The sequence below is a fragment of the Faecalicatena contorta genome, from assembly GCF_003149105.1.
Taxonomy (GTDB): Bacteria; Bacillota; Clostridia; order Lachnospirales; family Lachnospiraceae; genus Muricomes; species Muricomes contortus_C.
Window position 1 is genome coordinate 115,344 of sequence record NZ_QGDS01000009.1, and the last position, 49,983, is coordinate 165,326.

General features: G+C 41.8%; 48 protein-coding genes, 1 tRNA gene and 1 pseudogene (1 of these 50 cut by a window edge). 46 read left to right on the plus strand and 4 right to left on the minus strand.

Annotated elements, in window-relative coordinates:
• The 8 genes in view from A8805_RS14820 to A8805_RS14855 are tightly spaced (at most 57 nt apart) and all read left to right on the plus strand, a layout consistent with a single transcriptional unit that may run on beyond the window.
• Positions 1 to 342 carry the final stretch of a thiamine pyrophosphate-dependent enzyme gene (locus tag A8805_RS14820; RefSeq protein ID WP_109712509.1) on the plus strand. The gene continues 396 nt to the left of window position 1, outside the view, so 342 of the gene's 738 nt are visible here — the last part of the coding sequence; the start codon falls outside the window, past its left edge; its stop codon occupies positions 340 to 342.
• A 5-nt stretch (positions 343 to 347) separates the two neighbouring features.
• The gene (locus tag A8805_RS14825; RefSeq protein ID WP_109712511.1) at positions 348 to 887 is read left to right on the plus strand and encodes a 2-oxoacid:acceptor oxidoreductase family protein; all 540 of its coding nucleotides are present in this window, start codon (positions 348 to 350) and stop codon (positions 885 to 887) included.
• 16 nt (positions 888 to 903) lie between these two features.
• Positions 904 to 2,997, plus strand: a complete 2,094-nt coding sequence (locus A8805_RS14830) for an acetate--CoA ligase family protein (RefSeq protein WP_109712513.1) — start codon at positions 904 to 906, stop codon at positions 2,995 to 2,997.
• Positions 2,998 to 3,054: 57 nt separating this feature from the next.
• Positions 3,055 to 4,311, plus strand: coding sequence for an MFS transporter (locus A8805_RS14835; protein WP_109712515.1), 1,257 nt, complete (start codon positions 3,055 to 3,057; stop codon positions 4,309 to 4,311).
• Positions 4,312 to 4,344: 33 nt separating this feature from the next.
• Positions 4,345 to 5,664: an amino acid permease gene (locus A8805_RS14840; RefSeq protein WP_109712517.1), complete on the plus strand. Its 1,320-nt coding sequence runs from the start codon at positions 4,345 to 4,347 to the stop codon at positions 5,662 to 5,664.
• Between the two features lie 26 nt (positions 5,665 to 5,690).
• Positions 5,691 to 6,869 (plus strand): M20/M25/M40 family metallo-hydrolase, encoded by a 1,179-nt coding sequence (locus tag A8805_RS14845; protein ID WP_109712519.1) that lies wholly within the window; start codon positions 5,691 to 5,693, stop codon positions 6,867 to 6,869.
• Positions 6,870 to 6,892: 23 nt separating this feature from the next.
• Positions 6,893 to 7,420, plus strand: a complete 528-nt coding sequence (locus A8805_RS14850; RefSeq protein ID WP_207657712.1) for a GNAT family N-acetyltransferase — start codon at positions 6,893 to 6,895, stop codon at positions 7,418 to 7,420.
• Positions 7,417 to 8,922, plus strand: a complete 1,506-nt coding sequence (locus tag A8805_RS14855; protein WP_109712523.1) for an aldehyde dehydrogenase family protein — start codon at positions 7,417 to 7,419, stop codon at positions 8,920 to 8,922. Before A8805_RS14850 ends, A8805_RS14855 begins: the two co-directional genes overlap by 4 nt.
• Positions 8,923 to 8,979: 57 nt before the next feature.
• On the opposite strand, the gene A8805_RS14860 is transcribed toward A8805_RS14855, so the two are convergent.
• Complete coding sequence (locus tag A8805_RS14860; protein ID WP_109712524.1) at positions 8,980 to 9,657, minus strand: Crp/Fnr family transcriptional regulator; 678 nt, start codon at positions 9,655 to 9,657, stop codon at positions 8,980 to 8,982.
• Between the two features lie 159 nt (positions 9,658 to 9,816).
• Between A8805_RS14860 and A8805_RS14865 the strand changes: the two genes are divergently transcribed.
• The 18 genes from A8805_RS14865 (at position 9,817) to A8805_RS14950 (ending at position 29,496) form a co-directional block, all read left to right on the plus strand.
• Positions 9,817 to 11,337 carry a PAS domain-containing protein gene (locus A8805_RS14865; protein ID WP_109712526.1) on the plus strand — a complete coding sequence of 507 codons (1,521 nt, stop codon included), beginning with the start codon at positions 9,817 to 9,819 and terminating at the stop codon, positions 11,335 to 11,337.
• 38 nt (positions 11,338 to 11,375) lie between these two features.
• Positions 11,376 to 11,591: a DUF1858 domain-containing protein gene (locus A8805_RS14870; RefSeq protein WP_109712528.1), complete on the plus strand. Its 216-nt coding sequence runs from the start codon at positions 11,376 to 11,378 to the stop codon at positions 11,589 to 11,591.
• On the plus strand, positions 11,588 to 12,199 hold the full coding sequence (locus A8805_RS14875) for a hypothetical protein (protein WP_109712531.1): 612 nt from the start codon (positions 11,588 to 11,590) through the stop codon (positions 12,197 to 12,199). Before A8805_RS14870 ends, A8805_RS14875 begins: the two co-directional genes overlap by 4 nt.
• A gap of 1 nt (position 12,200) precedes the next feature.
• A complete protein-coding gene (locus A8805_RS14880) occupies positions 12,201 to 12,758 on the plus strand; it encodes a hemerythrin domain-containing protein (RefSeq protein ID WP_109712533.1) in 558 nt (185 codons plus the stop codon).
• Between the two features lie 227 nt (positions 12,759 to 12,985).
• Positions 12,986 to 13,654, plus strand: coding sequence for an HAD family hydrolase (locus A8805_RS14885; protein ID WP_109712534.1), 669 nt, complete (start codon positions 12,986 to 12,988; stop codon positions 13,652 to 13,654).
• A 259-nt stretch (positions 13,655 to 13,913) separates the two neighbouring features.
• Positions 13,914 to 15,740, plus strand: a complete 1,827-nt coding sequence (gene glmS, locus A8805_RS14890; RefSeq protein WP_109712536.1) for a glutamine--fructose-6-phosphate transaminase (isomerizing) — start codon at positions 13,914 to 13,916, stop codon at positions 15,738 to 15,740.
• A gap of 209 nt (positions 15,741 to 15,949) precedes the next feature.
• Entirely contained in the window at positions 15,950 to 16,387 is a 438-nt protein-coding gene (locus tag A8805_RS14895) for a PTS sugar transporter subunit IIA (RefSeq protein WP_109712538.1), read from the plus strand.
• A gap of 24 nt (positions 16,388 to 16,411) precedes the next feature.
• Complete coding sequence (locus tag A8805_RS14900; RefSeq protein ID WP_109712540.1) at positions 16,412 to 16,681, plus strand: HPr family phosphocarrier protein; 270 nt, start codon at positions 16,412 to 16,414, stop codon at positions 16,679 to 16,681.
• Between the two features lie 80 nt (positions 16,682 to 16,761).
• Entirely contained in the window at positions 16,762 to 18,021 is a 1,260-nt protein-coding gene (locus A8805_RS14905; protein WP_109712542.1) for a zinc-binding dehydrogenase, read from the plus strand.
• A gap of 12 nt (positions 18,022 to 18,033) precedes the next feature.
• Positions 18,034 to 19,443, plus strand: coding sequence for a PTS mannitol transporter subunit IICB (locus A8805_RS14910; RefSeq protein ID WP_109712544.1), 1,410 nt, complete (start codon positions 18,034 to 18,036; stop codon positions 19,441 to 19,443).
• A 39-nt stretch (positions 19,444 to 19,482) separates the two neighbouring features.
• A complete protein-coding gene (locus A8805_RS14915) occupies positions 19,483 to 21,579 on the plus strand; it encodes a BglG family transcription antiterminator (RefSeq protein WP_109712546.1) in 2,097 nt (698 codons plus the stop codon).
• A 349-nt stretch (positions 21,580 to 21,928) separates the two neighbouring features.
• Positions 21,929 to 22,954, plus strand: coding sequence for a LacI family DNA-binding transcriptional regulator (locus A8805_RS14920; protein ID WP_181392861.1), 1,026 nt, complete (start codon positions 21,929 to 21,931; stop codon positions 22,952 to 22,954).
• A 49-nt stretch (positions 22,955 to 23,003) separates the two neighbouring features.
• Positions 23,004 to 24,236: an anhydro-N-acetylmuramic acid kinase gene (locus tag A8805_RS14925; RefSeq protein WP_181392862.1), complete on the plus strand. Its 1,233-nt coding sequence runs from the start codon at positions 23,004 to 23,006 to the stop codon at positions 24,234 to 24,236.
• A gap of 91 nt (positions 24,237 to 24,327) precedes the next feature.
• Positions 24,328 to 25,329: a sugar ABC transporter substrate-binding protein gene (locus A8805_RS14930; protein WP_109712553.1), complete on the plus strand. Its 1,002-nt coding sequence runs from the start codon at positions 24,328 to 24,330 to the stop codon at positions 25,327 to 25,329.
• Between the two features lie 74 nt (positions 25,330 to 25,403).
• Positions 25,404 to 26,927, plus strand: coding sequence for a sugar ABC transporter ATP-binding protein (locus tag A8805_RS14935; protein ID WP_109712555.1), 1,524 nt, complete (start codon positions 25,404 to 25,406; stop codon positions 26,925 to 26,927).
• Entirely contained in the window at positions 26,920 to 27,861 is a 942-nt protein-coding gene (locus A8805_RS14940) for an ABC transporter permease (protein WP_109712557.1), read from the plus strand. The genes A8805_RS14935 and A8805_RS14940 overlap by 8 nt, the downstream gene beginning before the upstream one ends.
• A 222-nt stretch (positions 27,862 to 28,083) precedes the next feature.
• Entirely contained in the window at positions 28,084 to 28,551 is a 468-nt protein-coding gene (locus A8805_RS14945) for a VOC family protein (protein WP_109712560.1), read from the plus strand.
• 24 nt (positions 28,552 to 28,575) lie between these two features.
• Positions 28,576 to 29,496 carry an aldo/keto reductase gene (locus A8805_RS14950; protein ID WP_109712564.1) on the plus strand — a complete coding sequence of 307 codons (921 nt, stop codon included), beginning with the start codon at positions 28,576 to 28,578 and terminating at the stop codon, positions 29,494 to 29,496.
• A gap of 96 nt (positions 29,497 to 29,592) precedes the next feature.
• Here A8805_RS14950 and carB read toward each other — a convergent pair whose 3' ends face one another.
• Complete coding sequence (carB, locus tag A8805_RS14955; RefSeq protein ID WP_109712566.1) at positions 29,593 to 32,823, minus strand: carbamoyl-phosphate synthase large subunit; 3,231 nt, start codon at positions 32,821 to 32,823, stop codon at positions 29,593 to 29,595.
• Between the two features lie 180 nt (positions 32,824 to 33,003).
• Here carB and A8805_RS14960 point away from each other — a divergent pair, with 180 nt between their 5' ends.
• A complete protein-coding gene (locus tag A8805_RS14960) occupies positions 33,004 to 33,768 on the plus strand; it encodes a MerR family transcriptional regulator (RefSeq protein WP_109712568.1) in 765 nt (254 codons plus the stop codon).
• Positions 33,769 to 33,778: 10 nt separating this feature from the next.
• Here A8805_RS14960 and A8805_RS14965 read toward each other — a convergent pair whose 3' ends face one another.
• Positions 33,779 to 34,474: an ATP-binding protein gene (locus tag A8805_RS14965; protein ID WP_109712570.1), complete on the minus strand. Its 696-nt coding sequence runs from the start codon at positions 34,472 to 34,474 to the stop codon at positions 33,779 to 33,781.
• Between the two features lie 100 nt (positions 34,475 to 34,574).
• Between A8805_RS14965 and A8805_RS14970 the strand changes: the two genes are divergently transcribed.
• A complete protein-coding gene (locus tag A8805_RS14970) occupies positions 34,575 to 35,267 on the plus strand; it encodes a Crp/Fnr family transcriptional regulator (RefSeq protein ID WP_109712572.1) in 693 nt (230 codons plus the stop codon).
• Positions 35,268 to 35,316: 49 nt separating this feature from the next.
• Positions 35,317 to 36,726 (plus strand): amidophosphoribosyltransferase, encoded by a 1,410-nt coding sequence (locus A8805_RS14975; protein ID WP_109712574.1) that lies wholly within the window; start codon positions 35,317 to 35,319, stop codon positions 36,724 to 36,726.
• Positions 36,727 to 36,811: 85 nt separating this feature from the next.
• On the opposite strand, the gene A8805_RS14980 is transcribed toward A8805_RS14975, so the two are convergent.
• On the minus strand, positions 36,812 to 37,054 hold the full coding sequence (locus A8805_RS14980; protein ID WP_109712576.1) for a hypothetical protein: 243 nt from the start codon (positions 37,052 to 37,054) through the stop codon (positions 36,812 to 36,814).
• Positions 37,055 to 37,203: 149 nt separating this feature from the next.
• Here A8805_RS14980 and A8805_RS14985 point away from each other — a divergent pair.
• From A8805_RS14985 to A8805_RS15065, 17 genes and pseudogenes are all read left to right on the plus strand, one after another.
• Positions 37,204 to 37,274, plus strand: a tRNA-Gly gene (locus tag A8805_RS14985).
• A gap of 179 nt (positions 37,275 to 37,453) precedes the next feature.
• Positions 37,454 to 38,197: a GntR family transcriptional regulator gene (locus A8805_RS14990; protein WP_181392863.1), complete on the plus strand. Its 744-nt coding sequence runs from the start codon at positions 37,454 to 37,456 to the stop codon at positions 38,195 to 38,197.
• A 238-nt stretch (positions 38,198 to 38,435) separates the two neighbouring features.
• Complete coding sequence (locus tag A8805_RS14995) at positions 38,436 to 39,353, plus strand: PfkB family carbohydrate kinase (RefSeq protein ID WP_109712580.1); 918 nt, start codon at positions 38,436 to 38,438, stop codon at positions 39,351 to 39,353.
• Between the two features lie 61 nt (positions 39,354 to 39,414).
• Complete coding sequence (locus A8805_RS15000; protein WP_109712582.1) at positions 39,415 to 40,737, plus strand: ABC transporter substrate-binding protein; 1,323 nt, start codon at positions 39,415 to 39,417, stop codon at positions 40,735 to 40,737.
• A gap of 26 nt (positions 40,738 to 40,763) precedes the next feature.
• On the plus strand, positions 40,764 to 41,642 hold the full coding sequence (locus A8805_RS15005; RefSeq protein ID WP_109712584.1) for a carbohydrate ABC transporter permease: 879 nt from the start codon (positions 40,764 to 40,766) through the stop codon (positions 41,640 to 41,642).
• 11 nt (positions 41,643 to 41,653) lie between these two features.
• Entirely contained in the window at positions 41,654 to 42,490 is an 837-nt protein-coding gene (locus tag A8805_RS15010; protein ID WP_109712586.1) for a carbohydrate ABC transporter permease, read from the plus strand.
• Between the two features lie 9 nt (positions 42,491 to 42,499).
• Complete coding sequence (locus A8805_RS15015; protein ID WP_109712588.1) at positions 42,500 to 43,348, plus strand: sugar phosphate isomerase/epimerase family protein; 849 nt, start codon at positions 42,500 to 42,502, stop codon at positions 43,346 to 43,348.
• A gap of 44 nt (positions 43,349 to 43,392) precedes the next feature.
• Positions 43,393 to 44,373, plus strand: coding sequence for an SIS domain-containing protein (locus A8805_RS15020; RefSeq protein WP_109712590.1), 981 nt, complete (start codon positions 43,393 to 43,395; stop codon positions 44,371 to 44,373).
• Between the two features lie 352 nt (positions 44,374 to 44,725).
• The gene (locus tag A8805_RS15025) at positions 44,726 to 45,355 is read left to right on the plus strand and encodes a YesL family protein (RefSeq protein WP_109712592.1); all 630 of its coding nucleotides are present in this window, start codon (positions 44,726 to 44,728) and stop codon (positions 45,353 to 45,355) included.
• 79 nt (positions 45,356 to 45,434) lie between these two features.
• On the plus strand, positions 45,435 to 46,016 hold the full coding sequence (locus A8805_RS15030; RefSeq protein WP_109712594.1) for a xanthine phosphoribosyltransferase: 582 nt from the start codon (positions 45,435 to 45,437) through the stop codon (positions 46,014 to 46,016).
• Positions 46,017 to 46,112: 96 nt separating this feature from the next.
• On the plus strand, positions 46,113 to 46,742 hold the full coding sequence (locus A8805_RS15035) for an HAD family hydrolase (RefSeq protein ID WP_109712614.1): 630 nt from the start codon (positions 46,113 to 46,115) through the stop codon (positions 46,740 to 46,742).
• Positions 46,743 to 46,754: 12 nt separating this feature from the next.
• The gene (locus tag A8805_RS15040; protein ID WP_109712596.1) at positions 46,755 to 47,456 is read left to right on the plus strand and encodes a PolC-type DNA polymerase III; all 702 of its coding nucleotides are present in this window, start codon (positions 46,755 to 46,757) and stop codon (positions 47,454 to 47,456) included.
• Between the two features lie 53 nt (positions 47,457 to 47,509).
• Positions 47,510 to 47,734: pseudogene (locus A8805_RS23020) on the plus strand (glutamate synthase-related protein); the annotation flags it as partial.
• A 73-nt stretch (positions 47,735 to 47,807) separates the two neighbouring features.
• Positions 47,808 to 48,326 (plus strand): superoxide dismutase family protein, encoded by a 519-nt coding sequence (locus tag A8805_RS15050; RefSeq protein WP_109712598.1) that lies wholly within the window; start codon positions 47,808 to 47,810, stop codon positions 48,324 to 48,326.
• A gap of 230 nt (positions 48,327 to 48,556) precedes the next feature.
• Positions 48,557 to 48,913: a hypothetical protein gene (locus A8805_RS15055; RefSeq protein ID WP_109712600.1), complete on the plus strand. Its 357-nt coding sequence runs from the start codon at positions 48,557 to 48,559 to the stop codon at positions 48,911 to 48,913.
• Between the two features lie 233 nt (positions 48,914 to 49,146).
• Positions 49,147 to 49,644: a CarD family transcriptional regulator gene (locus A8805_RS15060; RefSeq protein WP_242992418.1), complete on the plus strand. Its 498-nt coding sequence runs from the start codon at positions 49,147 to 49,149 to the stop codon at positions 49,642 to 49,644.
• A gap of 95 nt (positions 49,645 to 49,739) precedes the next feature.
• Positions 49,740 to 49,983: transposase (locus A8805_RS15065; protein ID WP_181392864.1), on the plus strand; the 244-nt coding region annotated here is incomplete at its 3' end.

Here is a 49,983-nt window from a genome sequence, read left to right on the forward strand (position 1 = left end):
ACATCTTTGCCGGGACAGGTTACCACATCAACTCCCCGCGGCAAAGATGCCAAGACAGCAGGAATGCCATTCCGTGTGGAAGAAGCTTTCACTGGATTTGATATTGCGTATCTTGCCAGAGGTTCCATGGCAGATGCGAGGGGCATGATACAATCAAAAAAATACTTGCGGAAAGCCTTTGAAAAGCATATGAACGGTGAAGGATTCTGTCTGGTAGAATTGTTGTCTGCATGTCCGACCAATCTGAATATCACACCGGTTAAGAGCGTGGAACGTATCAAAAATGACATGATTCCGTACTTCCCTCTTGGTGAATTCAAAGATAAAAAAGAGGAGGAATAGACGTTATGGCAAAGGAAATTATTTGTGCCGGATTTGGCGGACAAGGCATATTGACAACAGGAATGATCCTGATTAGTGCTGGTATGGAACAGGACAAAAATGTTTTATTTTATCCTTCTTATGGATCAGAAATGAGGGGAGGGACAGCAAACTGTACAGTAAAAATCAGTGATAAGCTTATCGCCAGCCCCAATTCTAAGCACCCGGATATTCTCTTGACTATGAACACTCCGGCAATTGATAAGTTTGAAGAGAGGCTGAAACCGGGCGGACTGCTGCTGGTGAATTCCTCCATTGCTCCTGAGGATCGTACTTACAGGGATGACATAACAGTAGTAAAAGTTCCTGCTACAGATATTGCGGCAGAAGTAAAAAACCCAAAAGGTGCTAATTTGGTGATGCTGGGTGCTCTGGCAGCTCACAGTGAGTTATTTTCTGTTGATTATATGGAAGAGGCTATTGTTTCCTTCTTTGAGAAGAAGGGCAAAGGGAAATTTAATGAAAAAAATGTTGCCTGTTACCGTAGAGGTGTAGAGGGAAAGTAAAATTGGGAGATACGGGATGGATATCAAAAAATTATTAAAACCAAACAAAGTGGCCGTCGTGGGAGCCAGTGAAAAAGAAGGCTTTGGCGGCGACACATGCAGAAATATGATGACATACATGGAAGAGGACCGCTATTATTTTGTTAACCCCAGGCGTGAAGAGGTCTTCGGCCGAAAATGCTATAAAAGCATCAGTGATTTGCCGGAGCAGGTGGACTTAATCGTTATCTGTACGCCTGCAGGCACCGTGGAGGGACTGCTCCGGGAAGGTGCGGCTCATGGTGTTGGAGCAGCGGTTGTTTATGCCAGCGGATATGGTGAGGTTGGGACAGACGAAGGCCGGAAAAAAGAAGCACAGCTCCTGGCGCTGTGTGAAGAACTGGATATGGCTCTGATGGGACCGAACTGCGCCGGATTTGTGAATTTTGTGGATATGATGTATCCTTTTGCATTCATTTCCAGGGAGCGTGACCGCCGGGGCGGTGTCGGGGTTCTCTCTCAGAGCGGGCAGCTGGTGCTGACGATGATGGATGCTCCGGGCACGAAATTCTCTTATGCGATTTCCGCAGGTAACAGCAGGATTACCAAGATGGAGGATTACCTGGATTTCTTAATCGACGATGAGGATACAAAGGTTGTTGCTATGTATCTGGAAGGGGTGAAGTCCCCGGGTGCGTTTATAAAGGCTTTAAAAAAAGCTGCACTCAAGAAAAAACCTGTTGTAATTCTTAAGACCGGACGGTCTGAGAAAGCCCAGGCTCTCGCGGCCTCCCACACGGGAAGTCTTTCAGGAGCAGATAAGGTATACGATGCTCTGTTTGAAAAGTTTGGCGTCATCCGTGTGGATGATTTAGAAGAGCTGATGTCCACTGCCAGGGCTTTGGCAACCTTGAAAAAGCTGCCTGAGGGAAGGGGATTTTCTGCAATTAGTTTATCCGGCGGGGAGACAGCTATCTGTGCAGATTTGGCAGAACTGACGGGTGTGGAATATGTTGACTTCAGTAAGGAGACTATGGACAAACTCAATGAGGTTCTTCCGTCCTATGCTACTCCCAATAATCCTCTTGATTCAACGGCTACTTTATCTTATGATATAGAAAAGTTTGCTGGTGTTCTGGAAATTATGATGAAAGATGAGCGTGTGGATATCGTCTCTGTCGGTTATACTCTGCTAACGGAGATTGCAGATAATGCCATATATTACATGTCCGAGGCAATGAAGCTGGTCAGTGACAAGCCCTGGGCTAAGCCTATGGTAATGCTGCCATTCTCAGAAATGACGAGAAACCCCGGTTACTGCGATAAGCTGGAGGAGATTGGGGTGCCCGTACTTCCCACTTCACTCTATGCATTTAAGGTTATCAAAAATATTTTGGATTTCGTATCAAATGATCCCCAGAGCAAGAACCTGGATGTTGTCATTCCCTCTCAGGAAAAAGGGGATTACAGCCGGGCAGCGTTGACGGAATCAGAGAGTAAAGAGATTATTGGACGTTACGGCATCGATTGCGGTAAGTTTAAGGTGGTACATTCACCGGAAGAAGCAGAGGCTGCCTTTGACGAGCTGGGCTGTGAAAAAGCAGTTGCCAAGGTGGACAGCCCGGATATTCTACACAAATCTGATGTTGGATGTGTAAAACTGGGTATCAAAGACGGGGCAGGAGCTGCTAAAGCCTATCAGGCTATTATGGATAATGCCGCCGCGCATTGCCCGGGTGCTCTTGTAAAAGGAGTACAAATTTGTGAAATGGCAGCTCCGGGAGTGGAAATGATTATAGGGGTAAATAACGATCCGCAATTTGGACCTTGTGTGCTCTGTGGTCTGGGCGGTGTCTTCGTGGAAATTTTCAAAGACACTTCGCTAGGGCTGGCTCCACTTTCTAAGCCGGAAGCAATGGAAATGATTTTATCGCTGAAAGGCGCTAAAATGCTGCAGGGGTACAGAGGGAATCCTGAGTGTGATATTGATGCACTGGCAGAAGCAATTGTGTCAGTGTCAAATATGGCTTGTGATTGCAGTGATGAATTGCTGGAACTGGATATCAATCCGGTCTTTGTCAGACCCGACGGAATCTGTGCAGTAGATGCACTTTACATTAAAAAGGATTAAGAGAGTAACAAGGAAACTGAGGGGCTGGGAAAGCCCGTTTTACGGAAAGGAGCTTTTATGGAAAGCAAAAGAATGAAATATTTGCAGATTCTAGCGCTAGGGGTTGCCGGGGGATCCATATATCTGATGCCCTATATAAGGTATGTATTTTATGACTGGCAGATGGAGGCCATGGGTATCACAAACATGCAGCTTGGAGTTTTAACAACAGCTTATACAATTGGAAATGTTATTCTTTATATTCCGGGAGGAATTGTAGCGGATAAGTTTTCAACGAAAAAATGTATGCTGGCCTCGTTAATATCCACCTCGATTCTGACGTTTATTTTTGCATTTTCGATGGGAAGCTATGCGCTGGCTCTTGTTATATGGGGACTGTTTGCAGTCACCACTACATTCCTGTTCTGGTGTTCCCTTATGAAAACGATCCGGTTAATCGGAGATGAGAAAGAACAAGGATTTATGTTTGGGCTGTATTATATGGGGAACGGCCTGACGGGTGCGCTTGTGAATTCCATTGCACTGCAGGTAGCAGCAGTTGGAAGTGATGCTTCTAATAAATTCTTTATAGCCGTTATAGTTTATGGCTGCAGTACAGTGGTGGGAGCACTTTTAGTTGCCCTTCTGTTAAAAGATAACAAGGCAAAAGCAGCGGAAGTAAAAAGTGATGAGTTCCATTTCCACCAGGTTGGCGGACTTCTGAAAAGCTCTAATCTGTGGCTGTTTGCTATCATCGTTTTTACAGCCTATGCGCTTTACAGCAGCACGAGTTATTTCACACCTTACCTGACGGACGTAGTTGGTATCAGTCCTGAAAGCTCAGGATATCTGTCAATTATCAGAACGTACATTTTCTATATTGTATCACCTGTCAGTGGTATCATTGCAGATAAAGTTATTAAATCAACGAGTAAATGGTTTACAATCTTGTTTGCAATTTTGGGCGTACTGTTTTTAGGAATATTTGCAATACCACCTGGTGCAAACGTGGCACTCGTAAGTTTTTACACATTACTGCCCGGTTTGTTTGGCCTTGCTTTATATGGTTTAAGCTTCTCTATTGCAAACGAAACGAAGATACCTGCTGTAGTTATGGGTACGGCTGTTGGTATTGCATCGATTATCGGGTATGCGCCGGACTTTTTCATGGCGGCTATGTTTGGAAACTGGCTGGATAAGTTCGGAGGAAAGGGGTACAATTATATCTTTACATTCCTCGCAGTAAACTGTCTGGTGGGATTGGTTGCTGCGGCAATTGTAAGGAAAAACTCAAAAAAGATGCACTCAGACGGAGAGAAAGCTGCAGTGTCTTAGTAAGGAGTATAAGAAAAAGAGAGCGGTGACGAAGTGAAACAAGGATTCAAACGTGATTTGGGAATATTTACAACGATTTCCATCATTGTTGGGCAAATGATTGGCTCAGGGATATATATGGCACCTCAGGGATTGGCGGCACTCTCCAATCCCTGGGTGGCATTGTTGGCTGTTGCAATTACCGGAATCGGCACATTGTTTCTGGCTCTGTCATTTGCCCGGCTGGACAATAAAAAGGCTGCTACAGGTTCAGTTATCATCTATGCAAAGGAGGCCTTTGGTGATTTGCCGGCCTTCTGGGTAGGATGGTCATACTGGTGTGGCTGCTGGATAGCAAATGGGGCAATTGTTATAGCGGGATTAAATTATATATCCTACTTTTTTCCCTCAATGGCAGGCAATACATTTCCCAAATTTATTGCCTGCACATTGATCCTCTGGGCATATACAATTATTAATATTATAGGCGTGAAAATTGCCGGGCGTATTAACCTGGTCCTGACGGTTCTCAAGCTTCTTCCGCTGCTGCTTTTTGCGGTTGTGGCGGTTATTCATTTCGACACATCAAATTTTAACACGATGTCTTCTCAAGCTGTGAGCGGTATGGGAGCCTTGCCTATGGGTATGGCCTATATGCTTTGGAGCTTCATCGGTTTTGAGGGAGCAAGTGTCAGTGCCGATGAGGTGGAAAATCCGAGGCAAATTGGGCGTCTGACTATTATCAGTACTGTGATTGTTATTATTATTTATGCCATATTGGTTGCTCTGGCGGCCGGAAATATGACACAGAATGAGCTGGCTGGTTCATCCTCTCCCCTGGCAGACATTATGTACCGGGCAACCGGAGGATATTGGGCCGGGGCACTGATTTCTCTGGGAGCTTCCATTTCGGCTATTGGTTGTGTCGGCGCATGGATTTTATCTGCCGCCCGTGTTACATACGCTTTGGGAGAAAGTAAGCTGATGCCTGCCACCTTCGCAAAGCTAAGCGAAAAGCGAGGTACACCTGTGAATGGACTCTTGATTAATGGTGTACTTATGACAGTAGTCATGTTACTGGGATACCTTACTAATGGAGGAGACTTGTATAGTTTCCTGTCCATGATGGCAGTCATGACCTTTTTAGTATTCTATTTGTTTGGTGCGGCTTCGGAAATCATGATTTCAGGAAGAGAGATTAAGAAGCCGTTTAATGTAATTCAATTTATGAAGAAATCTGCTGTGGGGCTTATCGCACTTGTTTACTCCATTTACACAATAATAGGCTCAGGAATGCAGTACGTATTTTATGGATTTCTGCTCATTCTGCTTGGAATTCCTGTATTCATCTATGTAAAACTGAAACAGGAATAAATGCAGTTTTTTGAAGGGAGGGCAATATGTTTCAGGAGAAAATCAAAAAAAGCGTAGAGTTATTTTTCCATAAGGCAGATGAATTGGGAACGTATCTGACCAATCATCCGGAAGTCAGCGGGGAAGAGGTGGAATCCTGCCGCTATATCACCGGATTTTTGGAGGAACAGGGCTACGAGATTACGACTCCTTATGCTGGTATGCCGCATTCCTTTCGGGCAATTGATAAGAGGAAAAAGGATTTTTCCGGGAAAAAGGCTGCATTTCTTTGTGAGTATGATGCCCTGCCGGAAGTGGGGCACGCCTGCGGGCATTCTTATAGCTGTGCAATCAGTATTCTGGGAGCCTTGGCTTTAAGAGATGCTTATCCGGAATTGCCCATGAGAATAGACCTTATCGGGACTCCAGGCGAGGAATTCGTAGGAGGAAAGTGTTACATGACCGAAGAGGGCGGTTTCGATATGTATGAATACGCGGCCATGATACATTTATACAACCGGGATGTAACATGTTTTGAAATTCTGGCATCTAATGACCGGTATTTTACATTTCGTGGAAGGGCAGCCCATGCATCTGCCTTTCCGGAAAAGGGGCTGAATGCCTTGAATGCAGCCCGTCTGTATATGGATGCTATGGATATGTGGAGGCAGCATATTACGAAGGACTGCCAGTTCCACGGAATTGTGGCCAAAGGAGGGGAGCTTCCGAACATTGTTCCGGAGGAAGTGAGTCTGGATTATTATTACCGGGCGGCAACCTTAGAGAATTTATGGAAATTAAACAAAATTTCTGAGAATTGTGCACAGGGGGCGGCTATGGCTTCAGGAACTACTGTAGAGTGGGAGCAGAGATACCCTGATTATGGAGAACTCTATTGGAATGAGCATATGGATACATTCATGAAGGAATTATTTGAACATGCGGGAAGAACACCAAAGCCCTCTCCAGGACCAGGCGGTTCTTCAGATATTGGGAATGTAAACCTGAGAATTCCAGTCTTTCATCCTCTTTTGGATATTACAGGAGATGATGAGGAATGTGCAGTCCATGACATAAAATTCGAGAAACTGCTTCATTCGCCTGCTGCAAAGAAAGCCTTATATGATGGGGCTCAGATTCTGGCAGAGCTGGGATACCGGCTTGCTGTGGAGGAGGAATGTCTGCTGAAAATGAAAAAGGATCATGGGGAATATCGAAAACTGTAAAGGCTGGGGAAAAGCATAAGGATATGAATGAAAAAATATGGTTAAAGAAAATGCAGACAGAAGGCTGCTTGTGTTACATGACAGAAAAAAATATGGAAGAAACAATGTGTCTGCGGGAACTGGTGAGGAATGGAGTAAGCAATAAACGGTGGTTTGCCGATTCCAGCCGAAAAGATTTTGAAGATGTGCTGAAGTATGGATTTGCTTTAGTCTGTATTGTGGAAGGACAAATCATTGCATCTCTGCAATGTCTTTTGGAGCATACGGATTATGCATACGACAGGTATGACAGCGAAGAAATGAGGTCAAAATGTGCTGATTATTCAGATACATTTGTACATCCTGATTACAGGGGCAATGGACTTCAGAATATAATGGAAACGAAAATGGAAGTACTGTGCAGAAAAGCAGGAAAGACCATATTACTCGGCACGGTAGATCCGGACAATTATTACAGTTACGAGAATTTTCGGAGAATGGGGTATCAGGAAGCTGCCAGATTAACGAAATATGGTGGCCTGGAGAGGATACTGATGGAGAAGAAAATATGAAAATGATAGAAGTATTTGATGAGTCAACCGGCAGCGTGGTCGGAAGTGTTCCGTATTATAACGGGAACGAAATTGCCGATATGGTTGATACAGCTTTTGCATCACAGCCCAGGTGGGAAAAGGTGCCGCTTTTCGAAAGAGGACAGATTTTATACAAATTCTGTAATCTTATTGAGGAACACAGCGATGAACTTGCCGCTGTTATGGCAAATGAAATGGGAAAACATATTTCTCAGGCAAAGGCTGAGGTAACAAATGCCGCTGAAGTGGGAAGAGCTAATATTGAGGTAGGAAAACACCTGTACGGCGAAGTGTTATGTGATAATAGCGAAGGGTATGAAAATCATTTATTATTTGTACGGCGTGAGGCATTGGGGATAGTTGCCGGTGTTATTCCCTTTAACTATCCGGTAGACCTGACAATACAGAAAATGGTGCCTGCCCTGCTGATGGGCAATGCTTTTATTTGTAAAGCTCCTGCCAGTGCGCCCTGTTGTGTGAAACTCTTAATTGATCTTGCCCATAAAGCAGGTATACCAAAGGATGTGCTTTATTTCATGACTTCCGGCAGAGAAGACTGTACTGAAAAGCTGCTTATGAACAAAAAAGTTGCATGTATCGCAATGACCGGTGGTAATGAGGCTGGGACTGAAATGATGAGGGCTGCTGCTCCGACAATTAAAAAAGTAGTGTTAGAGCTTGGGGGAAATGATCCCCTTATCATTACTGAAGAGGCAGCGGGCAATCCTGAACTAATTGTAACAGCCATTGAAGCCCTTGCATGGGGACGGATTATTGAAAACAACGGTCAGGTCTGTTCTGCACCAAAAAGGACTATTGTCCACAAGCATGTAAAGGATACCTTTATAAAATGTCTTGCTGCATTTGTTGACGGACTGAAACAGGGACATGCAACAGACCCGAACGTGCAGCTAACCCGGCTTGTTTCTGAGAAAGCTGCCAAAAAAGTAGAGGCGCAGATTCAGCATACAGTTGCACAAGGTGCAAAGGTTATTCGGGGCGGTAAACGGAATGGGTGTGTTGTGGATGTTACGATTCTGGATGATGTTACCCGGGACATGGATATTGCAAAAGACCTTGAAATATTTGGGCCGGTTATTCCAGTCATTTCCTTTGAAACAGATGAAGAAGCTGTTGAAATTGCCAATCAGACCAAGTATGGATTGAGCGCATCTGTCATTACGAAAGACTTAAAGAAAGCATTTTACTTTACAGAAAATATCAAAGCTTCTGCTGTCTATGTAAATGGGTCCAGTGCATTAAGGCACAATGACCAGCCCTTTGGAGGATGCAAAAGCACCGGTATCGGAAATGAGGGAGCCGGATATTCCTGCGCCGAATTTAGCAGGCTGAAAACTTATGGATTCTGTGATGTCTCCCCTGCGGAAAGATTATATGCACCGGAAGAGGGGACAGGTGACTTGTTAGATATTAATATTGCTGAAATTAAAAAGTTAGCGGAAGAACTGACCAAGAAATAGAAAAAGCAGGGATAGAATTCAACAGAATGGACTCTATCCCTGCTTTTATCTGCCATATTATTTTAAACTTACAGCATTTACAAGAGTGTATGTATTCTTATCAAATTGAATCAAATCTTCTTCCTGCATCCGCTTTAGCTCACGGGTTAGCGAGCTGCGGTCGGCTCCCAGGAAATCTGCAAGGTCTATGCGTCCTAAAGGGGCGGTTACTGTGGCAGAATTTTGTTCCTGCGCCAGCTGGGCCAGATAGGTCAAGATTTTTTCACGCAGAGAGCGTTTTGTCGTTACTTCCAGTTGTGCCAGCAGTTTAATGTTTTGCCGGGAAACCATCACCATCATATTTCTGATAAGAGTATTGTGAAATTCACATGCTTTTGGGCAGATGTGCATGAGAAGGTCAAAAGGACAAAGCAGGACAGAACTGTTTTCTGCCGCCTGAGCAGATACTGTGAGAGGAAACTTTCCGCCGCATATAAAAGATTCACCAAAAACAGCGCCTGCACTAAGGTCGTTTAAGATCGTACGGTTGCCAAAAGCGTCTTCTTTAATAATCTGTACCCGCCCACTCAGAATAATCCCAATAGAAGTCGGAATATCCCCGCTTAAAAAAATGAATTCATTTTTAATATAAGTTTTCTCTTTTGCACCAATACATTCGAGAAGATGCGTGAGTTCTTCCTCCTCAATTCCATTAAACAGTGGGACGGTCTGTAAAAACTTTATATTATTCTCCATAAAAACCACCTCGTTACTTAAATTATATATCCTCTATGTTGCAAATGCAACATACAACTGCAAATATAGCATGTAAAATTTACCTATAGTTTAATCCCTCAGATTTTTAATGATACTTAAAGGAGATGGAAACAATACTATTTTGGAGGTGGTAAATACATGCTAAGTACAGATAACAGTAAGGTTTTGAGATTGGCGGATATTTTAGAAGCTTTTGTCACAGGACGGATAGAGCAGGAAGAGGCACAGAAGACGGTTGAAAGCGAATTTAAGGAAGTGGCCGTAGAGGAACTGGCATTGGCTGAACAAGAGCTGACGAAGCGGAATATTGATGATGATACAGTGTATAGCAATATTGAATCTTTTCTGGTGATATTTAAAAATGTTCTGCAGGCTCCTGATTTAGAGCTGGAAGACTGGCATCCAATCCGCACCTATCAGCGTGAAAATGAAGCGGTGAAAAAGATATTGAAAAAGGGAGAGGAGCTTTCTGAGGGCAAGTTTATCCTGAACCAGTGGGCAGAGGTGATGGAAACTTTAAAACAGTATGATATCCATCTTTCACGGAAACAGAATCAATTGTATCCTGCATTTGAAAAACAAGGATTTGACCGGCCAAGCAAAATCATGTGGACATTGGATGATAAAGTGGCTGATTCCTTCCGTAAAGCAGCCGGAGCACTGGAAAATGGAGATGAAAAAAACTTTTTACAGAAATATGAAGAATATGTTCAGTTGATACAGGAATTGATAGAAAAAGAAAATATCGTATTATTTCCGGCAGCAGTGGAAATGATTTCAGATGAGGAGTTTCTGAAGATGCGTGCGGGAGATGATGAAATTGGGTATTGCCTGATTGATACGCCGCCTCTGGGACCTGTTGCAGGCGGTGTGAAAAAGCAGCCAAGCGGAACCGGAGAAGACTCTTCTTTTGGAGCTGAGCTGCAGGAATTGCTGAAAAAGTATGGAATGATAGGTGGGAAAGAAGAACTGGATGTAAGGCAGGGCAAGCTGACATTGCAGCAAATAAATTTAATCTTCCGCCATTTGCCTGTAGACCTGTCTTTTGTAGATGAAAACGAGCTAGTCCGGTTTTACAGTGACACAAAACACCGTGTATTCCCAAGGAGTCCGGGTGTAATTGGTCGGGATGTAAAGAACTGTCACCCAAGGGAAAGTGTTCACAACGTAGAGCAAATTATAGAAGCATTTCGTGCAGGGAGGGAAGATGAAGCGGAGTTTTGGCTGGAAATAGGCGGAAAATTTATCTACATTCTTTACACCGCAGTAAGAGATGATGACGGGAAATTCCGTGGTGTCCTGGAAATGATGCAGGATGCGACCCATATCAGAAGCCTGGAAGGAAGCCAGAGGTTATTGACCTGGGAAACAAGAAAGGAAAAAACCGGGGATAGAGTAAGTGAGGCTTCAGAAGCCGTAGCTGACAATCCGTATGGATTTACTCCGGATACTGTGATAGGAGAGATTGTAAAGAAGTATCCTGGAATTCGTTCCTATCTGCCGTCTATCTCATCAAAGTATAAAAAGTTACAAAATCCGATAGCCTTCAAAGCAATGTCTAATATCGCAACACTGGAAATGATAGCACAGCGGGGAGATATTTCTGTAGAAGACTTGATTCATAAACTAACAAAATGGGCAGACACCCATTCAAAATAAATGGAACCCAGAAATTTTTATAGAAAAGGAGAAAAATAATGAGTGAAAAAACAATGATTACAAAAGATATGTTAATTGGAGATATTTTAAGACTAGACGGCGGCCTGGCTCCCATCCTGCTGGAGATGGGGATGCATTGCCTTGGATGCCCGTCCTCCCAGATGGAATCATTGGCGGATGCCTGTATGGTACATGGGGTAGATGCAGATGAGATGGCGGCAAAATTGAATGCCGGACTGGGGGAGACTGTATGAGCGCATTTTTAGGACCTGTTCATGTGAAGATGTATGGACGCATTTTATATCAAGATGAAATGTCAAAAGCCATGCTGGACCTGGCCGCAAAAAATGGCTGGGGAAATGATATAGAGAACAGAGTAAACAGTGAAGCTCCCGAGGCATCAAAAGAACCCCTTGAAAATATTATCGACCAGAGTAATATTCATGGCTGGCTAAGCCAGGCAGTGGAAAACTGTGAGAAGCGCTTTTCTAAAGTAGTAAGTGAGATACTGAAAGAGGACCCCAAGCGGATTGACGAACTTGAAAAGGTTATGAAAGAATTAGGGCGCCAATACAATATGCCGGCAGAATTAAATGTAGAAGAAACCCACCAGGCTATACATGATATTCTTTTGGATGGTATGCCTTGCGATTTCCCCTTTGCCATTACAGAGCAGGAGGCAGACATCGTAGGGTGGCAGGTGAAGAGCTGCCCTCACGCAAAATACTGGACAAATCCAAACTTTGGAGCAGATACCTACTATCGTTTAAGAGATTCATGGGTAGAGGGAGTGCTTGAGAACAGGGGCATTATTTACAGCCATGCAGAACCGGCAGAATATTGCATGAGAAAGGAAGGATAAAATGGATAGCGTAAAACTTCTTGTAAAAGAACATGACAACATTCTGCGGATGCTGGATGTGATTCATAAAGCATCATTAAATATATTGCAGAATAGAAAAATAGATATAAATGATTTTAAAAAGATGATAGATTTTATCCGTAAGTACGCAGATAAAACACATCACGGAAAAGAAGAGGACTACCTGTTTAAAGTAATGGTGGAAGACTTGGGAGGCCCGGCAGAAAAGCTGATACGAAACGGGATGTTAGTGGAACATGATATTGGCCGTTTGTATGTATCCGATCTGGATGCAGCACTTGATGCCCACAAAGAAAATCCCTCTGATGAGAACAGGTTAGCTATTCTAGTGGCTGCGGGCAGTTATGAGCAGCTTTTGCGGAGGCATATCCAAAAAGAAAATGATGCAGTGTTTTCCTTTGGCGAGAGAAATCTGTCCTCCAAATCGGCACAATGGGTAGAAGAGCAAACCCAGGCTTTTGAAGAAGATTCTACAAATATTGCAGTACGGGAATACCAGTTACAGACACTTCAGGAACTTGAAGAAAAATATCTGTAAAAAGACCAGGAATTGATTTTACAATCAGTTCCTGGTCTTTTTATGCAGTTTTATTTGAAGTTTACAGTGTTTTGTCAGCTATCCAACAGACAACTCTAATCTTATAAATCAATTTTTTGTCCTTTTTTTATCCTATAGGGTGCAAAAAACGAATGTCTGGCTTATATGCTTATAATTTCCCATTTGTTATGATGAAAATATGAAGCCTTGGAAGAAGGGAGAGGATTATGAAAAAATATAGAGGAGTTATTTTTGATTTAGACGGAACACTTCTTAATACGATTTATGACTTATCTGACAGTGTGAATGCAGTTCTTCAAAAAATGGGAGCTAAAGAACACACTTATGAAGAGTATAAGCTGAAAATAGGAAAAGGATTTCGGAATCTGATAGAAGTGAGCCTGCCGGAAGGAACAAGTGAAGCAAAAATAGATGAGGCACTGGAATGGTTCCTTTCTATTTATGATAAAAGGTATATGGATAAAACAGTTCCATATGAAGGAATAGGGGACGCTTTGAAAACTCTGGATGAGAAAGGGATTCTGATAGGTGTTAATTCTAACAAAAGAACGGATTACACCCAGGCCCTCATATCTCATCATTTTTCAGATATAAATTTTGTAGGGGTTATCGGGGAAAGGAAAGGGGTTAATAAGAAACCAGACCCCGTGTCTGCGCTGGAAATAACTTCTGCTATGAATCTGAAACCGGAAGAAGTTTTGTACATCGGTGATTCTAAGACAGACATTATAACCGGAAAAAACGCCGGAATGGATACTGCCGGTGTATTATGGGGATTCCGGGGAGAAGAGGAACTGGCCGGACATGGTGCAGATTATATTTTGCATTCCCCAAATGAAATCTGCGGACTGTTTTGTGGTGGACCGGAAGAATAAATATACATATAATATGATGTTGGGGTCAAAAGGTATTTTGACCCCTGATGCCTACAAATTGTTACGCACTTTGTGCTCTCACAATCCTAAAACATTCGAAATCCGCCCTATTCGGGCTACTTTCTCATGTTTTACGGGTCCCAAAGTCATGCTTTTTCATGCAAGCATGAAACACATGACCTTTTGACCCTGGCATCATAATATTGAGAAATTATCTGAATAAACTGTAAACATAAATGAATCAGCAGGAGGTATTGGTATGTGTGGTATTGTTGGGTATAACGGAGAAAATCAGGCAGGAGAAATTCTTCTTGAAGGGTTGGAAAAATTAGAATATAGGGGGTATGATTCGGCTGGGATATCCGTTCATGATGGCAGGCATATAGGGAAGGTAAAAGCTGCCGGAAGGCTGAAAGTATTAAATGAATTAACAAAAGGAGGAACTTCCTTAAAAGGTACTCTGGGAATAGGCCACACCAGATGGGCAACCCACGGTGTTCCTTCTGATAAGAATGCGCATCCTCATTTCAACAAAGAAAAATCCATTTCGGTTGTACACAATGGTATTATTGAAAATTACATGAAGTTGAAGAAATATCTTGAGGACAGAGGATATGAATTTGTTTCTGAGACCGATACCGAGGTCATTGCGCACTTACTCGATTATTATTATAAAGGGGACCCAATTGCGTGTATTATTAAAGTGATCCACAGGATAGAGGGCTCTTATGCTTTGGGAATTCTTTTTAAAGACCATCCTGATGAAATGTATGCAGTAAGGAAAGACAGCCCTCTCATAGTGGGGAAAAGCAAAATAGGGGGATTTATTGCTTCTGATGTGCCCGCAGTTTTAAAGTATACCAGGGAGGTGTACTTTATGGAGAATGACGAAATCGCCATTGTGGGAAAAAATGAAATCACATTTTATAACATTGATGAAGAAAAAGTGGAGAAAGATTCCATCACAATTGATTGGGACATAAATGCAGCAGAAAAAGGCGGATATGAGCACTTTATGCTGAAAGAAATCTATGAACAGCCCCAGGCTGTCAAAGATACTTTGAATGCTTATATGAAAGGTGATGACATCCATATAGAGGATGTGGGAATTACAGATGACGTAATTAAAAATCTGAAAAAAATCAACATCGTGGCTTGCGGGTCAGCATATCATACCGGAATGGCTGCAAAATATATTTTTGAGGACCTAGTAAGGGTTCCGGTTGAAGTGGATCTGGCGTCAGAATTCCGGTACCGGAATCCGATTATGCAGGAAAATACACTTACGATTGTAGTTACCCAGTCTGGAGAAACCGCGGATACCCTTGCATCGTTAAGAGAGGCGAAAAAATTGGGGGGAACGGTCCTGGGTATTGTAAATGTTCTGGGAAGTTCCATTGCAAGAGAGTCAGATTATGTAATGTATACTTATGCCGGTCCTGAAATTGCAGTAGCAACGACCAAGGCTTACAGTACCCAACTGATTGCACAGTATATACTGGCGGTTTATTTTGCAAAGGTAAGGGGGGAAATCGATAAAAAGCAGACAAAGGAACTTATGCTTGAATTAAAACGGATACCCCAGCAGATAGATATGCTTCTGAACAACAAGGAAAAAATACAGAAATTTGCCAACAGGTATCTGGCTGCACAGCATGTATTTTTCCTGGGAAGGGGATTGGACTATGCGATTTCCATGGAAGGTTCCCTAAAGCTGAAGGAGATCTCTTATATCCATTCCGAAGCTTATGCAGCAGGAGAACTCAAGCATGGAACGATTTCCCTGATTGAAGAGGGTACATTGGTAATTGCTCTGATGACCCAGGAGCATTTAATGAAAAAGATTGCGGCAAATGTGGAAGAGGTTAAAACAAGAGGTGCTTTTGTGCTGGCTGTGACCAATGAAGGCAATACAGATATAGAGGAGGGCAGTGATTTTGTCTTATATCTGCCGGTAACACACCGGTATTTCACAAACTCTGTGGCAGTAGTACCTCTTCAGTTGTTTGCTTATTATATTTCTCTGGGAAGAGGGCTGGATATTGATAAGCCCAGAAACCTTGCAAAATCTGTTACAGTAGAATAAAGAAAACATGTGAAAAGAAAGCACTTACAGGATTCCCCTGAAAGTGCTTTTTATATAATAGAAAACTGTGTTTTCTGTTCAGACAAGTTTTCCAAAATGGCACTATTGACTGGCGTCAAAGTACTGTTTGTTTCAATTGTAATACGACAACAAGGAAGATTATAATTAATTTATGAATTATATACTTAATATTTCAGGAGGAAGTTTGTATGTCTACAGGAAAAGAACTGCTGTTAAAATCAAATATTTTTACGGGCTGTACGGCACGTCCTAAAAATGAACTGATAAAGGAGATCGGTGGTGTGCTGGTAAAAAGCGGTTATGTAAATGACAACTACGTGGATGCAATGTTTGAAAGGGAACTGTCATTCTCAACGTATTTGGGCAACGGAATTGCAATGCCACACGGTGTTGACAGTGCAAAAAAGGAAATCAGGGAGTCCGGTCTGACGGTAATGGTGTTTCCGGAGGGGACAGACTGGGATGGAAATAAGGTGCATATTGTAATTGGATTAGCCGGAAGAGAGAATGAGCATTTGAAAATTTTGGGAAACCTGGCAAATACGCTGATAGATGAAGAGTCTGTAAGGAAAATGATTGATATGAATGTTGATGAAATATACAAGGTCATAACAAATAAAGAATAACATTGTAAGATTGGAGAAAAAGGAATGGTTAGTGAAAAGGTGGTTGTGAAAAACAAGTCCGGAATTCATGCAAGACCTGCAGGAGAATTGGCAGCGGTTGCTAAAAAATGTAATTCCGATGTAATCATATTAACTGGTAATAAAATCGTCAATCCTAAAAGCATTTTAAATTTAATGGCCGCAACAATACATAAAGGTACGGAAATTACAGTGCAGTGTTCCGGCGATACAGAGAAAGAAGATTTAAAAATGATGATTGATGCTATCAACAGCGGGCTGGGTGAAGATGAATAGACGGCAAAAGCGATTCATTTAATACACTGGTCAAAATAGAGGGACTATATAAGGCAGCAACATGAGAAGGAGGAACAAAAATGCAGGTAAGAGGAGTAAGATTACATGGTGCCGGGGACTTAAGGCTTGAGGAATTTAAAATTCCGGAGATTAAAGAAGATGAAATACTTCTTAAAGTAATCAGCGATAGTATATGTATGTCTACCTGGAAAGAGGTTAAGCTTGGCAAAGAGCATATCAGAGTTCCGGAAAATATAGATACAAATCCAGTAATTGTAGGGCACGAATTCTCGGGAATCATTGCACAGGTGGGTGAAAAATGGAAAAAAGAATATACTCCTGGTGAACGATTCGTAGTCCTGCCGGGAATTCCGGGCCAGATGGGGGCTCCCGGTTATTCTTACGAATATTTCGGCGGGGCAGTTACATATTGCATTATTCCCAATGATGTCATTGAAAAAGATTGTTTGCTTCATTATGACGGGAATACGTTTTACGAAGTTTCCGTGGCAGAGCCTATGTACTGTATTATCGGAGGCTATAACTCAAACTTCCATACCGATGATTTGTCCTATGACCATTATAAAGGGACGAAAAAGGGCGGAAACATTCTGATTCTGGGAGGATGCGGACCCATGGGGCTGGGCGCCGTGAGCTATGCACTTGCTATGGAGAATAAGCCGGGGATGGTTGTAGTCACAGATATCAGCGAAGAGCGGATTGAACATGCAAAGAAAGTCATTTCTGTAGAGGAAGCAGCTCAAAAGGGCGTGAAATTACTTTACATCAATACATCAAATATAAATAAGGAGGTCAAAGAATTACTGTCCCTAACGGATGGTAAAGGTTATGATGATGTATTTGTATATGCACCAATACAGAGTGTGGCTGAGACAGGAAACCGTGTTTTAGCATTTGACGGATGCATGAATTTGTTTGCAGGGCCGTCAGACAGCCAGTTCTCTGCAAGTATGAATCTTTATGACAGTCACTATAAGAAAACAAAGATTATAGGCTCCTCAGGCGGAATACGTTCGGACTTGGAAGAAGCTTTAGCCTTAATTTCGGCTGAAAAGATTAATCCCTCAGTTATGATCACCCATGTGGGAGGAATAAATTCCATTGTTGATGCAACGCTTCATCTGCCGGAAATTCCCGGAGGAAAGAAATTAGCCTATATTCAGTTTGACATGCCGCTCACAGCAATAGAAGATTTTAAAGAGTTAGGAAAAACAGACTTGCTGTATGCTAAGCTGGCGGATGCATGTGACCGGCATAATGGCCTGTGGAATAAAGATGCAGAGGATATATTGCTGGACCATTTTAATGTGGAAGTATAGGAGGAAAAGATTATGGGAGAAAGAGGAGCTATACGTACAAAAGTACAAAAATTGGGGGGATTCATGTCCGGCATGGTTATGCCTAACATTGGAGCCTTTATTGCATGGGGAATCTTAACAGCATTGTTCATTCCGACAGGATTTTTCCCGAATGAAAAACTTAGTGCACTGGTAGGACCTACACTTACCTATCTGCTGCCGCTTTTAATTGCTTATACAGCCGGATATAACATGTATGAAAGGCGGGGTGCCATTGCAGGGTGCCTTGCAACGGTTGGGGTCATAATAGGAGCAAATACAACGATGCTCATAGGTGGTATGATTATGGGGCCTCTGGGTGCATGGTGTGTGAAAAAATTTGATAACCTGATTAAAGGAAAAGTGAAACCTGGCCTGGAAATGTTAATTGACAACTTTAGTATGGGAATCATAGGTGTTATACTTTTAGTATTCGGATTCCTTGGCGTGGAGCCGCTGATTTCCGGGCTTTCAAACATATTTGCGTCAGGCGTTGATTTCCTGATGAATAATAACCTGCTTCCGTTAACTTCCATTTTCATAGCGCCCGGTCAGGCCTTGTTCCTGAATAATGCGATTAATCATGGGATTTTAACACCTCTGGCCATTGAGCAGGCTTCCGAAATGGGAAAATCCATCCTCTTTCTGCTGGAAGCAAACACTGGCAACTGGGCAGGCTTAATTCTTGCATTTACAGTATTTGGAAAAGGAATTGCTAAGAAGTCCGCACCCACAGCAGCAGTCATTCAGATTATTGGTGGAATCGGAGAGATTTCCGTACCTTATGCACTTATGAAGCCACTGACCATTCTGGGGCCAATTCTTGGAGGTATAACTGGGATTTTCTGGCTTCAGTTGTTTGACGGAGGAGCAGTTGCAGCAGTTTCACCAGGCAGTATCATTGCATTAGTTCTGATGTCACCCAAGGGGAAACTGCTGGTGAATGTAAGCGCTTATGTAGCTGCAGCAATTGTTTCCTTTCTTGTAGTATCTTTCATTCTAAAACGGGATAAAACCGTGGAAGAAGCTGCAGAAACTGTGGATATAGCGGGTACAGATCATCAATCCCAGGCAGCAGAGAGAGGAACAGAAGCGGCAGGAAGTTATTCCAAAAGGAAAATCCGTAAAGTTGCATTTTGCTGTGACGCAGGAATGGGTTCTAGCGCAATGGGGGCTTCCATGCTGAAAACGCAGCTCACGAAGGCAGGGGTATATGTGGATGTTGAGCATGCTTCAGTACATAGGATACCCAAAGATATTGATGTGGTAATTACGAATACAAATCTTGTTGATGCTGCGCGTAAGGCGGTATCTGAGGATGTACCAATACTTGCACTTAATGAGTTCCTGAATGGAGAAGAGCATAAGGCGATTGTAAAAAAGATTAAGGACATGATGGAGTAATGGGAAATTGACATGTCGAATTGAAAGCAGGTGTCAGATATGAATTTTACGCCGCGGTTGAGACAGATACTGCTAGTTATGTTAAATGAAGAGCTGATTTCCGTAAAATCTTTATCGGAACAGGTTGGAATCAGTAAAAGGACGATACAGCGTGAGCTAGAGTATATAGACCATTATTTGAAAAAATATAATGTCAGAATCCGCTCCAAAGCAGGCCGTGGAATATGGCTGGAAGGGACAGAGGAACACCGGGATCATCTATACCGGGAACTGAAAGACCAAAATTTGATGGATTCCACAAATAGGGAGGAACGCAGGAAGCGTCTCGCTGTAGAACTAATAAAGGATCAGGAGCCAAAAAAGCTTTATTATTTCAGCAATGCATTTAAGGTAAGTGAAACTACCATAAGCAGAGATCTTGAGAAAATAGAGTCGTGGTTCGCACCCTATCATCTTCGTATCGAAAAGAAACCTGGAATAGGTGTTGTATTACAGGGAAGTGAAAAGAACTACCGTACGGCAGCTCATGATTTTATCATCCACAATGTTGACAGTTCTGTAATCAAGTATATCTTTGAAGAAGATGAAAAGTTTAACGCCTCAGCAATTGAAAATTATGAGGAGATAAAAAATATCTTTAAAATATTGGACGATTCTGTTCTGAAAAGAGTCTGTCTTTGCTTCTCAAGTTTTAGGGATATCCAGGTTAACCGGCTGACGCAAGAATCCTATTATGAGCTAATCATACATGTCACGATTATAGTGGAGAGAGTTATTAAGGGAGAGATTATCGAGCATAATGAAAAACTGATGAATGAAATCAGAAAAGACAAGAATCTAAAAGCCGCTCTTGAAATTGTAAATGCTTTAGAAGAAGAATTTGAGATTGAGATTCCAGATAACGAACTGGCGTATATATGCCTGCATCTGAATTGCACAAAATTACAGTCTGTCGAAATGACAGACTGTGATTTTGGTGAAGAAGAACAGCAGAAATTGCTGGAGCTTGTACATGAAATCATTGTAGCGTATGATGAGGTGCTTTCCAACACACTTAAAACGGATGAGGAATTTGTGAGAGGCTTACTGGTGCATCTAAAGCCTACTCTTGTGAGAATGCGGAATTCGTTTCCAATTATAAATCCTCACCTGGAAGAAATCAAAGAGATTTATCCAGATATATATAAGCGCTGTAAATATGTAGGCAAGTTCCTGGAAGCAAGAACAGGCTATAAATTTCCGGAGGCGGAAATTGGTTTTCTGGCAGCCCATTTCGGCGCTGCAATTGTGAGGCAGGAAAGAGCGAAGGAAAAAAAGCGGAAAGTGCGGATTGGGCTGGTCTGTGCAAGTGGCATTGGAATTTCAAGATTGATGTCATCCAGGCTTGAGAAATATTTTCATAGCAGAATTTGTGTGAATACATATGGAAAAGATGATTTAACCCCCTTTGTAAAATCAAATAATGACTTTTTTGTCTCCAGTACATCTCTTGAGGATGATGAAAGCGAAGTCGTGTATGTAAATCCTCTTCTTCCGGAAAATGAATTGCGGATTATTGAGACTAAGGTATCTAAATTTGAACTGCTTGCCGGAACTCTGGAATCTGACAATGACTTTAACAGGCAGTTAGAAAAAATTAATTATCTGTCCGCTAAGATCCGGTTTGTTTTAAAGGAATACCGTTGTATAGAGGTGGATAAAGAAATAGGCTTTCGTCCGCTTATTCACTATCTTACCGGACAGATTGCGGATAATCAGGTTTTTGCAGAGATAATAGAACATGATATTTTAAAGCGGGAAGAAATTGCGACCCAGGTTATACCCCAGTTTGAAATCGGATTGTTTCATGCCCGTACCAAAGGAGTCAATAGTCCGTGTATCTATACCTGCGTCAACAGGGAAAAGACTGCTTTTGTTTACCCCTATTTGCAGAATATGCGGGCAGTCATAATGATGCTGGTCCCTTATGATGAAAATGCGGAGGATAACAGCAGAATGCTGAGCAGTATTAGTGAGGCGCTCTTTCAGGATGAGGAATTTCTGGAAGCGGTAAAGACGGAAGAGCAGGAAATGGTCAGGAGTTACTTGAGCGATATACTGAAAGAATATTTTCAGTGCTATCTAAATGAGCTATAAGGAAATTTCTTTTAAGGATAAAGTTTTCAGCAGATTGGGGAGTATGTGCAATGTGGAGCGTGACATGTACTTCCCAGCAATTTATCCTTAAGAATTTAGTTTTTTAATTTGAATTAAATGGAAAAGGTGTTGGTAATATTCTATAAAGATAAATGATTAAAAATAGCACTATTGACTAAAAGTATAATTTTTTTACAAGGATTGTTGACAAAGGTGTAAAGTTGATGTAAATTAAAAGAAAAATGAGAACGTTCTCAAAAAAGGATGAAAAGCAAACTCGATTTTATCGAGTTATATTTAAAGCAACAAATGAGAACGTTCTCAGATGATGAGAGTTGGAGTGATTAATATGGACCAAAATATAACAATAGAAGATGTCGCTAAACTTGCAGGGGTCTCCCGCGCTACTGCCGGACGTGTAGTAGGGGGCTATGGCAATACATCTGAAAAAAGCAGAGAAAAGGTATTGCAGGCAGTGAAAGAATTAAATTATAGGCCTAATTTGGTTGCACAAGGATTAAGAGGGCAAAGCACAAAGACGATTGCCGTAATTCTCGGAAGCATTAAAAATAATTACTGTAATCATTTGATTTATGCAGTAGAAAAGGAAGCACAAAAAAAAGGCTATAATGTTATTATTTGTAATACTCATGAAGACATCAGGCAGGAGATCCGCCATTTGCAAAACATGTACAGCAGACAAGTGGATGGAATTGTGATGATGTCAGCCTGCAGAACAGATGAAGAAATTGAAGAACAATATAAAGAGCTTTATAGCGGAGAAACTCCAATTGTTTTTGTAGATAGAAAAATTAAAGGTCTTACTTCCTGTGTAATTCAAAGTAATAATGAACTGGCTTCTTATGAGGCCACAAAATACTTGTTGGAACTTGGGCATCAGAGAATCGGTATATTGGCAACAGAAGATTATTCCACAGTAAATGAAAGAATTAAAGGCTATAAAAGGGCATTAGAAGAGAATGGAATAGTGTTTAATCCTAAAAATATTCAGTTTGCTGCTCAAAGTGAAAAAAATAAAGTTGCAGAGATGACTGCAAAATTATTGAGGGAAAAGTCACAAGTAACAGCAATTTATGTACTCAATAACAGTCTATGTGCAGGCGTGCTTTCAGAGTTGAAGAGGCAGAAAAAAAATATTCCAGAAGATATTTCTCTGCTTGTCTGGGATGATGAAGATTTGAATGAGTTATTAGAGATCACTACAGTGGTGCAGCCAATTGAAGAAATAGGAAAGATGGCAATAAATAAATTGATTCACGATATGCGAACCAAAAAGGGAGCAGAAGAAAGTACAAAGGAAATATTGGATTCACACATTATATATAGGAGCTCATGCAAAAAAGTGAATAGTTAATAATACCCAATAAAAGGGATTATTATAAAAAAGAAAGGAGAACATGATTATGGATTTAATTATGGGAATGAATAGCGGCTCATCATTTGATGGCATTGACGTTATTCTGGCAGAGACAGAGCTGGATAAGGACGGGTTTCCAAAAGCTCCCCGCTTTATCTGCGGCGGTTCTTATGAATGGCCGGAAGAAGTAACAAAAATTGTAACAGAAGCTTTTGAAAACAGAGTGGATATGGTTGGATTGAATCGCCTGAATTACATATGCGGTGCGGTATTTGCAGAAAAAGCGGTTCAGTTTATGAAAGAGAATAATATCAATCCGCTTGATGTAAAAGTTTTGGGGCTTGATACTCAGACTATTTATCAGGAACAGCCGGACCATGCAAAAATCACTTCCATGACAGAGGAAGAAAAAGCAGACTGGCTGCACAGATGGTTGAATGGACCGTACCCGGCAGGAATGCAAATGGGGGAATCTTCCGTAATTGCGAATCTTACGAACATTGATACAGTTACGCATTTCAGACCTGCTGACCATGTGTGGGGAGGTGCAGCGGCACCGCTTATGCCGTATCTGGATTTTGTTTTATTTAGAAATGAAGAGAATCCAGTTATGACTCTTAACATAGGAGGAATTGCAAATCTTCATGTAGCAAGTAAGGATCGGAAAAATATGTTTGGGTTTGATACTGGTCCGGGAAATGCAGTATCCAATTATCTATGCAAGAAGTTAATTGGAAAAGACTATGACAAAGATGGAGAGCTGGCAGCGAAAGGAAAAGTAAATGATGAAATGCTGACATTTTATATGCAGCATCCTTTCTGGGACAGGCCGGTGCCGCGTTCTGGATGGGTGGGGGATTATAATGAAGAATATATAAATAGTGTTCTTGAAAAATTTGGACATCTCTCAACAGAAGACATTTTAGCAACAACTTGTGCATTTACAGGGGCAGCAGTTGCAAAAAGTATGATTGACAACATTCCGGAGGAAATCATTAATAAGACAGACAAGTTATATGCAAGTGGCGGAGGCGTCAGAAACCCTCAGATTATGAAAGAAATACAGGAAAGAATTCCTGGAAACATTGAGGTCACAACCTCTGCTGAAATTGGAATTCCACCAGAATATAAAGAAGCGATTAAGTTTGCGACCATCGCTTACTCTACTGTGAATAAAATACCAGGAAATATTCCGGCAGCAGGTCATGCCTCACAATATTCAATTTTAGGCAAAATTGCATTAGCACCCAGAAACATCAAAGGAGGCCCGCAATTGTAATTGAATATGCACACAATATACCACGAAAAAGTGAAAAAGGCTAGTTCAATATAAAAAATATTTATACTTTAAGAAGGGAAGGAGATTATATATGAAAAAGAAAATTTTAGCATTAATCTGTGCAGTTGCTTTAGCAGGCAGCCTTGCAGCTTGCAGCAGCAGCCCAACGGGAGGGAGTTCAAAAGAGGAAGAAAAGTCAGAATCAGTGAAGGAAGATAAAGGCCAATTGGAAGAAATTACAATTGGTGTATCTTTTGGACAAAATGTACATCCGTTTTTCGTTGCTATGGAAACGGGAATCAAACAGGCATGTGAAGATTTGGGAATTAAAAAATATAATATTTTATCAGCCGATAGTTCGTTAGAAACTCAGAATTCCCAAATAGAAAATCTGGTAACGATGGGATGTGACGTAATCTTATTAAATCCTTATGATTCCGAAGGCGTAGTGAATGCAGTTGAAAATGCTAATAGTGCAGGGGTGGGTGTGTTTACAATGGACATTGACTGTAAAGGGTCTACAGCATTTATTGCATCAGATAACCGCGAAATTGGAAAGATGCTGGCGGATTATGTAATAGACAAGTTAGATGGCAAAGGCAAAATTGCAATTATCGACGGTATTACAGTAACTTCACTGAAAGACAGAACAGAAGGATTTATGGAGGCTATTAAAGGAACTGACATTGAGGTAGTTGCAGAACAGCAAACTGCTCATGGGAGAGAAACAGCATTACAATCTGCGGAAAATATTTTACAGGCACATCCAGACATTAACGCATTTGTAGGTATTAATGAAAATTCCGGTATGGCAATTCTTAGTGCGGTAACATCTGCAAACTTAAAGGACGTATTAATTACAACTGTAGATGCAACTTCTGAAAATTTGGCTGCCATTAGAGATGGTAAAGTAGAAACAGGTGTTTCACAAGACCCGTATCAAATGGGATATCAGGCGGTAGAGCAGGCGATTAAGTGGTGCAACGGCGAACAGATTGATAAGTTTGTAGAAGTTAAAGTAGAATATATGAACAAAGAGAATGTTCAGGGATTTATTGACAGGGAGATTGGATACGGAGTAGAAATAGATTAATATTTAAAGTGCTGAGATAGCGTGGAACCACCTGGATTATCGGGTGGTTCCTACCATAAATAAGGAGGTGGAACATGTCTGATGTAGTTGTAAAGATGAAAGGGATATCAAAAGCATTTGCTGGGATTAAGGCTTTGGACGATGTTCAGATTGAATTGAAAAGAGGAGAAGTACATGCGTTAATGGGTGAGAATGGCGCAGGAAAATCCACTTTGATGAAAATCATGACTGGGGTGTATACAAAAGATTCGGGAAATATGCATCTATATAATGAAGAGTCAGGACAGATGGAAGAGGTCGAAATGAAGTCTCCGCTAATGGCACAGAAAGCCGGACTAAGTATGGTATTTCAAGAATTAAATCTTTTGGAAAACATGAGTATTGCCGAGAATATTTTTATTGGCAGAGAGCCGGTTGGAAAGAGCAGGTTTTTGAATAAAGAAGAATTAAGAAAAAATGCAAGAAAAGAGCTGGAGAAGGTGGGATTGCAGATTGACCCGGGAACACCGGTAGACCAGCTAAGCTGTGGACAGATGCAGTGCATAGAAATAGCAAAAGCATTATCATTTAAAGCAAGGGTGGTAGTATTTGATGAACCAACCGCAAGTTTGTCCGAGCAGGAATCACAGGTACTGTTTAATATTATTGAAGAACTTAAAAGAGAGGGTGTGTGTATAGTCTACATTTCTCATCGCATGGAAGAAGTTTTTCAGCTGTCTGATAGAATTACTGTATTTAGAAATGGAACTTATATTGATACGGTTCGGACCAAAGAGGTTACAGAGCCGGATTTAATCAAGATGATGATTGGGCGTGAAATTGCAGATAAAAAAGGCCGGGGCAGTACTCATATCAATAAGGATAATGTAATTCTGGATGTAAAGAATATGCGGGTGTATCCAGACAGCGCTCCAGTTAACTTTAAACTATATGAAAAAGAGATATTGGGATTCTTTGGGTTGGTGGGGGCCGGCAGAACGGAACTTATGCGAAAGCTGTTCGGTATTGATCCGATTGGAGAAGGTGAAATATACATTAAAGGGAATAAAATACATATTTCTTCCCCGTCAGATGCAATTCAGGAAGGAATAGGGCTTGTACCGGAGGATAGAAAAGCGTTGGGCCTAATTCTTGGTATGAGTATTAAAGACAATATGCTTATATCAAAATTAGCTCAGTTTAAAAGTGGCTGGCTAAGAAAACAAATGTTGAGAGAAATTACAGGAAGCTATATTTCTGACTTAGGGATTGCTCTCAGAAATGAGGAACAAGAAGTAAAGGAATTGAGTGGTGGTAATCAACAAAAAGTGGTGATTGCAAAATGGCTTGCAATGACACCAAATATTTTAATTATGGATGAACCAACCCGGGGAATTGATGTGGGGGCGAAAAGTGAAATATATGCATTAATGCGTAAGCTTACAGATGCCGGAAAAAGTATTATCATGATTTCATCAGAGATTGCAGAGGTTATGCAAATAAGTGACAGGGTGATTGTAATGCATGAAGGGAGTATATCGGGAGAAATCTCGTCGGAAGAAGTTACAAAAAATAATATAATGCAGGCTGCATTTGGCGGAGGGATGAAAAATGAGTAAAGATAAAAAAATGAATATCAGGTCACTAAGAGAATTGCTGCTTGTCGGAGTTGTAATTCTCCTGGGAATTGTATGGACTATAATGAATCCGCAGTTTTTATCCGCAAATAATATCAGTAATATTTTAAGACAGGCATCATATACAGCCATTGCGGCTGTAGGAATGACTATGGTAATTATCATTGGTGAAATTGACCTCTCTGCAGGCTCACTTGTATGTGCTTCAGGTCTGGTGGGAGCAGTGATATGTAAAAATACAGATAGCGTTTTACTGGCTGTACTTGGTGCAGTTATGGTGGGGGTAGTAGTAGGGGCAGCCAATGGTATCCTTTGTGCAGTGGGAAAGTTACCAGGATTTATCGCATCTTTGGCAAGTATGACAATACTGAGAGGGCTGGCATATATTGCCACAGGGGGAAATTCTATAGTATGGAGAAATGAGCAGTTTACTATGATAGGTACAGGGTATATTGGTGTAATACCAGTACCGGTGCTCATTATGATAATTGTAATTATTTTTGGAATTATTTTGACTACAAAGACTCGTTTTGGACGCTATATTTATGCTGTTGGCGGAAATATAGAGGCGAGCCGCTGGTCCGGGATTGCAGTAACGAAAGTAAAAATCTTAGTATATGTAATTATGGGTATACTGACATCAATTGCAGGTTTGATTATTACTGCAAGATTAGGCTCCGGACAGCCATCGGCCGGCACCAGCTTTGAAATGGATTGCATTACAGCAGCGGTGGTAGGTGGAACCAGCATGGCCGGAGGCCGGGGAAAAGTACTTGGAACAGTAGTGGGTGTATTATTACTGACCGTTTTGACAAATGGCATGACATTAGTCGGAATGAATACTTATTGGCAACAGGTATTAAAAGGTGTAATTATTGTAGTGTCAGTTTTGGTCGACACAAGGGGAAAGAAATAATTTTATTAGACAATCACTTTTGTATAATATTTTGGGTGTTCTGCAGGCTGGAAAATGCTTTGCAGAATGCCTTTTTATTTTTATACATCTAGGAAAAATGTGGATTTATTAAGCTGTATGGATATTCCGTGTGAAAAAGAAATGGAAAAATTTTTGTGTTGATGGTACAATATCGGTAAAGATAATTGGATACCCCAAAGTTTTATATAAGTGGAGACAGAGATGAGACTTAAAAACATATTATTTGTTGTAAATGATATAGAGAAATCAAAGAATTTCTACAGGGAACTGTTTGGTCTGGAAGTGATTGCTGATTTTGGAGAAAATGTAGTTCTCACAGAAGGACTGGCGCTGCAGGAAAGAAAATTATGGGAAACCTTTATAGAAAAAGAGACTGTCCTTGGAGGAAATGATGCAGAGCTGTATTTTGAAGATAACGATATCGACCGGTTTCTTCAAAAGCTGGAAAATAGCAATTTTCCCATTGAATACTTGAATAAGTGTAAAGAGCATGACTGGGGCCAGCGTGTAATCCGCATTTATGACCCGGATAGACATGTGATTGAGATTGGAGAATCCATGGAATATGTGGCAAGAAGATTCCTGAATATGGGAATGACAGTAGAACAGGTGGCAAAGAAAACACAACTGCCCCTTTCTCAGATAGAAGTAGTGAAAACAGATTTTTAAATATTGTGCAGGAGGATACAAGTGATGAAGAGAATGTCATTAGGAACCAGCAGTCTTGAGGTTCCGGTAATCGCAGCAGGATGTATGAGGATAAATACTCTGGATGAAGAAAGTTTGGAAAGTTATATTAATAAATGCATGGAGCTGGGGATGAATTTCTTTGAACATGCAGATATATATGGGGGCGGAAAATGTGAGTCCCTTTTTGCCGAGGCATTTGCAAAAACTGAGTTCAGACGTGAAGATATTATTTTACAGTCGAAGTGCGGGATTGTTCCGGGAGTGATGTATGATTTCTCAAAGGAGCATATTATAAAATCAGTAGAAAGCAGTTTGAAGAGGCTGGACACAGATTATCTGGATGTCCTGGTTCTTCACCGCCCGGATGCTTTGATGGAACCGGAAGAAGTGGCGGAGGCTTTTGATTTGCTGAATGCATCGGGTAAGGTCAGGAACTTTGGTGTATCGAACCATAAACCAATGCAGATAGAGTTCTTGAAGAAATATGTAAAGCAGGATATTGTAACCAATCAGCTTCAGCTCAGCATACCGTTTTCTAATATGATAGCAAATGGTATGGAAGTCAACATGCTGACAGACGGTGCCCCGGACCGGGATGGAAGTGTTTTGGACTACTGCCGTCTGAAAGATATGACGATTCAGGCATGGTCCCCGTTCCAGTATGGATTTTTTGAAGGTGTATTTATTGGAAGTGACAAGTTTCCAGAGCTGAACCAGCAGCTGGAAGAACTGGCGGAACGTTATGATGTAACACCAATTACAATTGTGGCGGCGTGGATGTTAAGACATCCGGCGCATTTTCAGGTGATTGCCGGGACAACAAATTTAAGCCGGTTAGAAGAAATGGCACTGGGATGTGATATTACCCTGAGCAGGGAAGAATGGTACCGGATCTATTTGAGTGCAGGGCATATATTGCCATAGGGTGTACACCTTGAACCGCTAGTGTTCAAGAAGGGGCATTACTGTAATTATAAGAAGGAGGGGATATCCCATAAGGGAATCCCCTCCTTCTTATAATTATGCCATCAAATCTGAAATTCCGTCATGCAGTTCCTGAAGAGATTTTACGTCTCCATTGCCATATTTTTTTATGTGTTTAATTCCTCTGGCAGTTGCATTTGCAGCGGCCATAGTAGTTATATAAGGGATTTTTGCTTTGATAGCTGCCTTTCTCAAATAGCTGTCATCATGGACGCTTCCCTTCCCTACAGGGGTATTTACGATCAGGTCAATCTTACCGTTTGTAATCATATCTAATATATTTGGTCTTCCCTCGTATAATTTATTTACCCTTTCAGCTTCTATTCCATTTTTAATAAGGAGGTCATAGGTTGTACCTGTTGCTATAATTTTGAATCCGTCTTCTGAAAAACTCTTTGCAACGTCTGCAACTTCCGGCTTATCTTTTCTGCTGACGGATATTAATACGGTTCCGCCCAAAGGAAGTTTCGTCTGAGTTGCCTCCTGTGCCTTACAGAAAGCTTCGCCATAAGAGGAAGATAATCCAAGAACTTCTCCTGTAGAACGCATTTCAGGTCCCAGAACCGGGTCCACTTCCGGAAACATGTTAAATGGAAATACAGCTTCCTTGACACCGTAATATGGAATGGACTTTTCCTTTAATGTTGGGACAGGGGAAGGTCTTCCTGTGATTTCTGCCGTGATGATGTCTGTAGCCAGGGGCACCATACGGATGCCGCATACTTTGGATACAAGGGGAACAGTTCTGGAGGCACGGGGGTTCGCTTCCAGTACGTAAACTTTGCCGTCCTCGATTGCATACTGCATATTCATAAGCCCTTCAACATGCATTTCCTCTGCAATTTTCCTGGTATATTCTTTAATGGTCTTTATATTTTCCTCTGAAATATGTACAGGCGGAATGATACATGCAGAGTCACCGGAGTGTACGCCTGCCAGCTCAATATGCTCCATGACGGCAGGGACGAATGCATGGATGCCATCACTGATTGCATCAGCTTCACATTCCAGTGCATGATTCAGGAAGCGGTCTATAAGAATCGGACGATCCGGCGTCACGCCCACAGCAGCTGCCATATAATTTTTCATGCTCTCATCATCGTAGACCACTTCCATGCCGCGGCCGCCTAATACGTAGGAGGGGCGCACCATGACCGGATAGCCGATTCTCTGTGCGATGGAAATTCCTTCTTCTACATCAACAGCCATTCCAGACTCCGGCATTGGAATTTCCAATTTTTCCATCATGTCACGGAACAGGTCACGGTCTTCCGCCAAATCAATGACAGATGGAGAGGTTCCCAGTATTTTGACACCATTCTTTTCCAGGTCCGCTGCCAGATTTAAAGGAGTCTGACCCCCGAATTGTGCAATGACACCCAGTGGTTTTTCCTTTTTATAAATGCTTAGTACATCTTCCAGTGTCAGTGGTTCAAAGTACAGTTTGTCTGAAGTATCGTAGTCTGTAGAAACTGTTTCCGGGTTGCAGTTTACAATAATGGTTTCAAATCCCAAGTCTTTTAATGCAAGAGAGGCGTGGACACAGCAGTAGTCAAATTCGATTCCCTGCCCTATACGGTTTGGCCCTCCGCCAAGAATCATAATCTTAGGCTTATCTCCGCTGACTGGATTTTTGTCCTCTGCGTTATATGTGGAGTAATAGTAAGCACTGTCCTCTGTGCCGCTTACGTGAACACCCTCCCATGCTTCTTCCATACCGATTTCCACCCGGCGGTCTCTGATCTCTTTTTCCTGGATGTCCAGAAGCTGACTCAGATATTTGTCAGAGAAGCCATTCTTTTTTGCCGAAATAAGACATTCATCAGAAGGAAGCTGTCCCTTTCCTTTTATTAAAGCGTTCTCTTCCTCCACCAGATCCTTCATCTGTTCGATAAAGTAGGTCTTTACTTTGGTGATTTCATGTATTTCATTTATAGAAGCTCCTTTGCGCAGCGCTTCATACATAATAAAGTGCCGTTCACTGGATGGAGTAATCAGAAGGGAAAGGAGTTCTTCCTTTGTTTTCTGTTCAAGGTCTTTCACCTGTCCCAGTCCGTAACGTCCGGTTTCCAGGCTTCGGATGGCTTTCTGGAATGCTTCTTTATAAGTCTTTCCAATGCTCATAACCTCACCGACTGCGCGCATCTGGGTGCCAAGCTTATCTTCCACACCTTTAAACTTTTCAAAGGCCCAGCGTGCGAACTTGATTACAACATAATCTCCGTCCGGCACGTATTTATCCAGGGTCCCATATTTCCCGCAGGGAATGTCCTTGAGGGTCAAACCTGTGGCCAGCATGGCGGATACGAGAGCAATAGGGAAGCCTGTTGCCTTAGAAGCAAGTGCGGAGGAGCGGGAGGTTCTGGGATTGATTTCGATAACGATAATCCTGTCACTGACCGGATCATGTGCAAATTGTACATTAGTGCCGCCAATAACCTCAACAGACTCTACGATTTTATATGCCTGCTCCTGAAGACGTTTTTGGCAGTCCTCAGAGATGGTCAGCATGGGGGCTGAGCAGAAGGAGTCTCCGGTATGTACACCCAGTGGGTCAATATTTTCGATAAAGCAGACGGTTATCATATGATTGTCCTTGTCCCGGACAACTTCCAGCTCCAGTTCTTCCCATCCCAGAATAGACTCTTCAACAAGAACCTGACCTACAAGACTTGCCTGAAGACCACGTGTACATATGGTTTTCAATTCTTCTTTATTATAGACAAGACCGCCGCCGGCGCCGCCCATGGTATATGCGGGACGGAGAACTACAGGATATCCAAGGTCATCCGCAATAGAGAGGGCTTCTTCCACAGAGTATGCCACCTGGCTGCGTGCCATCTCAATTCCCAGTTCATTCATGGCTTTTTTGAATTCAATGCGGTCTTCGCCACGTTCAATAGCATCCACTTGTACGCCGATAACCTGAACCTGATATTTTTCCAAAATTCCCTTTCCAGCAAGTTCTGAACATAAATTCAGCCCAGACTGTCCGCCAAGGTTTGGAAGCAGGGCATCAGGGCGTTCCTTTGCTATAATCTGTTCCAATCTCTCTACATTCAATGGTTCAATGTAGGTGACATCGGCTGTCTCCGGGTCTGTCATAATGGTTGCCGGATTAGAATTAACCAAAACAATTTCATATCCTAAGTTTCTCAATGCCTTACAGGCCTGAGTACCGGAGTAATCAAACTCGCAGGCTTGTCCAATAATGATGGGACCTGACCCTATAATCAATACTTTGTGAATGTCAGTTCTCTGTGGCATACTTTATCCTCCTGTACACTTCAATTTTTAAAACAACGATATCTGCCAAATAATATTATAGTGGAGAAAAGGATAGGAAGTAAAGCAGTTTTGGAAGACATACAAAAAAGTTTTAAGAATTCTCTTGACTCTGACCTAACGTCAACTGTTATAGTGAAATCACAGTAGGAGGTAATGCGTATGAAATATAGTATAAAAGAATTATCTGAAATTGCAGGGATCAGTGCACGTACCCTGCGTTACTATGACAAAATAGGATTGTTAAAGCCGTCCCTTGTCCGTGAATCCGGTTACCGCTATTATGGCGGAAAAGAGCTGGAGCTGCTGCAGCAGATATTATTTTATAAAGAGAGAGGATTGAAGCTGAAACAAATTGCTGAAATCCTGTATGGGGGAGACTTTGACATTCTAACAGCCTTGTATAGCCATCTGAAAGAATTGGAGAGACAGCAGGCCAGAATTAATAGCATGATAACTACTGTAAAAAAGACGATTGCATCAATGAAAGGAGAAATCATCATGAGTAATGAAGAAAAATTTGAGTCATTTAAAAAAGATATGATACAAAAGAATGAAGAAATGTACAGTGAGGAAATACGTGATAAATATGGAGATGAGGATGTGGAAGCAGCAAACCAAAAGATGCTGAACATGTCAAAGGAAGATTACGAGCATTTCCGGGCTTTGGAAGAGGAGATTAAAGAATCGCTGAAAACAGCGGTACGGGCAGGCGAAAGCCCAAAAGAAGAGTCCGGTAAAAAGATAACCGGACTCCACAAGGAATGGCTGCACATGACCTGGAAACAATATACGCCTGAAGCACACAAAGGAATCGGACAAATGTATGAGGCGGACAGCAGGTTTACGCAATATTATGATGAAGAAGTATCAGGCTGCGCAGGATTCCTTAAAGAAGCAATAAATTACTGGGCCGAAAAGATTTAAAAATGCTGTTTTAAAGAATTTCTCCCTGGGTGGATATAGTTACAACCTGCCACGGAATCATTTTTCCGCTGTTGATAAGAGCATTCTTAACAGCCTGCTCCAGACCGCCGCAGCAAGGAACTTCCATCCGTACCACAGTTACATTTTTAATAGAGTTTTGTCTGATAATTTCAGCCAGCTTCTCAGAGTAGTCTACGTCATCCAGCTTTGGACATCCTACAAGGGTAATTTTTCCCTGCATGAATTCCTGGTGGAAATTGGCGTAAGCATAAGCAGAGCAATCTGCAGCGATGAGAAGCTGTGCATCTTCAAAATAAGGTGCGTTGATGGGGACAAGCTTTATCTGTACCGGCCACTGCATAAGCTGTGATTCTGCCGGAGCAGATGCGGCAGGTTTGGCTGCCGGAGTGCGGTTTATTGCTTTTGCACGTGTCCCGGGGCATACGAAGGGGTGTGGCTGTTCGTCTTTTTTCTTCTGGTTATTTGCAACAGCTTCTGCATCGTATTCGGCAGCTTCCCGTTCTACAAAGGTAATAGCGCCCGTTGGACAGGTAGGAAGACAGTCTCCCAGTCCGTCACAATAATCATCTCTTAAAAGTCTGGCTTTTCCGTCTATCATTCCGATAGCTCCCTCGTGGCATGCTTCCGCACATAATCCACACCCGTTACATAGTTCTTCATTTATTTCTATGATTCTTCTTATCATGATTGTACCTCCTGATTGATTCTCTTGATTTCATATGCAAATTGTACTATACTTAAAAAAGAAAAAATGTTGTCATTACAACAAAGTGGAGAAAAGATTTATGGATTATAAATTTATAACAAAAACAGGATTATTTAAGGGGGTCACGGAAGAAGAGACCAAAGCTATGCTAAAATGTCTGGGGGCAGAGGAAAAAAAGTTTTCTAAGGATTATACGATTTATCATATGGGGCAGACAATACGGCGGATGGGCCTTCTGCTAAAAGGCGGCATCAACATTGTCAGGACAGATGTATGGGGGAATGCAAATATCCTCGGACATATTCTGCCCGGAGAGGTTTTTGCGGAGACATATGCCTGTAATCCTGATGAACCTATGATGTCAGATGTAATAACAACTTCAGAGTCTTCAGTCTTGTTTCTGGATGTGGGAAAGGTGGTGCAGACTTGTGTTTCTTCCTGCAGCCATCATGAGAGACTTGTCCGCAACCTGCTGACTGTTTTATCCTTGAAAAATTTAAACCTGTCACAGAAAATAAACCATATCACACCGAAAACCATCAGAGAGAGACTGCTCTCCTATCTGTCATGGGAGGCTGTGAAGCAGGGGAAACAGCATATAGACATTCCATTTAGCAGGCAGCAGCTTGCGGATTATCTGTCTGTGGACAGAAGCGCCCTTTCCAGTGAACTTTCTAAAATGCAGCGGGAGGGCCTGCTCAGTTATAAGAAGAATCATTTTATTTTGCGGGAGATAAAGGTTGACGGGGAGTATCTGAAACTTAAGGAGTAGGCTGCCTGTATAGGGCCGAGGAGCAATTTATTGAAAAGGAGAATGAGAAATGGGCGGTTTTTTTGGTGTGGCTTCAAAGACGGACTGTATATCCGAGTTGTTCTATGGTGTAGATTATCATTCCCATTTGGGAACAAGAAGAGGCGGAATGGCGACATTTAGTGAGGAAGGGTTTCAAAGAGCAATACATAACATTGAAAACTCGCCGTTTCGCACTAAGTTTGAAAAAGATGTGGAAGAGCTTAACGGTAATCTTGGAATTGGATGTATCTCGGATTATGAGCCGCAGCCATTATTAATCCAGTCTCATTTGGGCAGTTTTGCAATTACAACGGTGGGAAAGATTAACAACATGGACGAGCTTCTGGAAAAGGTATATGAAAATGGACATACACATTTTCAGGAGATGAGCGGAGGACAGGTTAACGCCACGGAACTGATTGCTTCCTTAATCTGCAAGGAGGATACCATTGTAAAGGGAATCCAGTATGTGCAGCAGCTTGTGGATGGCTCAATGACAATACTGCTGATGACATCTAAGGGGCTGTATGCCGCAAGGGACAGGTATGGAAGAACCCCTCTCGTTGTTGGAAAAAAAGAAGATGCTCATTGTGTTTCTTTTGAAAACTTTGCATATATTAACTTAGGCTATCAGGATTATAAAGAATTAGGCCCTGCGGAGATTGTCTTTATCACACCTGAAAGTGTGGATACAGTCAGCCCACCGGGAGAGGATATGAAAATCTGCTCCTTTTTGTGGGTATATTACGGCTATCCCACCTCTTCATACGAAGGAGTGAATGTTGAAGAAATGAGATATAAGTGCGGAAGTATGCTAGCAAAACGGGATGGAAATTCTGTCTCTCCGGATATCGTCGCAGGAGTTCCGGACTCAGGCATCGCACATGCAATCGGCTATGCCAATGAATCGGGAATTCCTTATGCAAGACCGTTCATTAAATATACTCCTACGTGGCCCCGTTCCTTTATGCCCGTCAATCAAGTGCAGAGAAATCTAATTGCCAGAATGAAATTAATTCCGGTACAGACATTGATTCAAAATAAGAAGTTACTGCTAATTGATGATTCCATTGTAAGAGGAACCCAGCTTAGAGAGACTACAGAATTTCTTTATCAAAGCGGAGCCAAAGAAGTACATGTCCGCCCGGCGTGCCCCCCACTTTTGTTTGGCTGCAAATATCTGAACTTTTCCCGTTCAAAATCTGAACTGGATCTGATAACAAGAAGCATCATTCAAGAGCGGGAGGAAAAGGTAACACCAGAAATCTTAGAAGAATATGCAGACCCACGCTGTAAACGTTACGATGAAATGATAGAAGAAATACGCAGACGCCAGAATTTTACAACGCTGCGTTACCACAGATTGGATGATCTGGTTGCTTCTATCGGATTGCCTCCTTGTAAACTCTGCACCTACTGCTTTGATGGAAAAAAATAATACGGCTGATTGAATTGTAAAAATATTCTGAAAACAAAGGGCAAAAGGGTCAGTCCCCTTTTAATAAATCACCGTAGTGCAGTGTTTATTGGTCCAATTGCTGCAGCATTTTTATCGTTTCAATATCATCTTCCTTTAACTTGATATTTGAACTGTAGCTTTTTCCCTCTGGAGTAGTTACGTTGATTTCAATAATAGTTCCTTCTGCAAGGGCATCGTTGGAGACCGCTTTCACAAACAGTTGAAACTTTGGGTGGTTATTGTGAAAGCGGTCCATGCTGCTCTTAAATTTCTGAAGCATGGCAATCTGATTTAAATTAAGGCTCATATTATATACTCCTTTACTAAATAAAGATAATGGTCTTTTATAATATATGACATCAGGAAGAAAATAACAAGCAGGGAAAATAAAAATTTAATTTTGGTATTGAAAAATCAATCTGTTTGTGTTAAGATATCATTCGTGTCAAAGATGACGCGGGTGTAGTTCAATGGTAGAACACCAGCCTTCCAAGCTGGATACGTGGGTTCGATTCCCATCACCCGCTTAAAGAAACAGCCGGTTAATCCGGCTGTTTCTTTATGTAATGGGGAAATAGCTGCTAAAGCGCCCGTGCTTCAGCACGAGAGTCTGTCAAAGCCAGACTTCTTGTTCAGATTGATGAGATATGTTAATATATGTTATAATATAGTAAAAGATAAGTTTATTGATGAGGAGAAAAGGATTATGGCAGCTCAAACCAAGAAAGCGTTTACAAAAAATGAAGCGACGCCCTTATACCTTCAACTGAAGAATTCGATTAAACAGGATATTAAGGCAGGGGTTTTAAAGCCGGGCGAGAAAATTCCTTCAGAGGCCGAGATGAAGGAGATGTATCATATGAGCCGGGTAACTATCCGAAATGCACTGGCTGAGCTGGAAGTGGAAGGGTATATCCAGAAGGTGCAGGGGAAGGGAAGTTTTGTAACGCAGTCAGATATGCTGCGTCTGCCTGATGGTGTTACCAGCCTGAGCAATGACGGGAAGATGCAGGGGGTAGAGGTCACTGCGAAGATTTTGGAGCAGGGAATTCAGAATAAAGTAAGTGAGATAGATAAAGAGTTTTTTGGGATGCAGGACAAGGATAAGGTTATGGTCTTGAAAAGGGTCAGGATGGCTGACGGACATCCCATTTCCATAGAGGAGAACCATTTTTCAGACAGGCTATTCTCGTTGGAACACGATGACCTGTCCGGTTCCCTCTATGAAGTTCTGCAGAAGAAATACAAGATGGTTCCGACGATAAAAGGGAGAAGAAGCGTGAGGATAGGATTTGCAACGGAGGAAGTTGCAAGATGTCTTGATTTGGCAATCGGCACTCCTGTTATTGAGAGTGAGCTGGGGGTGCTGGATGCCAACGGTGAGCCTATCCATACAGTAAAAGATATTGTGCGGGGAGATGTAGAACGGTTTATGAAATGGTATGTGTAGAGATAAAATCTGCACATATTAAGATAAGATAATACAATTATAAAGGGGATTGAATATCCCAGTAAAAGCAAGCGTTTTCCAGTAAAAGGAAAACGCTTTTTTGTTTTAAGAGTCTTTCGAATGTGTAAAAATAGACAAAAAAATGAAAAAACAGAACGAAATATTGACAATATAGCCACTATGATATATATTTGAATTAAGACAAGTTAATACAAGATAACGGGCGGAGTAAAATACTATGAAAAGAAAAGCTAAGATTTTGGCAGCAGGCATTGCTACAATGGACATCTATTGCCATCAGGGCAGGATGTATCCGGGAGGCAATGAATATAACATCGCGTACAACTCTCATATTCAGGGTGCCCAGGCAGCTTTTATGGGAATATTCGCAGATGATAGAGCGGGAAAACTTTTAGAAGAGACACTAAGAAAAAGAGGAATCGACACCTCCTTTTCCCACCATGAAAAAGGGGCCAGCGGTTATGCACTTGTTGACATTAGAGATGGAGACCGGGTTTTCCTTGACTGGAACAAGCAGGGAGTTACGGATTTATACCCTTTTGATTTTACAAAAGAAGAAATAGATTACATGAAGACTTTCGATGTAACATGTATTAGCTGGGGCGCAAGAGTAACACCAGTGCAGATTAAAAAGCTGAAGCAGTCAGGGGTTTTTGTTTGTTACGATTTTTATGACAATTTTACAGACAAAGCAATTCAGGAAATTGCTCCATACATACAATATGCCTTCTTTTCCTGCAGTCATTTGACTGCCGAAGAAACAAAGGATGTGCTTCAGAAGGCGGCAGACTTTGGGTGTGAGATTGCGGTGGGGACCAGAGGGAGTAATCCCACAATTGCATGGGATGGAATGAGGTTCTATGAACAAAAAACATACAGAGTAGAAGTGAAAGATACTATGGGGGCAGGAGACGCTTATATCAGCGCTTTTTTAACGAATTATCTGTCTGTTGCGGAAGCTGACGAGTTTTCGGTTAAGGACGATAAGATACAGTATTCACTGAGTGAAGCAGCAAAATTCGCCGCACAGGTTGTGGCAAAAGACGGGGCTTTGGGCATTGGCTATGACGTGGATGTGAATCGGCTTTCTGAACTTATTCATTTAAGCCCGTCGGAGCATCCTGCTATACCGTAACAAGTTAAAGTGGGCAGGCAGCAAGGCCGCAGTAAAGTTTCAGAAGAGAGGAAGGAAATTTATGAAAAAGAAAATCATAGCAGCAGTACTTGCATTGACCATGACGGCAGGCCTGATTACAGGATGTGCTACCAGTGGTTCTAAGGATTCGAAAGATACAAAACAAAGTGAATCGTCAGACGGCATAGTTACATTGAAACTTTTGAACAAATATCCGGAAGATAATTACAGGGTATACTTCGAGGAAGCGATTAAAGAATTTGAAGCACAGCATGAGAACATCAAAGTTGAAATGGAAAATGTCAGTGATGAGGCCATCAAGGATAAACTGAGTGTAATGGCTTCCGGCGGAGAGATGCCGGATATCTTCTTTTCCTGGTCAGGTGAGTATGTAAAGAAGTTTGCAAGGGGCGGCATGGCGCTGGATTTAACGTCTTATCTGGAAGCAGACTCTGAGTGGAAGGAAGGGTTCCTGCCGGCATTCCTGAACAACAGTACATTTGACGGTGAAACTTATGGAGTTCCTTACAGAAGCGGAATTATGTACATGATGTACAATAAAGCTGTTTTTGAGGAGAATAAACTGACAATCCCTGAGACGTGGGATGATTTCCTGAATACATGCAATACGTTAAAGGAAAATGGAATGACCCCAATTGCTTTCGGCAACTCAAGCCCGTGGTATGCAGCGTGGTGGATCGGGCAGCTCAACGCTATGATGGTGCCGGCGGATACCACAGCAAAAGACTATAACCCTGAAACCGGTGAGTTCACAGATCTGGCATATGTGGGGGCAGTTCAGGCATTTTTGGATCTGAACAATAATGGATATTTCGGAAACAATGTGAATTCAAAGGATTATTATCAGGTAAGGGAAGAATTCTGTGCAGGAAAAGCAGGTATGATGCTGGATGCAACACCTCAGTTCTCTCAGTTTACAGATACTATGGGAAGTGAGGATGCATGGGGATTTTTCAAGATTCCTACGATGGAAGGTGCAAAGGGTGACCCGGGAGTTGTAGGAGGGGGAGCAGAGGTTTACTGTATATCGTCAGATTGTAAGTACCCTGATGAAGCGGTAGAGTTTATCAAATTTATGACAACAAAGGAGCAGGGCATCAAGCAGACAAAAGAAGCAGGACTTCCAAATGCATTAATTGGAGGTATCACAGAGGAGAACAGCTCTCCTGCCCTGGCAGAGGCATATAAAGAAGCTGAAATCTATACAAATATTGCAGACTGGCTTGATACGGCTGTTGAGGCCAGTGTAGCAGACCAGTATATGACATCCCTCCAGGAAGGCCTGGACGGAAAATCTGCTGAAGATATCATGAAGGATGTACAGGCAGCGGCAAAAGAAATGAAGGACAGCATGAGCAGGTAAACAACCAGAGATAAAGGAGAGTGGTTATGAGGAAAAACAAATGGAGAACGGTTGTCCTGTATATGGCGCCGGCAGTCCTCGTTATGATTGTGTTTTTGTATCTCCCAATTATTTTGAACTTCATGAACAGCCTTTATAAATGGGGAGCCATATCCAGCGAGGTAACTTTTGTAGGTCTGGACAACTACATAAGAATGTTTCATGACGACGTGTTTTACATTGCTGTCAAAAATAATCTGATATTTGTTATTACGTCAGTGATATTCCAAATCGGAGTATCACTGGTGATAGCGGCAGTGCTGGAAAGCAGGTTTATGAGAAAATTCCAGACCTTGTTCAGAACCATTTACTTCGTGCCGTCTCTCCTCATGGTAACAGTAACAGGGATTACATTTAAAATGCTGTACAACCCGTCTATCGGACTTTTGAATCCAATGTTAAATGCATTGGGTATAGATACATCTAATATTGATATCCTTGGAAATGCATTTACTGCTATATGGGGGGTGGCTGCGGCTTCACAGTGGCAGTATGTTGGCTACACAATAATTTTATTTATTGTAGCAATGCAGGGGATTCCGGAGGATTTGTATGAGGCAGCAGATGTAGACGGAGCAAATGCAATACAGAAGTTCTTTCGGATTACGGTTCCTCAGATGAAGAATACAATCATGATTAATATGATTATCATTATAACCGGTGCCGTCCGTGTATACGATGAAGTGTACGTTATGACGGGCGGAGGACCGGGCAAGGCAACACAGACACTGGCAACTTATCTGTACCAGGAAGGTTTTAAAAATGATCAGATGGGATATGCGTCAGCAATTGCATTTTTCATTTTTGCCGTAACCTTTGTTCTGGGATTAATGCAGATGAAGGGTTACAGTCTGGATGAAGAGTAAGGAGGAAGGGTATGAGAGGGAGAATAACAGGTAAAAAAATAAGGCATGGAATCATTTTTATCCTGCTGGTTTTATTTGCAGTCATCATCATCATTCCCCTTTTGTGGATGGTGATCACAGGTTTTAAGACAAACCAGGAATTATTTTTGAAACCTTGGAAGATGCCGGAGATGTGGAAGATTGATAATTATGTGAAAGCCTGGAAAGCAGGAATCGGAGTATACTTCAAAAATAGTGTACTTACCACAGTAGGGGCGGTTGTGTTTTCTACATTATTAAGCTGCCTGGCGGCATATCCACTTTCCAGAGTGAAGTTCAGGACGAAGAAGTTCTGGGTTATTCTAATACTGGGCGGACTGATGCTGGCACCTCAGTCAGCGGTTATCTCTTTGTTTAAAATGTCAAAGGTATTAAGTTTTTATGACACTTACACAGGAATGATTCTTGTAACAGGTGCGTTTCGTATTCCGTTTGCCACATTTTTGATTATGACATTTTATAGGGATATCAGCGTAAGCCTTGATGAGTCGGCCTATCTGGACGGAGCCACAACAGGGCAGGTATTCCGGAAAATTATCATGCCCCTGAGTAAGCCGATTATTGCTTCCTGTGCCATCGTATGTATCCGGAGCGTGTGGAATGAATTGATGTTTGCAAATGTTCTGCTTGAATCTACGGCAAAAAAGACAATTCCTGTGGGACTGGTTAATATGCAGGGAACGACAACAACCAACTGGACTATGCTTATGGCAGGTATGGTAATTGCGTCTGTACCGTTGGTTATTGTTTTTCTGATTCTGCAGAAGCAGTTTATCCGCGGCCTGACAGCGGGCAGCGTGAAAGGTTAGGAGCAGGGGATGTACAGGACAAAGCATATTACGATGAATCAGATAGCGGCAGGAAACTACCCTTATCCGCTCTATTCATTTACATATTTCCTGGATTCTATGGAAAGGCTGGGCATAAAAAATATAGAGCTCTGGGCGGCGGGGCCTCATCTTTATTTGGATGATTTTACAGTTCCGATGCTGGAAAGAATGGAACAGGATATCAGAAGACGGGGGCTCATCCCAATTTGCTTTACACCGGAGCAGTGTATGTACCCTGTTAATATCGGCGCCAGAGAAGCGTATATCCGAGAGCGGAGTATCAGGTATTTTGAAAAGGCATTGAATGCGGCAGAAATATTGGGGATCAGCAGGATAGTCGTGACACCGGGAGACGGATACCGGGAAGAAAGCCCGGATTTGACAAGGAAGCACACAATAGAAAGTCTGCGGTACTTGAATGAAAAAGCGAAGAGAAAAAACATTACTCTGCTGTTGGAGCACCTGACGGCGGAGACAACAAATCTTGGTGTTAAGGCTATAGAATTAAGGCGTTTGTGGGACGAGGCAGATTGTGAAAATCTAATTTGTATGGTGGATACGGATATGATGAGCCGCTGCGGGGAAACGGTGCAGAATTACTTGGATGCTTTTCGCGGACAGATTGGACATGTACACTTTATTGATGGGATGCCGTCGGGACATTTGGTACCTGGGGATGGGGTATTACCCATGGAACAATTTTTAAAAGAACTGGATGAGGTGGAATACAGCGGATATTTGTCTTTAGAAATTCTGGATGGCAGATATCAGCTTCATCCCGAGGATGCGGTGAGAAGGAGCCTGAAATGGCTTGAGGAGAGAATGAAGGATCATTAAGAAACTTGATTACGAAACAATACATATATTTAGGAGAGGTAAAAATGGAAGTAAGAGAAATTATTGAGAACATTGTGAAAGAAAAACAAGCTGCCGGAGGTATTCAAAATGTAATTTGGATTGCCGCAGGCGGCTCCCATGGAGGAAACTATCCGGCACAGTATTTTATGGACAGAGAATCAAAAACAATCCGCTCGCAGATGTTTACAAGCAATGAATTCGTATATGCACCCCCGAAATTTGCAGGTGTAAATACACTTGCAGTCATTTGTTCCATGAGAGGAACACAGGAAACCTGTGTGGCGGCTCAGGTGGCGAAAGATCTGGGGGCTGCAACCATCGGACTTTATGTACAGGAATCTCAATTGACAGAGACATGCGATTATAATGTAAAATATGACAGCATTATGTTCGATGAAAGTGACCAGGGGAATACAAACGCGGCTCTTGGGATGAAGATTGCAATGACATTAGTGGATGTGACAGAGGGATATGAACACTATAATGATGCTATGGCAGCATTTGAACTGATTGATCCAATCTACCGGGATGCGGTTGCCTATGCAGCTCCCCTTGCAGAAAAATGGGCTAAAGTAAACAGGACTGAGAAGTGTATTACAGTGATGGGAAGCGGTCCTTCCTATGCAGCAGCATACATTTTTTCTATATGCAACATTATGGAGATGCTTCAGATTCAGTCACCTACGATTAATTGCTGTGAATTTTTCCACGGACCATTTGAAGTGCTGGATAAAGATGACTCGGTATTCCTGCTCGTATCGGAAGGCAGGGTACGCCCTGCGGATGAAAGAGTCATAAAGTTCCTGAGGCAGTATGGAGGGGACAAAGTATATATTCTGGATGCAAAAGAGCTGGGAATTAGCAGGTTTAAGGATTCCGTGAGTGAGTATTTTAATCATATGCTGTTCTCACCGGTTCTCAACAATGTTTATATGAAACAGCTCTCCAAATCGACAAAGGTGGATTATATGACCAGAAGATATATGTGGAAAGTAGAATATTAAAAAATTATTATGATTCAGGGGATATGCCAGGGCATATCCTTTTTTAATATACTGGGAAACTACATTTCCCAGTATATTAAACCCTCCGGGAGATGTGCATTGCAAGCAAAAGGGAGATGGCCGCTAAAGCAGCCGCGCTTCGCTGCAAGAGTCTGGTAAGCCAGACTCTTTATTCCAATTGGTGTTATTTTCTACATGATTTCTTGAAAAGTGTGTTGTGAACTTGTTTCATTTCAAGTATAATTACTTTAATGTTTCAAAAAGAGGCGTTTTCCGACAGCGTCTGTCAATCTCGGGCAGAACGGGAATTCCCGTAAAAACATATGCATAGCATGATAAGAAAGAGAGTACTATGAACTGGACAGATAACATAGTTATGAGGGCTTTAGGCAGGATCTGCGATTTTATACTGCTGAATATCCTGTGGGTGATATGCTCAATTCCGTTTTTTACAATTGGGGCGTCAACAGCTGCATTATATACAGTAATGTTGAAGATCGTTAAAAATGAAGAAGGTTATATCGTAAGGGGATTCATCAGTGCATTCAAAGAAAACTTTAAAAAGAGTACTATAATATGGTTGATTTTAGCAGTTATAGGAATTACAATCGGAGTTGATTTGAGGCTGGTTCTTGAGATGGAATCTACGATGCGCACAGTATTTCAGGCCATTTTCACCGTGCTTGGAATTGTCTGGCTGTGTGTAGTAATCTATGTATTCCCACTGACAGCACGCTACGAGAGCACCATCAGGAACACTTTTAAGAATGCACTGCTGTTGTGTGTGGCAAAGCTGCCTTATACAGTACTTATGGCAGTGATAACAGCGGGGCCTGTTATTCTTACCTTGCTGAATGGGAGCACGCTGCTGGCAGGCTTGCCGCTGTGGATTGTAGTTGGTGTATCGCTGGTTGCATGGCTGAACTCGCTTTTGCTGCGCAAGGTTTTTGAAATATTCCATACTGACGAGAAACAGCAGTAAATAGATTTGGTTATAGGAGTCTGTGTAAAAGGCGCTCGGATATGGTTAGAAATTTAGATAAACACAGGAGGAACTGGGGATGAATGTTTTAGAGGAACGGATTTTAAAGGATGGAATTGTTAAGGAAGGGAATGTACTTAAAGTTGACAGCTTCCTGAACCATCAGATGGATATTGATTTATTTGATGAAATGGGGAAGGAGTTTAAAAGACGTTTTGCAGACAAACCAATTAATAAGATTCTAACGATTGAGGCATCTGGTATCGGGATTGCATGTATTGTGGCGCGGCAGTTTAAAGTTCCGGTTGTATTTGCCAAAAAGTCACAGAGCATCAACCTGGAAGGGGAAATGTACGTGGCGGAGGTGGAATCTTTTACACATAAATGCCAAAATAATGTGATTGTAGCTCAGAAGTTTTTGTCAGACAGGGATCATGTACTGATTATTGATGATTTTCTGGCAAATGGATGTGCACTTCAGGGGCTGATTCAGATTGTCCAGTCTGCCGGTGCTACGGTAGAAGGAATTGGGATTGCCATTGAGAAGGGGTTCCAGTCCGGGGGACGCAGTATACGGAATCTGGGATTCCAACTGGAGTCTCTTGCAATTGTGGATAAGATGAATGCGGAAACCGGAGAAATTAAATTCCGTGAGCAATAAAGGTGAAATTGTAACTGATGTCAATGATTATACCGGTAGAGAGGTTTTATTGTGAATCATTATTTTCAGCCACCAATATGTGGGCTTGTCTTTGATATGGATGGGCTCATTTTCAATTCAGAAAGGGTTGTCCAGCGCTCATGGGACTGGGCAGGGGAAGTATTGGGATTCCCTCAGCTTGGAGAGCAAATCTACCATACAATTGGGTTTAATGCAAAGAGACGTGAGGTATTTTTCCGGGAAACGGTAAGCCCGGATTTCCCGATGGATGATTTTAATATACTGACCCGCAAGAGATACCGGGAAATCATAGAGGGAGAAGGCTTGGAGAAAAAGCCGGGAGTAGAGGAACTGCTGGCATATGCCTCAGAAGGAGGATACAAGATAGCACTTGCCACATCTTCCAGCAGCGGTCATGCAGGCAGACTGATGGAAGAGCAGGGTCTTTTAAAATATTTTAACAGTGCTGTTTTTGGTGATATGGTAACGGAAGGAAAACCAAACCCTGAGATTTACCAGAAAGCATGTCAGGGACTTGGAGTCTCTCCGGCTAACGCTCTGGCACTGGAAGATTCTCCTTCTGGCATCCGGTCTGCTGCGGCGGCTGGCATGCGTGCAATCATGATACCTGATCTGGTAGAGCCTGATGAGCAGGTATTGGAACTGGCATGGCGGCGGTATGACAGTCTTTTTGATGTTCTGAGTCTGTTGAAAGAGGGAAAGTAACAGGAGATACATATGCTGAAATCATATATTGCCTTTGATGTGGAGACAACTGGGCTGAACCCGGAGGAAAATGAGATTATAGAAATAGGAGCGCTCAAGGTACGCGGAGGGAAAGTACAGGAGCGGTTCATGGAATTTATCCGCCCGGAAGAAATGATATCCTCTGCTATTACAAGATTAACCGGGATTACCAATGAGATGGTGGAGAACGCGAGAGGCAGGGGAGAAGTGATTTCCGAGTTTCTTGAGTTTTGCGGGGATGATATTCTGATTGGACATAATGTCATCTTTGATTACAGCTTCGTGAAAGTCAGCGCGTTGGCGGAAGGTCTGTTTTTTGAGAGGGCGGGAATCGATACACTGAAAATTGCCCGGAAAGTACATAAAGATATGGAGTCTAAAAGTCTTGGGAACCTGTGCAATTATTACAACATTGAAAATAATGCTGCCCACCGGGCCTATCATGATGCTCTTGCCACTGCAAAGCTGTATCAGACATTGTCTCATTATTTTGAAGAAAAGGAGCCAAAGCTTTTTCAGCCCGTACAGCTAAATTATAAACAGAAAAAAGTAGTGCCCGCCAGTCAGAAACAAATAGAGTTTCTGAAAAGGTTAATGCGTAATCATGGACTAGAAGTAACGTGGAGTCCTGAGACCATTACAAAAAATGAGGCGTCAAAACTGATAGACAATATACTAAACGGAGGGAAGTAAAGTGCCTTATCCAAGGAAACAAAAATAGCCCTTGCTAAGGGCTCTGCACTGGCACAGACTGCCCTGTAGGTGTTGCCACACAGGACCCGGAATTAAAGGAGCGTTTCAAAACAGAAGCGGCAGCAAAGAGAGTTGGAAATTTCCTGAACTGTAGCTTTGAAGAACTAAAAACCTTTGGAAGAATAAACGGCCATACAGATATCCATGATTTGAGTACAGAGGATTTATGTACAATTAACAGTGAAGTTTCAGAGCATTCAGATATTTCTCATGCATAGAAAAGTGATAAATTGAAAAGGGCCAGGCACGTTTCAATTTTTTCTGCATATCCTAGGCAGAGGAGGCGATGCTATGTCTATAATAGAGGAGTTTAACGGAACACCAGCGGCATATGCCGAGGTAAGGGGCTCGGAAAGATATCCTGAAATATATGGGATGGTGTATTTTTTTGATGAGGGCAGAGGAACTGTCGTGCTGGCGGAGATCTACAATCTGCCAGATGAAGATGCGGGAAACGTAGGTAAGTTCTTTGGATTTCATATCCATGAAGGAAGTACATGCACAGGGCCTTCAAACGACCCATTTGCTGATACATTGATTCATTATAGTCCGGAATATGCGGAACATCCCCAGCACGTGGGAGATCTGCCGGTGATTCTTTCCTCCAATGGTATGTCATGGATAGCAGTATATACCGGAAGATTTATTCCTGAGCAGGTGATTGGCAGAACTATAGTGGTTCACGACCACCCCGATGATTTCAGGTCTCAGCCTTTTGGCCATGCCGGGGAAAAAATAGCATGCGGCGAAATCAAAAGGTGGGGAACTCAATTTACTGCAAATATCCTAGGTGAACCGATAATTCCTTAAAATACTAAAAGTTGAATTATCTTTTCTGGCATATACAATTGCTGGATATTACAGTAAGAGACCTGATTTCCAGAAGTGATGCGCATGCAGAATAAATACAGAAGCAATTTATAACTTTATCAACGAACAGCCCGGAATCCGGTAAGGACATCGGGCTGTTGTTATGCTGCAATTTAACGGTCTGAATAGAAAGGCATATACTGTTATAAAAAGCGTATTAATGGTGAAGTATGGAAACAGAACGTTATTTAATTTCATTTGTGGGACTTGACCCGAATTATTACACAATAGATATCCTTGCTGACATTTGGGAGGTAAGCGCAATCAGAATCTATGAAGAAACAGGCATTTATGTTTCAGGGGAAATAGAAGAAAAGCATTTTGTCAGTCGGAAAATGGATGATGTACCTATTAGTAATTTGTTGTTTGTAGTTGAAAGTAAAAGATTTCCTACTGAAATAGAAGATAGACAGGAATACTGGAATGCTTATAAAGCGGTTGTTGAGGAGGTTAGATATAGATTGGGAAATCCCAGGATGGATTTAACAATAGAGGATATTGATATGACCCATTTTGAAAAAATCTAAAGTTGAGTGGTAGAGAGTACCACTCAATCAAAAAAAGTCCAAGTTATTAGGAAAAATCAACATAAATAAATCTATTTTACGAATCTTTTAACAAAGTAGGCCGAAATATGTTATAATAAATATATATACGATTGAAAAGGGATGAAATTATCATGAAAAATAACTTGTACCTGTAAATCTAAGATTAATATAATCGCAAACCAAGTTGAAGAAACTTGTGAAAGGAAGTAAATATGAAAATGAGTACGGGTGAAGTTGTTGTTTACAAATATAAAGGAATGTACAAGGTGGAAGATGTAGGAACCCTGGGATTTTCTTTTGCAGACAGGAAAAAGCAATATTATACATTACAGTCTATTGATAACTCTACAGACAGAGCGTATGTTCCGACAGAAGATAAGGTGAATTTAAGAAAACCTGTGAGCAAAGACGAAGTGCTTGATTTAATTCATGAGATGAATGATATTGAAGTGTTATGGGTTGAGAATGAAAGGACACGTGAGCGCGAATATATGGCATGTATCGCAAATAACAGTCTTAAAGGATGGATGAAAATATTGAAAACACTGACCATGCGGGCTGAAAGCAGGGGGAAGATTTCCAGTATGGATAAAAAATATCAGCAATTGACAGAACATGCTCTTTATAGTGAACTTTCTTATGTCCTGGATATACCAGTAAATATGGTAAAGAAGTTTCTGCGGGAGGAAAAAGATAAGGAGGGAGTGTAAGATAGAGTGTGTAAGTTCAAAATGAACTTCACACTCTGTTTTTTTGTCAGGATATGTTAAACTAAACAACAGAGAAAAGGAAGGATAGAACTACTATGGCAAGAAGAAAACGTGACCCTAAAAAAGATGCACTGGTACAGGCAATACTGAATCAGTACCAACCGGAAAACGTCGGAGACATGCAGGATGCTTTGAAAGATATCTTCGGCCCTATGTTTGAATCAATGCTTCAGGGAGAAATGAAAGATCATCTGGGTTATGAGAGTAATGACCGACAGGAAAAGGAGGGGACAAACCGCAGAAATGGATATTCAGCCAAAACACTAAAAACTTCATTTG

Excerpts from the sequence above, each read along its gene's own strand:
- A8805_RS14920 (WP_181392861.1), top strand. The coding sequence starts at position 21,929 with ATGGACCAAAATATAACAATAGAAGATGTCGCTAAACTTGCAGGGGTC.
- A8805_RS15035 (WP_109712614.1), top strand. The coding sequence starts at position 46,113 with ATGGATGGGCTCATTTTCAATTCAGAAAGGGTTGTCCAGCGCTCATGG.
- carB (WP_109712566.1), bottom strand. The coding sequence starts at position 32,823 with ATGCCACAGAGAACTGACATTCACAAAGTATTGATTATAGGGTCAGGT.
- A8805_RS14910 (WP_109712544.1), top strand. The coding sequence starts at position 18,034 with ATGGGAGAAAGAGGAGCTATACGTACAAAAGTACAAAAATTGGGGGGA.
- A8805_RS15055 (WP_109712600.1), top strand. The coding sequence starts at position 48,557 with ATGGAAACAGAACGTTATTTAATTTCATTTGTGGGACTTGACCCGAAT.
- A8805_RS14930 (WP_109712553.1), top strand. The coding sequence starts at position 24,328 with ATGAAAAAGAAAATTTTAGCATTAATCTGTGCAGTTGCTTTAGCAGGC.
- A8805_RS14950 (WP_109712564.1), top strand. The coding sequence starts at position 28,576 with ATGAAGAGAATGTCATTAGGAACCAGCAGTCTTGAGGTTCCGGTAATC.
- A8805_RS14870 (WP_109712528.1), top strand. The coding sequence starts at position 11,376 with ATGAGTGAAAAAACAATGATTACAAAAGATATGTTAATTGGAGATATT.
- A8805_RS14975 (WP_109712574.1), top strand. The coding sequence starts at position 35,317 with ATGGGCGGTTTTTTTGGTGTGGCTTCAAAGACGGACTGTATATCCGAG.
- A8805_RS14940 (WP_109712557.1), top strand. The coding sequence starts at position 26,920 with ATGAGTAAAGATAAAAAAATGAATATCAGGTCACTAAGAGAATTGCTG.
- A8805_RS15040 (WP_109712596.1), top strand. The coding sequence starts at position 46,755 with ATGCTGAAATCATATATTGCCTTTGATGTGGAGACAACTGGGCTGAAC.
- A8805_RS14825 (WP_109712511.1), top strand. The coding sequence starts at position 348 with ATGGCAAAGGAAATTATTTGTGCCGGATTTGGCGGACAAGGCATATTG.
- A8805_RS14965 (WP_109712570.1), bottom strand. The coding sequence starts at position 34,474 with ATGATAAGAAGAATCATAGAAATAAATGAAGAACTATGTAACGGGTGT.
- A8805_RS14855 (WP_109712523.1), top strand. The coding sequence starts at position 7,417 with ATGAAAATGATAGAAGTATTTGATGAGTCAACCGGCAGCGTGGTCGGA.
- A8805_RS14980 (WP_109712576.1), bottom strand. The coding sequence starts at position 37,054 with ATGAGCCTTAATTTAAATCAGATTGCCATGCTTCAGAAATTTAAGAGC.
- A8805_RS14860 (WP_109712524.1), bottom strand. The coding sequence starts at position 9,657 with ATGGAGAATAATATAAAGTTTTTACAGACCGTCCCACTGTTTAATGGA.
- A8805_RS14895 (WP_109712538.1), top strand. The coding sequence starts at position 15,950 with ATGTCTACAGGAAAAGAACTGCTGTTAAAATCAAATATTTTTACGGGC.
- A8805_RS14945 (WP_109712560.1), top strand. The coding sequence starts at position 28,084 with ATGAGACTTAAAAACATATTATTTGTTGTAAATGATATAGAGAAATCA.
- A8805_RS14915 (WP_109712546.1), top strand. The coding sequence starts at position 19,483 with ATGAATTTTACGCCGCGGTTGAGACAGATACTGCTAGTTATGTTAAAT.
- A8805_RS14905 (WP_109712542.1), top strand. The coding sequence starts at position 16,762 with ATGCAGGTAAGAGGAGTAAGATTACATGGTGCCGGGGACTTAAGGCTT.
- A8805_RS14885 (WP_109712534.1), top strand. The coding sequence starts at position 12,986 with ATGAAAAAATATAGAGGAGTTATTTTTGATTTAGACGGAACACTTCTT.
- A8805_RS14935 (WP_109712555.1), top strand. The coding sequence starts at position 25,404 with ATGTCTGATGTAGTTGTAAAGATGAAAGGGATATCAAAAGCATTTGCT.
- A8805_RS15010 (WP_109712586.1), top strand. The coding sequence starts at position 41,654 with ATGAGAGGGAGAATAACAGGTAAAAAAATAAGGCATGGAATCATTTTT.
- glmS (WP_109712536.1), top strand. The coding sequence starts at position 13,914 with ATGTGTGGTATTGTTGGGTATAACGGAGAAAATCAGGCAGGAGAAATT.
- A8805_RS15000 (WP_109712582.1), top strand. The coding sequence starts at position 39,415 with ATGAAAAAGAAAATCATAGCAGCAGTACTTGCATTGACCATGACGGCA.
- A8805_RS14995 (WP_109712580.1), top strand. The coding sequence starts at position 38,436 with ATGAAAAGAAAAGCTAAGATTTTGGCAGCAGGCATTGCTACAATGGAC.
- A8805_RS14960 (WP_109712568.1), top strand. The coding sequence starts at position 33,004 with ATGAAATATAGTATAAAAGAATTATCTGAAATTGCAGGGATCAGTGCA.
- A8805_RS14830 (WP_109712513.1), top strand. The coding sequence starts at position 904 with ATGGATATCAAAAAATTATTAAAACCAAACAAAGTGGCCGTCGTGGGA.
- A8805_RS14850 (WP_207657712.1), top strand. The coding sequence starts at position 6,893 with ATGAATGAAAAAATATGGTTAAAGAAAATGCAGACAGAAGGCTGCTTG.
- A8805_RS14835 (WP_109712515.1), top strand. The coding sequence starts at position 3,055 with ATGGAAAGCAAAAGAATGAAATATTTGCAGATTCTAGCGCTAGGGGTT.
- A8805_RS15030 (WP_109712594.1), top strand. The coding sequence starts at position 45,435 with ATGAATGTTTTAGAGGAACGGATTTTAAAGGATGGAATTGTTAAGGAA.
- A8805_RS14880 (WP_109712533.1), top strand. The coding sequence starts at position 12,201 with ATGGATAGCGTAAAACTTCTTGTAAAAGAACATGACAACATTCTGCGG.
- A8805_RS14900 (WP_109712540.1), top strand. The coding sequence starts at position 16,412 with ATGGTTAGTGAAAAGGTGGTTGTGAAAAACAAGTCCGGAATTCATGCA.
- A8805_RS15020 (WP_109712590.1), top strand. The coding sequence starts at position 43,393 with ATGGAAGTAAGAGAAATTATTGAGAACATTGTGAAAGAAAAACAAGCT.
- A8805_RS15005 (WP_109712584.1), top strand. The coding sequence starts at position 40,764 with ATGAGGAAAAACAAATGGAGAACGGTTGTCCTGTATATGGCGCCGGCA.
- A8805_RS14925 (WP_181392862.1), top strand. The coding sequence starts at position 23,004 with ATGGATTTAATTATGGGAATGAATAGCGGCTCATCATTTGATGGCATT.
- A8805_RS14875 (WP_109712531.1), top strand. The coding sequence starts at position 11,588 with ATGAGCGCATTTTTAGGACCTGTTCATGTGAAGATGTATGGACGCATT.
- A8805_RS15015 (WP_109712588.1), top strand. The coding sequence starts at position 42,500 with ATGTACAGGACAAAGCATATTACGATGAATCAGATAGCGGCAGGAAAC.
- A8805_RS15050 (WP_109712598.1), top strand. The coding sequence starts at position 47,808 with ATGTCTATAATAGAGGAGTTTAACGGAACACCAGCGGCATATGCCGAG.
- A8805_RS14845 (WP_109712519.1), top strand. The coding sequence starts at position 5,691 with ATGTTTCAGGAGAAAATCAAAAAAAGCGTAGAGTTATTTTTCCATAAG.
- A8805_RS14970 (WP_109712572.1), top strand. The coding sequence starts at position 34,575 with ATGGATTATAAATTTATAACAAAAACAGGATTATTTAAGGGGGTCACG.
- A8805_RS15060 (WP_242992418.1), top strand. The coding sequence starts at position 49,147 with ATGAAAATGAGTACGGGTGAAGTTGTTGTTTACAAATATAAAGGAATG.
- A8805_RS14865 (WP_109712526.1), top strand. The coding sequence starts at position 9,817 with ATGCTAAGTACAGATAACAGTAAGGTTTTGAGATTGGCGGATATTTTA.
- A8805_RS15025 (WP_109712592.1), top strand. The coding sequence starts at position 44,726 with ATGAACTGGACAGATAACATAGTTATGAGGGCTTTAGGCAGGATCTGC.
- A8805_RS14990 (WP_181392863.1), top strand. The coding sequence starts at position 37,454 with ATGGCAGCTCAAACCAAGAAAGCGTTTACAAAAAATGAAGCGACGCCC.